At 54.8% G+C, this 57671-nt stretch carries 42 protein-coding genes and 1 tRNA gene (1 of these 43 running past the window's edge); 24 read left to right on the top strand and 19 right to left on the bottom strand.

All coding sequences use genetic code 11. The features are described 5' to 3' along the window. A protein-coding gene (locus CGZ80_RS18765; protein WP_233148517.1) for an ABC transporter permease subunit/CPBP intramembrane protease crosses the window boundary here: on the top strand, positions 1-890 show its final stretch. 1288 nt of this gene lie to the left of the window's left edge; the window shows 890 of its 2178 coding nt (coding positions 1289-2178); its start codon lies off the left edge, out of view; its stop codon occupies positions 888-890. A 102-nt stretch (positions 891-992) separates the two neighbouring features. Continuing rightward, entirely contained in the window at positions 993-1922 is a 930-nt protein-coding gene (locus CGZ80_RS18760; protein ID WP_233148516.1) for a ThuA domain-containing protein, read from the top strand. A gap of 11 nt (positions 1923-1933) precedes the next feature. Here CGZ80_RS18760 and CGZ80_RS18755 read toward each other — a convergent pair whose 3' ends face one another. The 4 genes from CGZ80_RS18755 to CGZ80_RS18735 form a co-directional block, all read right to left on the bottom strand. Then, positions 1934-3199, bottom strand: coding sequence for a sialate O-acetylesterase (locus CGZ80_RS18755; protein ID WP_094417219.1), 1266 nt, complete (start codon positions 3197-3199; stop codon positions 1934-1936). A gap of 121 nt (positions 3200-3320) precedes the next feature. After that, positions 3321-4280, bottom strand: a complete 960-nt coding sequence (locus tag CGZ80_RS18750; protein WP_094417218.1) for an HDOD domain-containing protein — start codon at positions 4278-4280, stop codon at positions 3321-3323. A 469-nt stretch (positions 4281-4749) separates the two neighbouring features. Then, entirely contained in the window at positions 4750-7887 is a 3138-nt protein-coding gene (locus tag CGZ80_RS18740; protein ID WP_094417216.1) for a protein kinase domain-containing protein, read from the bottom strand. 4 nt (positions 7888-7891) lie between these two features. Then, positions 7892-9217, bottom strand: coding sequence for an AAA family ATPase (locus CGZ80_RS18735; protein ID WP_094417215.1), 1326 nt, complete (start codon positions 9215-9217; stop codon positions 7892-7894). A 422-nt stretch (positions 9218-9639) separates the two neighbouring features. On the opposite strand from CGZ80_RS18735, the gene CGZ80_RS18730 reads away from it, so the two are divergent. From CGZ80_RS18730 to CGZ80_RS18720, 3 genes are all read left to right on the top strand, one after another. After that, positions 9640-10755 carry an EAL domain-containing protein gene (locus CGZ80_RS18730; protein ID WP_094417214.1) on the top strand — a complete coding sequence of 372 codons (1116 nt, stop codon included), beginning with the start codon at positions 9640-9642 and terminating at the stop codon, positions 10753-10755. 442 nt (positions 10756-11197) lie between these two features. Further along, positions 11198-12730, top strand: a complete 1533-nt coding sequence (locus CGZ80_RS18725; RefSeq protein ID WP_103296541.1) for a hypothetical protein — start codon at positions 11198-11200, stop codon at positions 12728-12730. Between the two features lie 70 nt (positions 12731-12800). Beyond that, positions 12801-14105, top strand: coding sequence for a polysaccharide biosynthesis/export family protein (locus CGZ80_RS18720; RefSeq protein ID WP_094417212.1), 1305 nt, complete (start codon positions 12801-12803; stop codon positions 14103-14105). A gap of 30 nt (positions 14106-14135) precedes the next feature. On the opposite strand, the gene CGZ80_RS18715 is transcribed toward CGZ80_RS18720, so the two are convergent. Next, positions 14136-14990 carry a carbon-nitrogen hydrolase family protein gene (locus CGZ80_RS18715; RefSeq protein WP_094417211.1) on the bottom strand — a complete coding sequence of 285 codons (855 nt, stop codon included), beginning with the start codon at positions 14988-14990 and terminating at the stop codon, positions 14136-14138. Between the two features lie 51 nt (positions 14991-15041). Here CGZ80_RS18715 and sthA point away from each other — a divergent pair, with 51 nt between their 5' ends. Beyond that, positions 15042-16427, top strand: coding sequence for a Si-specific NAD(P)(+) transhydrogenase (sthA, locus tag CGZ80_RS18710; RefSeq protein ID WP_094417210.1), 1386 nt, complete (start codon positions 15042-15044; stop codon positions 16425-16427). Here the strand turns inward: sthA and CGZ80_RS18705 are convergent, their stop codons facing one another. The 3 genes from CGZ80_RS18705 to CGZ80_RS18695 form a co-directional block, all read right to left on the bottom strand. Beyond that, the gene (locus CGZ80_RS18705) at positions 16428-17552 is read right to left on the bottom strand and encodes a DUF2235 domain-containing protein (protein WP_094417209.1); all 1125 of its coding nucleotides are present in this window, start codon (positions 17550-17552) and stop codon (positions 16428-16430) included. It lies immediately after the preceding gene. Between the two features lie 145 nt (positions 17553-17697). Beyond that, positions 17698-18936 carry a M20 family metallopeptidase gene (locus tag CGZ80_RS18700; RefSeq protein WP_094417208.1) on the bottom strand — a complete coding sequence of 413 codons (1239 nt, stop codon included), beginning with the start codon at positions 18934-18936 and terminating at the stop codon, positions 17698-17700. Positions 18937-19073: 137 nt separating this feature from the next. Beyond that, a complete protein-coding gene (locus tag CGZ80_RS18695) occupies positions 19074-20378 on the bottom strand; it encodes an NAD(P)/FAD-dependent oxidoreductase (protein WP_094417207.1) in 1305 nt (434 codons plus the stop codon). Between the two features lie 183 nt (positions 20379-20561). Between CGZ80_RS18695 and CGZ80_RS18690 the strand changes: the two genes are divergently transcribed. After that, a complete protein-coding gene (locus CGZ80_RS18690; protein WP_094417206.1) occupies positions 20562-21611 on the top strand; it encodes an NAD-dependent epimerase/dehydratase family protein in 1050 nt (349 codons plus the stop codon). A 564-nt stretch (positions 21612-22175) separates the two neighbouring features. Here the strand turns inward: CGZ80_RS18690 and CGZ80_RS27690 are convergent. Continuing rightward, complete coding sequence (locus CGZ80_RS27690; protein ID WP_143544028.1) at positions 22176-22403, bottom strand: hypothetical protein; 228 nt, start codon at positions 22401-22403, stop codon at positions 22176-22178. A gap of 291 nt (positions 22404-22694) precedes the next feature. Here CGZ80_RS27690 and CGZ80_RS18685 point away from each other — a divergent pair, with 291 nt between their 5' ends. The 9 genes from CGZ80_RS18685 to CGZ80_RS18640 all read left to right on the top strand — a co-directional run bounded on the left by CGZ80_RS18685 (position 22695) and on the right by CGZ80_RS18640 (position 30725). Continuing rightward, a complete protein-coding gene (locus tag CGZ80_RS18685) occupies positions 22695-23093 on the top strand; it encodes a PilZ domain-containing protein (protein WP_094417205.1) in 399 nt (132 codons plus the stop codon). Between the two features lie 108 nt (positions 23094-23201). Beyond that, positions 23202-23966, top strand: a complete 765-nt coding sequence (locus CGZ80_RS18680; protein WP_233148150.1) for a DUF1080 domain-containing protein — start codon at positions 23202-23204, stop codon at positions 23964-23966. Between the two features lie 798 nt (positions 23967-24764). Continuing rightward, positions 24765-25448 carry a sigma-70 family RNA polymerase sigma factor gene (locus tag CGZ80_RS18675; RefSeq protein ID WP_094410867.1) on the top strand — a complete coding sequence of 228 codons (684 nt, stop codon included), beginning with the start codon at positions 24765-24767 and terminating at the stop codon, positions 25446-25448. 50 nt (positions 25449-25498) lie between these two features. Beyond that, positions 25499-27100: a serine/threonine-protein kinase gene (locus CGZ80_RS18670; protein ID WP_094410891.1), complete on the top strand. Its 1602-nt coding sequence runs from the start codon at positions 25499-25501 to the stop codon at positions 27098-27100. Positions 27101-27211: 111 nt separating this feature from the next. After that, positions 27212-27285, top strand: a tRNA-Pro gene (locus CGZ80_RS18665). 336 nt (positions 27286-27621) lie between these two features. Next, the gene (locus tag CGZ80_RS18660) at positions 27622-28239 is read left to right on the top strand and encodes a hypothetical protein (protein ID WP_094410866.1); all 618 of its coding nucleotides are present in this window, start codon (positions 27622-27624) and stop codon (positions 28237-28239) included. A gap of 224 nt (positions 28240-28463) precedes the next feature. Then, positions 28464-29348 carry an RNA polymerase sigma factor gene (locus tag CGZ80_RS18650; RefSeq protein WP_094410864.1) on the top strand — a complete coding sequence of 295 codons (885 nt, stop codon included), beginning with the start codon at positions 28464-28466 and terminating at the stop codon, positions 29346-29348. A 103-nt stretch (positions 29349-29451) separates the two neighbouring features. Beyond that, positions 29452-30207, top strand: a complete 756-nt coding sequence (locus tag CGZ80_RS18645) for an SDR family NAD(P)-dependent oxidoreductase (RefSeq protein WP_094410863.1) — start codon at positions 29452-29454, stop codon at positions 30205-30207. A gap of 35 nt (positions 30208-30242) precedes the next feature. After that, positions 30243-30725: a TIGR03067 domain-containing protein gene (locus CGZ80_RS18640; protein ID WP_094410890.1), complete on the top strand. Its 483-nt coding sequence runs from the start codon at positions 30243-30245 to the stop codon at positions 30723-30725. A gap of 203 nt (positions 30726-30928) precedes the next feature. On the opposite strand, the gene CGZ80_RS29135 is transcribed toward CGZ80_RS18640, so the two are convergent. Genes CGZ80_RS29135 through CGZ80_RS18625 form a run of 3 tightly spaced genes read right to left on the bottom strand, consistent with a single transcriptional unit; the run spans position 30929 to position 32785 of the window. Then, positions 30929-31519: a DapH/DapD/GlmU-related protein gene (locus CGZ80_RS29135; protein ID WP_315851393.1), complete on the bottom strand. Its 591-nt coding sequence runs from the start codon at positions 31517-31519 to the stop codon at positions 30929-30931. A gap of 56 nt (positions 31520-31575) precedes the next feature. Beyond that, entirely contained in the window at positions 31576-31764 is a 189-nt protein-coding gene (locus CGZ80_RS18630) for a hypothetical protein (RefSeq protein ID WP_094410862.1), read from the bottom strand. A gap of 52 nt (positions 31765-31816) precedes the next feature. Beyond that, positions 31817-32785 carry an alpha/beta hydrolase gene (locus tag CGZ80_RS18625; RefSeq protein ID WP_198953594.1) on the bottom strand — a complete coding sequence of 323 codons (969 nt, stop codon included), beginning with the start codon at positions 32783-32785 and terminating at the stop codon, positions 31817-31819. 377 nt (positions 32786-33162) lie between these two features. Between CGZ80_RS18625 and CGZ80_RS18620 the strand changes: the two genes are divergently transcribed. The 3 genes from CGZ80_RS18620 to CGZ80_RS18615 all read left to right on the top strand — a co-directional run bounded on the left by CGZ80_RS18620 (position 33163) and on the right by CGZ80_RS18615 (position 35923). Further along, complete coding sequence (locus tag CGZ80_RS18620; RefSeq protein ID WP_198953593.1) at positions 33163-34068, top strand: AraC family transcriptional regulator; 906 nt, start codon at positions 33163-33165, stop codon at positions 34066-34068. A gap of 325 nt (positions 34069-34393) precedes the next feature. After that, a complete protein-coding gene (locus CGZ80_RS27685) occupies positions 34394-34645 on the top strand; it encodes a hypothetical protein (protein WP_143543675.1) in 252 nt (83 codons plus the stop codon). Between the two features lie 63 nt (positions 34646-34708). Continuing rightward, a complete protein-coding gene (locus tag CGZ80_RS18615; protein WP_094410887.1) occupies positions 34709-35923 on the top strand; it encodes a DUF1559 domain-containing protein in 1215 nt (404 codons plus the stop codon). 150 nt (positions 35924-36073) lie between these two features. Here CGZ80_RS18615 and CGZ80_RS18610 read toward each other — a convergent pair whose 3' ends face one another. Beyond that, entirely contained in the window at positions 36074-36739 is a 666-nt protein-coding gene (locus CGZ80_RS18610) for a GntR family transcriptional regulator (protein WP_094410860.1), read from the bottom strand. A 135-nt stretch (positions 36740-36874) separates the two neighbouring features. On the opposite strand from CGZ80_RS18610, the gene CGZ80_RS18605 reads away from it, so the two are divergent. Further along, positions 36875-40015 carry an efflux RND transporter permease subunit gene (locus tag CGZ80_RS18605; protein ID WP_094410859.1) on the top strand — a complete coding sequence of 1047 codons (3141 nt, stop codon included), beginning with the start codon at positions 36875-36877 and terminating at the stop codon, positions 40013-40015. Positions 40016-40072: 57 nt separating this feature from the next. Continuing rightward, positions 40073-41272, top strand: a complete 1200-nt coding sequence (locus CGZ80_RS18600; RefSeq protein ID WP_143543674.1) for an efflux RND transporter periplasmic adaptor subunit — start codon at positions 40073-40075, stop codon at positions 41270-41272. An 81-nt stretch (positions 41273-41353) separates the two neighbouring features. On the opposite strand, the gene CGZ80_RS18595 is transcribed toward CGZ80_RS18600, so the two are convergent. Further along, a complete protein-coding gene (locus tag CGZ80_RS18595) occupies positions 41354-42322 on the bottom strand; it encodes an aldo/keto reductase (RefSeq protein WP_094410857.1) in 969 nt (322 codons plus the stop codon). 392 nt (positions 42323-42714) lie between these two features. Between CGZ80_RS18595 and CGZ80_RS18590 the strand changes: the two genes are divergently transcribed. Continuing rightward, the gene (locus CGZ80_RS18590; RefSeq protein WP_094410856.1) at positions 42715-43317 is read left to right on the top strand and encodes a DsrE/DsrF/DrsH-like family protein; all 603 of its coding nucleotides are present in this window, start codon (positions 42715-42717) and stop codon (positions 43315-43317) included. A 38-nt stretch (positions 43318-43355) separates the two neighbouring features. Further along, the gene (locus CGZ80_RS18585) at positions 43356-46178 is read left to right on the top strand and encodes a bifunctional diguanylate cyclase/phosphodiesterase (protein WP_094410855.1); all 2823 of its coding nucleotides are present in this window, start codon (positions 43356-43358) and stop codon (positions 46176-46178) included. 4 nt (positions 46179-46182) lie between these two features. On the opposite strand, the gene CGZ80_RS18580 is transcribed toward CGZ80_RS18585, so the two are convergent. Both CGZ80_RS18580 and CGZ80_RS18575 read right to left on the bottom strand, forming a co-directional pair. Continuing rightward, positions 46183-46572 (bottom strand): DsrE family protein, encoded by a 390-nt coding sequence (locus tag CGZ80_RS18580; protein ID WP_094410854.1) that lies wholly within the window; start codon positions 46570-46572, stop codon positions 46183-46185. 68 nt (positions 46573-46640) lie between these two features. Continuing rightward, on the bottom strand, positions 46641-46871 hold the full coding sequence (locus tag CGZ80_RS18575; RefSeq protein WP_094410853.1) for a sulfurtransferase TusA family protein: 231 nt from the start codon (positions 46869-46871) through the stop codon (positions 46641-46643). A gap of 325 nt (positions 46872-47196) precedes the next feature. Here CGZ80_RS18575 and CGZ80_RS18565 point away from each other — a divergent pair, with 325 nt between their 5' ends. Continuing rightward, positions 47197-47703 carry a DUF3592 domain-containing protein gene (locus CGZ80_RS18565; protein ID WP_094410851.1) on the top strand — a complete coding sequence of 169 codons (507 nt, stop codon included), beginning with the start codon at positions 47197-47199 and terminating at the stop codon, positions 47701-47703. Positions 47704-47905: 202 nt separating this feature from the next. Here the strand turns inward: CGZ80_RS18565 and CGZ80_RS18560 are convergent, their stop codons facing one another. The 3 genes from CGZ80_RS18560 to CGZ80_RS18550 all read right to left on the bottom strand — a co-directional run. Further along, positions 47906-49669: a ShlB/FhaC/HecB family hemolysin secretion/activation protein gene (locus CGZ80_RS18560; protein ID WP_094410850.1), complete on the bottom strand. Its 1764-nt coding sequence runs from the start codon at positions 49667-49669 to the stop codon at positions 47906-47908. Positions 49670-50051: 382 nt separating this feature from the next. After that, on the bottom strand, positions 50052-54986 hold the full coding sequence (locus CGZ80_RS18555) for a beta strand repeat-containing protein (protein ID WP_158222497.1): 4935 nt from the start codon (positions 54984-54986) through the stop codon (positions 50052-50054). 446 nt (positions 54987-55432) lie between these two features. Then, a partial coding sequence (locus CGZ80_RS18550) for an FtsX-like permease family protein (protein ID WP_143544027.1) occupies positions 55433-57671 on the bottom strand: 2239 nt, incomplete at its 5' end.

Below are 57671 nucleotides of genomic sequence, written 5' to 3'. Positions count from 1 at the left end.
GTCGCCCGAAAAAGTCATCGCCCACCCCCTCGCCACATACCGCAGCGATGACGCTCGCAGCGTTGGTCCCGGCGTACTACGTGGTCAGCAATCTATTGATGGGGATCGTCCCAGGACTAAACATCCAAATTGTGCTGCTGCTCAGCGCAGTGACACTCATCCTTGTGTTCGGATTAATCCCCTACGCTGCGGCGCGAATCACACGTTCCGAGACTGGTACGACTTACCAGTTGTCTCCGCCAAGTTGGACCAGTTTGGTCGGCGCGTTTTTGATGGGGCTTGGAGCGTGGGTCTTTGCACACGAACTGTATGTCCTCGCACAGCAGGTCGGTATTGGAATTTTGGATGAAAAGCGAATCGCGGAAACTCAAAAGACCGTCGAAAACTTTAAGCTCGCGCCAGCATGGTTGCTGCTCGGTTGCCTCGCATTGACACCGGCCCTGATCGAAGAGTTTTGCTTTCGTGGATTCCTATTCACGTCACTGCAAAAGCTGTTGTCGCCTTGGAAACTGATTCTCGCTACCGCGGTACTCTTTGGGCTCTTTCACGTGATCACGGGCAACACGCTGCTGATCGAACGTTTTTTGCCGACCACTTTGCTGGGAATTATCCTGGGCTGGCTGGCTTATCGAACCGGCAGCATCTGGCCGGGTGTGCTGATGCACTTCACACACAATGCTCTGTTGGAACTGGTCGCCAAATATCAGGACCGCCTTACCTTTCTCGGTACCGAAGCGACCGACCAGGTTCACCTCCCGCTCCTTTGGCTCGCCGGGCTAACGCTGTTGACAGTGATCGGGGCAGCGGTTGTATTCATCGGGACTCGTCAATCACGACACATCGAAGGTGTTGCCGATGGCAATGAGCCCACAGGGCAACCGGCGATCTAGATCGAAATCATTCTTGCGAGTGGTTTTGGGTCTTTCGTGCTATGATGGATGTCACTGCCTTTGTCCCACCACAATCCCCGCACCGCTTTTAGGAGCATGGCGTTGAAACGTTCCATTGCCACGCTGACCTTGATCAGCCTCACGTTGTTTTCTGGCCTGTTTGCCTCGGATGATGCATTCGCCGAAACACATAAAATCGTTCTCGTCGCCGGGAAGCCATCTCACCCGGCACGAATGCACGAATTCAATGCCGGTGTTCAGCTGATGGCCAAGTGCCTGCAGGATCAACCAGACGTCGACGTCCACTTCGTCCTCAATGGCTGGCCCAAAGACGAATCCGTCTTTGAGGACACCGACGCAGTCGTCTTTTTTATGGACGGAGGCGGCCGACATGAGATTGTCCAAGAAAACGGAAAACGTTTAAAAACCATCCAATCCTGGACCGAAAAAGGCGTCGGATTGGGGTTCATGCATTACGGCGTCGAAGTCGTTGCCGATCAAGCCGGTGAGGAAATGAAACGCTGGGTCGGCGGGCACTACGACCACATGTTTTCGTGCAATCCGATTTGGGAACCTGTGTTCAACCAGTTCCCCAAACACCCGATTACCCAAGGCGTTGAACCGTTCAAAATCAAAGACGAATGGTACTTTAACATGCGATTCCTTGCCGGAATCGAAGGTAATCAGCCCGTTGATTTGGATGGCATGAAGTTCGTGCCGATCTTGGTGGCTTCGCCATCGGACGATGTTCGCGATGGCCCCTACGTTTACCCCCAAGGCCCGTACGAACACATCGAAGCATCGAGTGGTCGCGCCGAAGCTATGATGTGGGCTGTCGAACGTGCCGATGGTGGCCGAGGATTCGGATTCACCGGTGGCCACTTCCACGACAATTGGGGCAACGAAAACTTTCGAAAGGTCGTCCTGAACGGTGTCCTTTGGATCGCCAAAGCCGAGATCCCGGCAAACGGCGTCGAACATCCGGTCAGCGAAGACGACTTGAACGCAAACCTGGATCCCAAGGGCCGCTAAGCCTTCGTCGCTTACTCACCGATCATCGCGTACATTGCCTCAGCGAATGCTTTGCCAATCGGCGCGATGATCGCGGCGGAACCCATGTAGTGGTAGTCGCCATTGGAAACACTCTCTCTGAGATAAGTCAGCTCGGTTGGATCAAACGACGACTGATAAAGCGATTCGATCTTGTCGCGACTTTCCTGTTCTGTGATTGTCCCCGCCTTCTTTTGTGCCTCAATCTCTTCCCGGGATGGCCGAATCCTTTCTTCGATTTGCCTCAAGCGGACCATCTCTCGATCCCAGTATTCTTCGGTATAGACCGGCACCACAGTCCCTGTGAATTCGGCTCGCTTTGCCGGGGAAGCCATCGCTTGCCGAAACGATTCATGCATCACTTTGTACCTTTGCTGGCTTGGCCCGTACTCCGCAGTCGGACCGCCTACGCCAAGTACCCCAATCACGACGGGTAACTTTGGTGAGTCGAGATCACGTCGAACGTCACTGATAAAGACGCTTAGCAGCTCACCGTACTGGTCGTATCCGCCCGGCTGGTCTCGATTCGGATAGGTCCCGCGATCAACCATGTCGTTCCAACCCTGGAACCACACCATTCCGGCCAACTCATACCCCAGTTTAGTTTCGTACAACGGACAATCATTTGGCAGACTGTCCAGTATCGATTTGACATGCTCTATCATCAATCGGTAATTGCGTCCTGTCGCTGCGTCTTTTTCCGATCGCATTTTGTCGAGATCGCGTTGCTGTTTGCTGAACGCGTCAAGTTGTTCTTGGTTGAATTCGTAGGGCCCCGCACTCGGTGGACGAAAATCGGTGTGTAGACTCTTTCCGCCCCATGCCGCTTTGATAATCACAAACGGCTCATCAAGCATTTGGTGCATGTAGATACCGAACGAATATTCGGGACCGATTTTTGGACGACGATCCGCAGCTCCGAAGCCGGTCGTCAGAGCACCTTGACGAATTTCTTCGGCGGAACCGATCGACGAAATCCAAACCTGCTGAAGCGTCTTGGGCTTGCCGTCACCGTCGATCAAGTCATCTAGCAAAGGCGCCACGCTGGGATTGAGACGCATCGCATCGAGAGTTTTTACCTGGGCGTGGCCTTGCATGTTCGATTGGCCAACGAGCACAAACACCTTCAGCGGCCCAGACTCCTTGGCGTCGATCTCACAACTTGCCAGCAGAAACAGCAGACTACAAACAGAGCGAACGCTGATCCGAGACAGCGAATGCCAATTGGTTTTGCAAAGCCACAGCATGATTGATCGCATCCGAGAAATGACGTGGAAGTGGACCGACCATCACAACGATCGCGTGGTCACCCTAGCCATTCATGATATCGAATTCGGTCGTGTGGGATTTTGCAACCTAGACGACGTTTTTCCCCGTCGATTAGAAGTTCTGTTCGAAGATCGATTCGAACGAGTCCATTTCAAGCGCGGACTGAAGTGATGCTTCGAGATATCGCTGCCGGGCGAGCTCCAACAAATGACTTGGATCAGGAGGAGCTTCCGATTGCACGCCATAGAGATCCATTTCCAACACAACTTCGTCACGGCACCTCAAAACCAGCTCCGTAAATTCATCGATGTCGATATCGAAATGCTCCGAAAGCACTTTGCGGCACGCCGCAACGGATGCGCCGTTTGGATCCCAGATCGCGCCCGACACCAGTGACCCTGCACGGATAATCAATGCCAACGGTTCGTCCGTTTCCTCGTCCAAATGGATGCGGACGCTGTCCGCTATGGCCGGGGGGAAGTTCCAGTTTCTCAGTAGCAAACCACCGATCTCAGCGTGGTCGACGCCATAGTAATCGCGTTCGGCAGCTGGCAGCCCCAGTCCAACGTGCTGCTGATAGAACGCAAGGTACCATTCGCCCTCTGCTTGTGCCAGCAGTAGGGTCCCGACATGGGCAAGGAGTCCCGTCGTATAGGCATCTTGAGCATTGATACTGGGAAATTTCCGGCTGAGCTGAAACGACGCGGCCGCAACCGTTAACGCTCGGCGCCAAAAGTCGTTGTACAGTTCACGAACCGATCCAGATGAAAACGTATACGTGATACTGAACGTCATCGCGATCAGCCGCATGCTGCGCTGGCCGAGTAACGCGACCGCCTGATGCAAGTTTGAAACCGGTGTGTTCAGTCCGAATCGCGGCGAGTTTACCAACCGCATCACTCGGCTTGCCATGGCTGGATCGGACTTGATGCACTCAACGATTTCGTGCGTCGAACAGTCCTCGTTCTCCGTCAGTTGCAACAACGACTGTGCAACCTCCGGCGGAGTGTGAAGCAAATCCGGGCACTGAATCAATCGCTCGATTCGACGAATCGTCTTTTCGTTTGTCATGTACGTTCCCTACGTCGAATCAATCACCACAGTGAATCGACAGCGTTACTCGATCGGCCGCATCAATCCGATAACCATGTCGTAAAAACGTACATCTTGTTGCGGCGAGAAACGCCAGAGCGAGGGATTCCCCATTCGGATTCGACCGAAAAAACGATAGGGAATTCAGGCACAAATCCCTACTGCTCGCTGGATTCGCGGCGGAACGGATCTTGCGGTGGTCGTGCCCACATCCAGTCGGTGAAGATTGTTCCGCAACGCATGCATCGCCAACGAATGCGCAACAGTGGCAAGTGAATCAGTTGTTTGAACCAACGCGACCGAAAACATTCGGATGGCCGGTTCCGACATCGCGGGCAATGCACCATTGTTTCAACCTACGGGTACCATCTAACAACCCCCAAGAATACGCCGACGACCACCTCGATGTAAGGGTCCACCTTATGGCCCGGCGAAAGTTCAACGCCTTTCACCAATCAATGTCACAACGTGTCGCTAGCCGCTGGCTGATTTTTCCGTCATCACCCGTTAGCGAATCCAACCAACCAAGAACGCATCGGAGATCGATTTGTTGTCCTTCGTGGATCAACACTGGCGCGTCGACCGCGGAAACAATTCCACAGATTGCCGAACGGATTCCATCGGGTAATTGAGCTCGATAGCGATCGAGTTCTGCTTGGCTACGACAAATCAGATAAAGACGTTGCTTGCCACCGCATTCCAATAGTGCCGGGCGAACCGCTTCGACCGCTTCTTCGATCGTCAACACCGTAGGCACCTGTCCCGCATTCCACGCCTGCGTGTCCGACAAACCGCTTAGCCGATTAGTCTCACCGACAGAACCTGAGTCAGCAACCGAATCTTCCACAGCGGACACCATCGACCGAGTCGTCTGATTTTCTCGATTCGGCGTCGCCGACAAGCGATCACCGGAAGTCTCTGCGATCGAATCGCCCAAATAAAGTCGACTTACGTCGCCAGACTCTTCTCCGAGTTCAAGCAACCAGGACTCGATCTGAACCGAATGTGGCGCATCGATCAAACGGAACAGATGCGAGGTCGCACACCGCTCATGCAATTGACTGAGCAGGCGATCTCGCTTGGCAACAACCGTCGCACTCAAGTCTTGCCAGGGGTTCCTGTCCGATCCAAGTTCATTGTCAACAAGCTTGATCGCTTGCGCGACTCTTGCCGATGCATCGGAAAACACTTCGATCAGCGTCCTCAACGCTTGCTCGATTCCGGCCATCGCTTGATCACCGATCTGCGCGACCGATTCACTGATCTCTGCTTTTTCACGATGTCTCAGTTCGTCGCGATGCTCGGATTCGCTATCGTTCCCGGCAGTTTGTGATGGCCAATCCTGACCCATCGACTCTGACAACTGATGTCGAAGATTTCCGCAATGCTTCAAGAGACCATGGATCGCCAATAATGTTGACGACAGATCCAAGCGACGGTCTTGTAGATGATTTCGTATCTCACGATGTAGTTGCTGCAGCGATTGCTCGGCAATCACATTGGAATAGTCTGACTCGGTCGGTTGCGTTTCGTGATTCGATCCAACCTGTCGAGGACCATCGGCGACCAGCCATTGTTCGGTGATGACTCGCAAGGCATCCACATCGAGATAACATCGGCGGATAATACGTTTGCAGAATTCGCTTGCCGAAGGTTGCGAAAACTTGGGGTTCCCCAACCAAGCGAGCAATAGCGACTTTGTATTGTGTCGAATCAGCTGAACCGATTGCTGATCGGCCGCCTGTCCGATACGAATCGCTCCGACCGTTCGAACCGACGTCATTTTGTCGCTCGGCGTACGGAGCTGGCGTCCTTTTTCCAACGCATCGTTTTCGAGCGTCGCATCCATCCACAAATACTCAGCTGCCATATCAACCGTTCTTGACTCAGTTGCCCGGTCTTTCGGCGCGATCAAATAGGCATCGTGAAGTGGGGTCCTGGCGGCCGGAACCATCGGCCAACCGACGCCCGCGTCTCCGGGGTACGAGTTTCCTGGTTGCAGAAAAAATCGGAGTTCGTTGAACGCGGATTTGGTCGAATGCAATGCGATCGGCTTTGCTGGGTCACCTTGGAATCGCGTCGTCGTCAGCAATGAAACAATCGCCGTGTCTTCGAGCGCGAACTCGTCAAGCGTGTGTCGAAGCAGATAGGCCACATCAAAGTACATGCCGCTCCCAGTGCCTCCCGTCAAGGACGCAGCGATGTAGACCTTGGCGGGCTCACCGCCGCCTGTTGAATCTTTCAGCTCTTTCACCGCATCAGACAGAACTCGCACAAGTTCCTGGCTATGATCCAACAACGCGAGTCGCCCCAATGGCCGCATACCGCCGGTCTGTCCATTGCGCGGCACGTTATAGATCCAACGTCGCGATAATGATGCCAGCCTTTCCGTTCCTGTCGTACGGTATTGCTGCGGCGATTTTAGGCGAGCTGCCAGCACATGTGTTCGGTGCACCTGTTCCGTCGGATCGATCATCATCACAGTTTGCGTTTTCGCGAGCTCGGTATCGATCAACACGCTATGCAGTGTGAGCGGGGAACTTGCGCCTTGGGCAAAGATGCGGCCGCGGATTTGATTCAGGACGTCGCCTCCTGTTCCTCCCAAGGCGACGACGAGCGCGTGCGTCGAGTGAACACTTTCACTTCGCTGGAGCACGTCTTCGACTTGCGGAAGGTCCTCGATTTCTCGCCGTGGTGCGGGTTCGCTTCGATCCTCACTCACAACGCCTGTCGCACTGCCGTGCGGATTGGCAAGCTTTTCGACAAACGCGACACAGGAATCGAATCGTCGTTCGGGTGTCTTTTCGAGAGCCCTCGCCACCGTCGGCCGATCCGATGCTGGAAGGGGCGCCAAATTCGGCGCGCTGTGAACGTGTTGCGTCGCAAGCTGAGCGATCGTTCGCCCGCTAAATGGTCGCGTCCCCGTCAACAGTTCCTGATACATCACCGCAAGTGAATACTGATCGCTGTGCAGACTGGGGCGTCCATCGAAGACTTCCGGGGGAGCGTAAATCGGAGTCAAACCGCCAACGATGCTGCAATCCATCTCCCCCAAGTCTTTCAACAACCCGAAGTCAGCGACCTTGACTCTGCCGCCAACCAACAGCAGGTTGCCCGGTTTGATGTCCAAATGCTGAAGCTTGTAGTGTTGATGCAGATAGTCGAGCGCATCCGCCGCGTCATGCAAGTATCCGAGCAATGCGTCGCGTGGGATACCACACGAGCCTCGCTTGCGATGCTGTAGATACAGTTCTTCCAAGGACCCTTCGGCCAGTTCGGTGACGACAACCAATTGGCCATCGATGAACTCGAATCTTTCCAGCGTCAAAATGAAAGGATGCTGGATGCCACGAATCCGTTCCAGTGATTTCAGCTCTTGGGCAGCATGCCGTTCACCATGCTTGCCATAGACAAACTTCACAGCCTTCTTGAGTCCGCCCGGTGCGATCGCACGCCAGACTTCGCCAAAGCCGCCTTGGCCAAGGCGTTCTTCCAAGACATAACCTTCGATCGGTTCAAATCCTGGTCCGATCCGCGCCGATTTGCTCGTTGAAGCCGTCTGTTTGGAAGTGATGTTCGTATGCATGAAACTACAGATTACCGAAGTAACTTAGACAGGCGCGTTCTAGATAATCAGGCCGCAAGACAAGCGGTTGCTGTCGATAGCGACAAAACGCTTCGACTTGTTTCAACAGGTCGCGAGGGTGGCAACGACGCGGATGACGTCCCGTTTTTTGGTAATACGCCAACATGAATTCCGCCGCTTCGGGAGTCTCAGAAAACCCCATCCCCCGCATCACGCTCTTCATCAAGTCGCGATACTCGTTCGCGTCCGGGTCGCCGACGAAAATCTTGTACGGTACCCGTCGTAAAAACGCTTCGTCGACCAAATCGTTGGGGTCCAGGTTGGTCGAGAAGATCAACAGTTGCTCGAAGGGAATTTGAATTTTCTTTCCCGTCGGCAGCGTTAAAAAATCACAGCGGTTTTCCAGTGGAACGATCCAGCGATTGAGCAATTCTTCGGGTGCGATCCGCTGACGGCCGAAGTCGTCGATCAGTAAACAGCCGCAGTTACTTTTCATCTGCAACGGTGCTTCGCAAATATTGCTCCGCGGGTCATGCCGGACTTCAAGGTTGTCCATAATCAACTCACCGCCGACCATCACTGTCGGACGTTGAATACGAATCCAGCGTCGGTCCCATTCCTGAGCCTTCAAAATCTTGCCGCAGTTCTCAGGCACAGGAGATGGCCGGTGAAATGCATCGTCCTGAAGTTTGATCAGGTTGCCGTCGTCTAGAATCGCCGACGGAATCCAAATCTCTTGCCCCAAGCATTCGGTCAGACAACGCGCGATCGTCGTTTTTCCGTTGCCCGGCTGTCCGAACAAAAACAACCCCGAGTTACTATTGATCGCTGGTCCCAAGCAATCGAGCAACTCGCGTTGATATGAGATCTTTGCCAATGCTTTCCCAAGTTGCTGTTCGGTCACCGGTTCCAATCCGGCCGCCTGTGCTTCGACACTCAACACATAATCGCTAAGCGGTACCGGTGCCGGACCGACATAGCTGCATTGCTTCATCTGAATCTGGGCGCGGTTCTGGCCAAGCTCGGTCAGCGAATAGTAGTAATCGTTGAACGGTGCAGGACGCACGTGCGCGATCAACTTTCGCGTCCGCATCGCATCTAAAATGGGATCGATCACCTTGAAAGGCAAACCGATCTGCTCCGACAGCGTCCGCCCACTCATTGTCCCGACGGCCAGAAAAGTCTTTAAGATCAGTCCTTCGACATACGAATCACTCAAACCGGTTTCTGCCAACGAATTGGTTTCTGCGGGCCAAAACGTATCGTCGGTCAGCAGACTTCCCAACAAACCGAGGTCAACGGCGTGGGTCTCTTGAATGGAAACGGACATGAGGATAAATCCGGTCTTTCGTCTTAGTAGGTGTGGGGCGAGCGAGTCCTACAAAACAACTCGTTAGAAGGGTAGCTCGCAGTTTGTATGTCGGTTGGCCCACGACCACTGCCATCCCAACGTATTTTGCTGCGTCATCTATTCGTGGCACTGTTTTTCACACACACCAGTTGACTGGGTTCGGACATCGATCCTCGACAGGCAACCGCCGATGTTCACGCGATTGACCAAACAGATAGGCAGCCCGCTTCAGATGCCCCTGTCGAACGCCAGTGTGGTGCTCCCCGTCTGGACTGGAAACGCCTGCGATTTTCGCGGGAAGACCGACCTTGTCGCTATTTTGCAACCTAGGATTTCGCAGTTCCCCCCACGACCGATGCGTTGTGGAGTAGTACGCTCGTCTTCTCCGGTAATCTCTCGCTATGAGCTCGGTAGATAGCTCCACCCCAGAACGAATTAACCAAGGAACTGCCGCTGGCGGTGATGTTTGGTTTTTGTCGGGAGCACTCGAAGCGCGAGATACGTTGCGGCATCTGCCTATCGACGAAGCTGAATTTACAGTCGGTCGCAAACCCGGTTGTTCGCTGAAACTTCAGTTCAATACTGTCAGCGGCAAACACGCTGTCCTGTCTCTGCGCAGTGGTGTCTTGTACCTGCGTGACCTAGGCAGCACGAATGGTACCTACGTCAACGGCGAACGTATCACCGGCGAAGTTGCAGTCGACGAAGAAGACCTGATCCACTTTGCCGAAGCTCCGTTCCGTGTACTGCGACAATCGCCAACCGGCCAGGCAACCGGGACGATCGCGCGAAACGTTTGCGACGAGGCACTCGCCCTCGTTCAGTTCGATCGAATGATGAGCGAAAAACTCGTCCGCCCCCACTTTCAGGTCATCGTCGAAATCAACAGTACTCATGTCGTCGGACATGAAATCCTTGGCCGTGGAAGCGTCTTCGGATTGGAATCAGTTGCGGCCATGTTTAACGCAGCCAGCCAACTGAACCTCGAAGTCGAACTTAGTCAACTTCTACGCTGGGAAGGCATCCGCGTCGGACGTGACCTCCCGCCACGCCCAAAACTGTTCGTCAACACGCACCCGAAAGAGATGGAGAACGCGGCACAGTTAATTGACTCGCTCGTCAAAGTTCGCCAGATCTCCGATAACACAGATCTTGTTTTGGAGATCCACGAAGCCAGCGTGACCAATCGCAAAGTCATGCGTGAACTGTCCGCTGCTGTCACCGAGTTGGACATCGAACTGGCCTTCGATGACTTTGGATCCGGGCAAGCCCGGCTCGCCGAACTGATCGAATCACGTCCCGACTACGTCAAGTTCGACATCAGTCTGATTCACGGTATTGATCACGCCGACGCGGCACGCCACCAAATGCTGGAAACGCTCGTCAAAATGGTACGTGATCTGGAAATCAAAGCACTCGCCGAGGGTATCGAAACAGCCACCGAAGCACAGACCTGTGTGGAACTCGGCTTCGATCTGGGACAAGGCTACTTTTACGGTCGCCCAACGCCTATCTAACCCCGACGTCGATCCAAACTCAGCCAAGCGGCTTTGCGAGGGCTACCCGACGCCAGATGCCGCACTTGTAATGCCCCGGGCAATGGGGACATCCCCTCTTCTTTTGCTTGCTAGCAAATCATCCCAGTCAAACCTTGCCGGTTGTAGCGGATCGATCGATCGAATCAGTTCTCGAACCGGTCGCATCATCGGTTTTATGCCCATGACCGTCCCAACCCGTCCGATCAACACGACGGGACCATTGCACGGTTCACCTGCGCGATCGGTACGACGCGAACACTCGAGACCTTGAAGAGTGCATCTCCCTGGGACGGTTTCAAACACCGACCTGGCACACTTCGAACTCGACCTCAACCTTTGTCAGGACCTGGATGCTATGAAGTGTAGAAAGCGAAATCGGAGTTCGCTTAACAGTCGACAGTTACTATTACTGTCGTTGGCGGTGTCCTGCGCGCCGGCTGCTTGGGCAGACGGGCAAATTCAAAAGTCGTACTACCTCCAGCCGATCTCTAAGTCGACTTCTTCGGCCGACCGCGAAGCCGAGGCAACGCGGCCCGCGTCCGGTCAATCACTGATTCCACGTCGCTTGCCCAAACCCGCTGGCCCTGCAACTACCGAATCTCGCGACGCGGTCATGGGACTGCCGATCGCAACGCCACAACCCATTGCAGTCGTTCATCCGGTTGTCGCAACCAGCAGCCTTGATGCCCTGCAGCCCCCCGAGACAAACCTGTTTGTCGAATCCGATCACGTCAGAGCACCACTTTCGGCTTTGCACCCTGACGTCACGGTCACGCCGATCGAAATCGCCGCGAAACGCTTGGCCCAGCTACGGCGTGAGAAACAGCAACACCGCGCAACACCCGGTACGCGTTGGTTGCAATCCGTCACGACCGATTCATGCCGTGAACGTAGCGAGCAGCACCTCGAAGACGCGTTTCGAGAATACCGGGTTGGTGCCTGGTCGTCAGCGGAAGCATCTGCGTGGAAAGCACTTGAACTGATGGCGACCGGCATCGACATCGCTAGCCAAGATCGCAATTCTGGCAACAAACTCGAGTCCGCTTCGGAAACACTTCGATCTGCGCGAACCGCTATCGACGAGGCTCGTGAGTTTCTCTCGGGTGGAGCTTCCATTGATCAAGAACGTCTCGACGCGATCGCTGCTTCGCATCGAACGGCACACGGATCGCAGCTATTCACTGGCGGAATGTCATCGACCGAAGCCGCTGATGCATACTTGGACTTCGCACGCGCAAGACTCGCCGAACTGGCCGAAGTCAACGTTGTCGCGGCACAAACGATGGACCTGCTAGCCGCGATTGAACTTGGCCGGAATCAGCAAGACCGACTCCCCGAAGAAACAGCCCTCTGCTTTCGCCGCGCGGCACTTCAAGGACAACCCGACAACAGCTCGTTGGCAGGGCGTCTTGGGATGCAGCTTGCCGATATGGGGTTGGATCGCGAAGCCGCGTTCACACTTCAGTTGGCGATGGAGTTAGCCCCCAACGAAGACGTTGTTCGTGTTCTTGCTAATGTGCTCGAAAGAAATGGCGAACACGACGCCGCAACGCGTCTTACGTCTCGCTTGCAAACGACGGACGGCTCTGCAGTCTCTTCCGCAGACTCGACGACGGTTGTGGAGCTCTCGCCGCAGGAATTCGCCGCGATCTCGCCACCGCTGAATGTTGTTCAGCCACAATGGACTGCTGCTTCGCAGCCGACTTCAGCAACAGGCACGTTCGCACCAAACAACCATCCTGCCGACCTTTCAACTAACACACTGCCGGCCAGTATTTATCCGGCCAGCATTCATCCGGCCAGTGCCCCATCCGCCCCGGGCACGCCCGCGAATCTTGCCGGTTTCCGTCGCCCAAGCACTGCGGCTCCACAGCCTGCCACACAGTCGAATGCACAACAAGTTCCGGCAAGCTCCCCAGTGAAGCGGCTGATGTCAAAAATGCGGTTCTGGTAGCCGCAACGACAATGCTTCACCGAGACCATTCAACCTCCCCTTTCGAAACATCGCGATCGGGACAGCGATCATGCAACTTTCAAATCCAGCAACGACCGATAAATTGCCAGCTTTTGTTTTTCAACGGTCCAGTCTCGGTTCACGCGATGTCTGCCAACTCGTGATCCGGCGTCTATTCCGCGTCACGCTGGGACTGCTGTTTTCTGTCGTTGCGATCAGCGGGGCGGCACAGAATCCGACGGATACGTTGGTAGCCAACCCCTTGGACTCACCAACAATCGAGCGACACCTCGAACGCGAACCCCAATGCGGTTGCCGCAACGTTCCCGGTGGCTATCCCTGCCCGTCGGGGTGCCCCAAATGCATGTCAGGGGTCGACTGCGCCGACCAATGTGGTGCCGAAGCTCGCTGGAAAGACATGCGGCCGATGGACTTTGGTGCGTATGGACCTGGCGGATATGCTGGACCATCGCGCTACGCGCACCTCGGCGTCTATCGCTTGCGTCCCGGTGATCAATTACAGGTTTTTTACCTAATCACGCGTCGACAAAACCAAGGCGAATACCGTCTGGCGCCGGGCGATCAAGTGCTGATCGAATCGGTTGCCGACCAAGACCTCCAACGTGGCACGCTCGATCGCGGCTTGGTGATCCAACCCGACGGCACGATCACCGTGCGTTTGCTAGGCCAAGTGCATGCAGCGGGTATGACCGTCAGCCAACTCCGCGAAGTGCTGGAAGAAAAATATAAAAAGCTCTACGACGAACCGTCGATCGACGTGACCCCGGTAGTTGTCAACAAACTTGCCGAAGACATTCGCAATGCGGTTGGTGGTGCAAGTGGCTTGCAACAGCAAGCGTTGACCGTCACGGTGATGCCCGATGGCAAGATTCGCTTGCCTGGAATCGGTGGCATCTGTGTCCAAGGCTTCTCGCTGCCAGAACTAAAGAAAGAGATCAACTTGCGATACCAGGAGATTGTGATCGGTTTAGAAGCCGAACCAATCTTGACGCAACAAGCTCCACACTTCGTCTACGTCCTCGGCAATGTCGCTTCGCCTTCACGGATTCAATTGACGACTCCAACAACGGTCCTCAGCGCGATCGCGCAGGCCGGCGGTAACACACCCGACGGAAACATGCGTCAGGTCGTCGTGCTACGCCGTGCAGAGGACTGGCGTCTGGTGTCGACAATGCTGGACTTGCAAGGTGCGATCTATGGAAAACGCCCCACGCCAACAGATGAGATCTGGCTCCGTGATGGCGACGTGGTCATAGTTCCTGCTCGCCCCATCGTACGTTTGGACAACTGGATCGAGCAGGTCTTCACTCGAGGACTCTATGGCGTACTGCCTGTCTCATTTGATGTGAACTGACATCGCGATAGATCGACTTCAAAGGGCAGCTCATTCAACGGGCTGTCCGATCTTGCCATAAAACTGTGGTTGCCGATCTGCGAATCGATCGATCACATGTTCGCCGGGAACACGTTCGATACGTTTCTTGCGTGACTGCGTGATGTCGACGTCTGCCCAGATCAATCCTTCATCGCTCCCCGGATTTTGTGCGAGCACCATGCCGTCCGGGCCACAGATCGAACTTCGACCGGCGAAGGTGGTTCCGTTTTCGCTTCCCACACGATTGGCCGCGGCAAAATAAATGTGGTTTTCGTGGCTGCGTGCGCGGGGGACGATATCCGCCACTTGGCAACCTTCGACAGGCCAATTGGTCGGCAAAACGACAATGTCTGCACCGCTAAGCGACAAACATCGGATCGGCTCGGAGAACGACCCGTCATAGCAGATCGCCATTCCAATCTGGAATGGAGTCGCCCCGGGAACCTCAATTGGTTCGAACGGCTGTGTCCCACGGTCGGTAAAGCGATCGATGCCCAAGTGAGGTAGGTGGACTTTGCGATACGTCCCAAGCACACCTCCACCACCGACTAATGCGCAAGCATTGTAAATCTGGTCATGTTGCCGCTCGACGAACCCGATGACTGCCAACAGTTGATTCTGCCGACAAACGTCCGCAATGGCACTGAATCGGAGATCGTGAATCTCAATCGCGGATTCGAAGGCGGCTTCCCTGTTATCAAACACATATCCAGATAACATGCACTCGGGAAAGACGACCAAACCAGATTCCGCTTCGGCCCCCCTGTCGATCTGACCGGCTTGCTCAAGCCACTGACAAACACGCTCAACGTTTTGATCGACTTTGGCGAACGTCACGTCGGATTGGACACAGGCGATCAACATCGTAAAACAAGCCTACGCACACGAGTACTTTTTAAAACCGACTGAATTGAAATGAGCGATTCGGACTTTGATTTTGACCTATTTGTCATCGGCACGGGACCCGGTGGTGAAGGCGCCGCGATGCAGGCCGGAAAAGGCGGTTTGCGCGTTGGGATCGCCGAACGCTATCGACAGATCGGTGGCGGGTGCACCCACTGGGGAACCATCCCCAGCAAAGCGCTGCGGTACACGATCACCAACACAATGAACGTGTTGAAAAATCCCGTGTTCCGCGAAATGGGGATCAACGCCAGCCCCACGATGGAACAACTGCGTCGTGGAACGGCCGAAATCATCTCCAAACAAGTCGCAATGCGGCAATCGTTTTACGATCGCAACAACGTTCCGATCCGTTTCGGTCACGCACGATTCGTCGATGACCACACCGTCATGCTCGAAGACGGCGAGACGATCCGGGCCAAAACATTCGTCATCGCGACCGGCGCACGCCCCTACCATCCGCCAAATGTCGATTTCAACCATCCCTGCATTCGCGATAGCGACACGATCCTGGAACTGGCCGAAAAACCCGGAACCATCACGATCTATGGTGCCGGCGTCGTGGGCACCGAATACGCATCGATGTTTCGCAACATGGGTGTGAAGGTCAACTTGGTCAACACGCGGAGCCGCTTGCTGGAATTCCTCGATGATGAAATCGTCGACGCACTGGCTTATCATTTGCGTGATCAAGGCGTTGTGATCCGTCATGACGAAGTCGTCGATCGCATCGAAGGCGTTGACGACGGTGTCATCCTGCACCTCAAGAGCGGCAAACGACTGAAATCGGATGTGTTGTTGTGGGCCAACGGACGCAGCGGCAACACCGAAGATCTCGGCCTGGAAAACGTAGGCCTGGAAGTCAACAAACGCGGACAACTGGAAGTCGACCAACAGTTCCAAACCGTGCGCGATCACATCTATGCGGTCGGCGATGTGATTGGCTATCCGTCGCTTGCCAGCGCCGCCTATACACAAGGTCGCGCCGCCGCGATGCACCTGCTCGAGCGCAAAGACGGCAACCTTCGGCTGGACGATATTCCAACCGGTATCTACACCAGCCCCGAAATCAGCTCCGTCGGAAAAACCGAACGCCAGCTGACCGAAGCGTGTGTGCCTTATGAAGTCGGCCAAGCTCAATTCAAAAGCTTGGCTCGCGCCCAGATCATGAACACTACGGTGGGAATGCTGAAGATTTTGTTCCACCGCGAAACGCTGAAAGTTCTCGGCGTCCATTGCTTCGGTGCGAACGCTTCGGAAATCATTCACATCGGCCAAGCCGTGATGGATTCGCAAGACCTGAATCTGGAATACTTCTTCGAAACGACCTTCAATTACCCGACGATGGCCGAAGCGTATCGAGTTGCGGCGCTCAACGGATACAACCGCCTGTTCTGATCAGACCGCGTCCCGATTGATCTCGTCCCGGCGTTCGATCTCCGGTTCAACGTCAAACTCCCGCGGCCAATTTCGGGGGCGATACTTTTGCGTCCGGTCTTCATACCGACGCACTGCGGTCTCGTGGATCAGCGGGCGTTGAGGCTCGCGTTTTCCGCTCGACCGAGCCAAAACACGACGGCGTCTTGCCAGGTGAGGCCTTGGGATTCTCATCCCAAACGTTTGCTTGGGAAACAATTCGGCCAGCCACCATCGCCACGTCAGCGAGGGATGGATCTCGTCTCCATCGATCTCGACCTGCGAACCGGCAAGCAGGGATTGTACGCGATCAGGGTCAAATACGACGCCCGCTTGAAACGCCTGCATCACCATCCACTTCATCGTGATCTTTGCCAGCCCGCTATGCGATTCCGGATAGCCACCGCCGACGTCGGAGTGTGAACCTGCGAACCAGACCTCCTTGAAATCCTGGTCGTCGCGTCGGGTGAACAGATTCTGTGTAAAGAACGCACGGTACTCGTCAATTGCAACCGCATGGCGAACCACACTCACGCTTGGATTGTTGGCCGAATAAGCGTAGCGAAGGTAGTCATACGCCCAGGATATTGAGGACACGGTGTCCCACAGGCCCAGAAAGATAAATGGCTTTTCGGGTAACGGCCGCGAGAACTGTTTGCGAAATCGAGTCAAACGTTCGAAGTCGATCCGTTTGTTGCGCCGTGCCTCGATCTCGTTCAATGCATACGGCACCATGTGGCGATTGCCGTGCCACAGAATCCCTACGCCATGCAACAGCGCGGCGATGATCCTTGCGGTGTAAGCACCTCTGCTAAATCCAAACAGATAGATCCGGTCGCCGGGCACAAAATGCTGGACGATGAACCAATAGGCATGCTCAATCGTTTGCCGATAGCCAGCACCAAAAGCAAGGCCCAAGGTTCGGCTGAAAGCCTGACCGGGTCGGGTCAGCGCCATCGACGGACTGAACGTCCCGACGCCGGGCGAATAGAACGCAACCTGATCTTCATTCGTCTGCAATGCATAATGCAAACGCAGGACATTGGTCTGGTCGATTTCGAACTCGTTCCCAGTTCCATCGCAACAAACGACAATGTTTTTGCCCATCCCTGACTCACACCCGTCTTTTTGAAACCTGTCGGTCCGCCCAAGCCACGCACCAACCTATTTCAACAGGCCAAGCCCCCCCAATCAACCGGACTGATCAACAACGCCCAGCAAACTCCCGCAGAGCGTTTAGGCTCAAATCGCGTTAAACTCGCAGCGCCGGGTCGAAGTATCGAATGGCGGTCGCTGCAAATAGCTGAATGCCGTGCGCGATTGCCTGTTCGTCAATGTCGAAACCACCGGTGTGCAGTGGTGACGAACCGACTTGCGATCCCGACACTCCCAACCGGAACATCGCACCGGGAACATGTTCAAGATAGTACGAAAAGTCTTCGCTGCCCATGCTTGGTGTTTCGATCCAATCAACCGCGGCGGGATCAAGCATTTCGACGATCGAATCGTGAATGAGCGCGACTAACTTCCGATCATTGAAAACCGCCGGTGCCGACGTGCCCCACGCGATTTTGATTTCGCAACCGAATTGTTGCTTCACTGCCTCGCTGATCGAATCGATCACTTCCAACGCTCGGCGTCGTGCGGAAGGGTGCAACGTCCGCAGAGTTCCGGACGCATACGCAGTATCGGGGATGACGTTCGAACTATGCCCTGCCTGAATCATCCCGACGGAAACAACCACCGTTTGATGCGGATCGATCGATCGATTCATCCGACGATAGAGCGAATCAATCCAAGCGACACAGGCTTCGATCGGATCAATCGCCAGGTGAGGCCTTGCACCATGGCCGCCGCGTCCAACCACCGTGATTTCGAATGTGTCGCAAGCAGCCGTCAACGCGTCATTCCGGATCCCGATACAGCCAACCTGCCGCGTCGGATCAACGTGCAAGGCAATGATCGCGTCCACATCACGTAACGCGCCGTGGTGAATCATGTGCAGGGCGCCTTCCGATGTCTCCTCTGCCGGTTGCAGAACCGCACGCACCGCGATCGGCCATGGCAGCTTGCCCGCCTGCTCCATTTTCTTGAGCACTTGCATTGCGCCCACAACAACCGTCGCATGGACATCGTGACCACAAGCATGCATCACGCCAGGTTTACAGCTGCGATACGCGACCGTCTTTTCATCCTGAATCGGCAACGCGTCGATATCGCCGCGAATTGCCAACCTTGGCGAGTCCGCCAAGCTGACATCCGTCACCAAATCCGCCGTCAGGCCACGCCCATCGCCAGCTAACTTCAACGGCAGATTCAGCGCGCCAAGACGTGCTTTCAGCTCGTTGGTTGTCAGCGTCTCTTCGCCCGATAGCTCAGGATGCTGGTGCAAGTGCCGGCGTAGGTCGATCCATTCCTGCCGATGTTCATCAACAAGTTGGTGGATATCGTCGATCCACGTTGCCGTTGAAGATTGTGTTTGTGGTTGCATGAAATCAGTATTTCCGTTGGTTGAACATCGATGCTGTCTATCTATCTCAATCACGACCGATTGCCAACGGCTGGCAGCGTGTTATTGCTCAAACTGCATGCTCCGCAAACTTTGCGAGCAGCAACATCAACACGCCGCTAAATCGCTCCCAGCAAACGAGTCGTCAACAAACGTGCTGCAACTCGCATTCCACTGCTCAACGCTCCATTGATGCTGGGGGTTTCTCTGTGATCGCCACAAACATAGACGTGATCCGGACATCCACCATCGATTTCACTGGCTCGAACCGTTTTGACCACTGTCTGCAAGTCAAGACGCGGCAAAGCATAGGGGATCCGGTAGGAGCGGACGAATTCCCATTGACCAACTTGGTCTCCAAACCACGACGTTGCCTGCTTCAACACCAAATCCGACAATCGTTCACAGTCTTGAGCCATCTGGTCAGCCGATACGCTCACCGAAATCAGCGTCGTGTCATTGGGTGCGTATTCTGGTGCGATGTCGCTGATCACGGTCATCGTTTGAATCGGTCCCGTTTCGTCACCCCGCAACATCAACATGCGACTGTTTTCGGGGGACTTGGGTGCCCGAAAATACATCGTCAACGCTTCGTTCCAATCGGTTTTCAGCTTCTCGATTCCCAGCAGACGTGCTGCCGCATCGCTTTCGGTCGCCACGACCACCTGCTTTGCTTCGATCGTTTGCCCATCAGACAACGTCAAACGGCTGCCGATTTCGTGATGTTCGATCGAACGAACCGTTGTGTTGAACTGGATCGTACCGCGTGGCAACGTCTCGACGAGCTGCCGGGGAATCGCAGCCATCCCGTCCGCGGGAACCGCAATTTGGCCGCTGGCAAACATCCGGAACACGAAGTCAAACATCCGGCGGCTCGTCTCCAACGATTCGTCCAAGAACACTCCGCCAAGAAACGGGCGAAAGAACTCGTCGATGAATGGATCACTGAGTCCGGCCGATTCCAGCCGGCTCTTCGTCGATTCGTTGGTCCGCGAATAGACGCCATCCAACGTCCCGCGTCGACAATCCGAACGAAGCTTGCCGACACGCAACTTATCACCCAGCGTGCCAACTGGCGACGTCGCGCAAGCGATTGCTTTGGCTGGCTGTCTCCAGGGGTCGGCCAAGGGCACAAAACGCCCGCCTTTTCGAACCAACGCGCCGGGACGGAAGGGCCGCAGACGCAACGCGTCATAGTCCAACAATTTTTCGCAGGCCGGATAAGCCGTCAACAAGACTTGAAAGCCATGGTCCAAGGCCAGGCCATCAACGCGATCGGTCCGTACTCGCCCCCCCACTCTGTCGCTGGCTTCGAGAACAAGGGCGGTCCGTCCCGCCGAACACAGCGTTTGGGCGCACGCCAATCCGGACAATCCGGCGCCGATGATGACCGTTTCCAACGAATTTGACAGGTTACCGCTCATGGCAATTTGCCGCTCCAAATGAATCAATGACTCTACCCGAACGGGCCGATAGCCGTTCCGTCGACGCCGAATACAATACGCCTAGCATAAGGTCGCTGCATTAATATTGCCCGGCGTCAACTCAGCTTTCGGCGATCAAACGCCCCATCAAATTTGAATCTTCCGATAAACAAGAAAATCAGCATGCGCGTTATTGTCACCGGATCAAGTGGACTGATTGGATCTGCCGCCGTTCGACACTGGGATGCCGCCGGTGCGGAGGTCATCGGAATCGACAACGACATGCGGGCAACCTTTTTTGGCCCTGACGGCAGCACCCGCTGGAATCAAACGCAGCTCGAATCGGAAACAAAGAATTTTCGCACCGTATCGATCGATATCCGTGACCGCGAGGCGATCTTGGATCTCTTCAAAAATGAGACGCCGGATCTGATCATTCACTGTGCCGCACAACCCTCACATGATCGCGCAGCGGCGATCCCGTTCCTCGACTTCGAAGTCAACGCGAACGGAACGTTGAATCTCCTTGAAGCGACTCGGCAGCACGCCCCCGAAGCGGTGTTCTGCCACATGAGTACGAACAAGGTTTACGGGGACGCCCCCAACGAAGTCCCGCTAACCGAGCTCGATACTCGCTGGGAATACGCCCGCGAAGAAGACTTTGGTGGCATCGACGAAAACTGCCGAATCGACCAAACGATGCACTCGCTCTTTGGCGCCAGCAAGACTGCGGCTGACGTCTTGGCTCAAGAATATGGAAAGTACTTCGGACTCAAAACGGGTATCTTCCGGGGCGGTTGCCTGACTGGGGCCAGTCACAGTGGTGTCGAGTTGCATGGATTCTTGAGCTACTTGGTGCATGTCGCCGTCACCGGAAAACCCTACACGATCTTTGGGTACAAAGGCAAACAGGTTCGCGACCAGATCGAGTGCAGCGATGTCGTGAAAGCATTTGAAGCGTTCTCACGCAACCCACGACCGGGCGAGGTTTACAACATTGGTGGCGGTCGCGACAACGCGGCCAGCGTGCTGGAATGTATCTCGATGATTGAAGAAATCGGTGGCCACAAAGTCAACTTCACGCTTGGTGACGAAAACCGCAAAGGCGACCACATCTGCTACATCAGCGACCTTAGCAAACTACGACGCGACTATCCCGACTGGGAGATTCGTGTCTCGCTAAAAGACATCCTGTCCCAAATGATCGCCAGCGAAGAAGCCAAACACGCTTAGTCACCCCATCAGCCGCAACCGCGATAGCGTGCGGTTACATACCCGAATTCCCATCAGCCGCAATCGCGATAGCGAGCGGTTACATGCCCGAGCCCCCATCAGCCGCATTCGCGATAGCGAGCGGTTACGTGGTCAGAATTCCCATCAACAACCAGGCCGGGCCTTAGGCCCGGCTCAACATGCTCGGGTGACCAATTCCCAGGCCCTACGGACCTGGCTAGGAAACTCGCCGGGGCGTTGCCCCTAAAACGAAACGCCTCCAAGGCGGAGCTCATTCGAGCATCAATGTTGATTGGTGCGTCCCATACGGCGCTTACGATGGAGCGTCACCGCCAACAAATGGTCCACCAGATCTACCACCGCCGCGACTCCCATCAGCCGCAACCGCGATAGCGTGCGGTTTCATGCTCAGATTTCCCATCAGCCGCATTCGCGATAGCGAGCGGTTACGTGGTCAAACTCCTATCAACAACCAGGCCGGGCCCTAGGCCCGGCTCAACATGCTCGGGTGACCAATTCCCAGGCCCTACGGACCTGGCTAGGAAACTCGCCGGGGCGTTGCCCCTAACACGAAACGCCTCCAAGGCGGAGCTCTTGCGAGCATCGACGTTGATTGGTGCGTCCCATACGGCGCATACGATGAACCGTCACCGTCGACGAATGGTCCACCGGATCCACCACCGCCGCGACTCCCATCAGCCGCAATCGCCATAGCGAGCGGTTACATGCCCGAGCCCCCATCAGCCGCAACTGCGATAGCGTGCGGTTGTGTGTGCACAGTGTTCGGATCATCAACTGATTCGCGATAGCGTGCTGTTTCCGTCAATGGCTTCGCCCCCGACTCCCCATCACTGGCGCAAACCAGCGACAACCGATGCTCCTGCAACAGCACACGCTTTCCAAAACGACGCCCGGCATCAAATCAACCAGCAACGATTCTCGTTGAGGGCCTTCCGTCAGTCGGTTGGCCCGCGCCTTAGCTGCAAGTTACGGTTGGTCGTTCCATTATCAATCGGATCACAGATCGGCTGACTTGGCTGATCGATCCGCGTTCGCCCACTGCTTGTTGCCCACCTTGCGAGTATGACACCAGCCTCCGCCGAGAATCGCCACGCTCATCGTCGCCCCATCCATGCGACCGTCCATCCCGTCGCACCGCCGATCCCGGTCCCAGAACCGCCGTTGGAACGGCGTCGTTCGGTGCGGATGCCCCAATCACTGGAAATCACCGTCCAACCTCTCGACGACGATTTTGCTCCCCGCGGCGAGTCGTACTTCGCGATCACCCGCGACGTCAGCGAAGGCGGACTTTCCTTTCTCGCCTCCAAGTCCGCCGACTTCGAATATGCGATGATCTCGCTGAATGATGTCGTTGCCCCGGCATTTTTGTGTCGCGTTTGCAACACCTCGTCAATCGACTGTACCGGCCCACAAAAATTCAGCCTCACCAACCTCGAGTACGTGTCGTCAAAGGCCAAGTAAGCCTGTTCGAGATTCTCTCGGTGATTGGTGCGGGCGTAGCCAACTTGCCCGCACAGGTTGGCTACAATTGCGAATCGGTGCCGCGTGAGGACATTCCCGCGGCACGAAGTGATTCCTTTCCCCACCAATCACCGCGAACTCGACATGCGCTACCTCCGTTCAATCTCCGCCGCGCTCCTATGCTGTGGCCTCGCCGCAACCGCCGTCCAAGCTCAAGACGAGAGCACCGTTGACGCCAAGTCACACGAGTTGACTGAAGCGGTCAACATGTTCAATGGCAAAGACCTCTCCGGTTGGTCAGGACGCGAAGATCTCTGGTCCGTTGAAGACGGCGAACTCGTCGGTCGCACGGTTGCCGAGAATCCGCTCAAGCGAAATACGTTTTTGATCTATACCGATCATCAACCCGCTGACTTCGAGCTGACGCTACAGTTCAAAATCGAAAACACCAACAGCGGCATTCAGTACCGCAGCAAAGTGTTGGATCAAGACAACTTTGTGGTGGGCGGTTACCAAGCCGACATCGATTTTGGCAATCGCTACGCCGGTATCCTCTACGAAGAACAAGGACGCGGCATCCTCGCCGAGCGTGGCCAGTCAGTCACAATCGGTGCTGACGGCAAAAAGGAAGTCAAGGAATTTGCTAACGGCGCGAAACTTGGCAATGGCATCCATCCCGGAAAATGGAACGACTACCGCGTCGTTGCCAAAGGCAATCACTTGCAACACTTCATCAACGGCACGATGACTGCCGAAGTGATCGACAACCAATCCGAAAAAGCTGCCACCAGCGGCGTCATCGCGTTTCAGCTTCACGTCGGCGACCCGATGGTCATGCGATTCAAAAACATCGTCCTTCATCCCGTCAAATAACCGATGGTTTAGACCAAAGCCGGCAGTTCCCCACGCGATCCAACACCGCCCGCAATCGCAAGCGATTGCATGCCGAGCCTCCCATCAGCCGCATTCGCGATAGCGAGCGGTTGTGTGCTCAGAATTCCCATCAACAACTAGGCGGGCCTTAGGCCCGGCTCAACATGCTGGGGTGACCAATTCCCAGGCCCTACGGACCTGGCTAGGAAACTCGCCGGGGCGTTGCCCCTAAAACGAAACGCCTCCAAGGCCGATCTCTTTCGAGCCTCAATGTCAATTGGTGCGTCCCAGACGGCGCATACGATGGACCGTCACCGCCGGCGAATGGTCCACCGGATCTACACCGTCGCACCCCCATCAGCCGCATTCGCGATAGCGAGCGGTTACGTGATCGAACTCCTACCAACAAGCGGGTCTTTGGCCCGGCTCGACGTGCTAGGGCAACGATTTACCAGGCCCTAAGGACCTGGCTAGGAAACTCACCGGGGCGTCGCCTAAAACGAAATGCATCCAAGGCCGAGGTCTTTCGAGCATTGATATTGGTGCTTCCCCACCACCCAATTACCAATTTGCAATGTTCATTTTGCAATTTGCAATCCACTCCCCAAATTTGCAATCCACTCCCCAAATTTGCAATCCACTCCCCACGCACCCCATCTCCCCACAACGCGATCACGTACCGATCCCGTTCCTCCAAACCGCCCCCGCGTCTCAACCTTCCCCCAACCAATCTCGGGTGCCCCACCACGCCAAACTCACCTCTTTTCGCTACACTACGATGACGCAAGGAGAGGTTGAATGACGAAGTCGATTTGGGCCGGTGACGATCAAACCGAAACGCTGCTTGGTGCCGCCAAACAGGGCGACGCCGACGCGGTGAATCAGCTGCTAGAAAAACATCGCGCCCCGATTCGGCGATTGGTCGAACTGCGTCTTGACCGGAAAGTCCAGCAACGCGTCGACGTCAGCGATGTTGTCCAGGACGTCATGGTCGAGGCCAGCGGGCGTCTGGACAAATACCTTTCCGATCCCTCGATGGCGTTCCATCTCTGGCTTCGCCAAATCGCATGGGACCGCATCATCGACACGTACCGACGGCACCGGGTCAGCGCCAAACGCAACATGGATCGCGAACAGCCGATTGCGGCTGCGTCCAGTCCAGATCAATCGACGCTCGAATTGGCGATCCAGGTTTGCGACCCAGCCCTTACGCCTGCCGCGGCTGCAACACAACGCGAGATCGCGCAAAAGGTCGAAGAAGCAATCGGCAAGATGAACGAGCAGGACCAAGAGATCATTGTGATGCGTCACTATGAACATCTCTCCAACCTCGAAATCGCCGAAGCGTTAGGTCTCAACGCCGCTGCGGCAAGCATGCGGTACCTCCGCGCCGTCCGCCGCCTTCGCGAAACCCTGCAGTCGGTCGACAACGGCAGCAGCTCCGCCGGCGGCGATTCAGTCGATACCGAGTCTTCGCCGTGAGTGTGCTTTCCGAACGCGACGAACAACGCTTAGCAGACCTGCTCAGCGAGATGACGGACGCGATCTGCCGTGGCGAACCCGTCGACTTTGACACCACCTGCCAGCAACACCCGGATCTCGCCGACGAGCTTCGTAAACTCTGGGGCGCTGTCTTGATCACTGACACCGCCGGCGTCAGCTCCGACGAGCTGGTCCCCCCCAAAGCCGACGGTCAACCTCGTTATGCGCGGCTGCAGCTTCCGACAACAATTGGCGACTACCAATTGCTTGAAGAGGTCGGACGTGGCGGAATGGGCGTCGTGTTTCGCGCCCGTCAACTTAGCCTTGAACGCGAAGTTGCCGTCAAGATGATCTTGCGTGGTCGCTTGGGAAGTGACGCCGACTTGCAGCGTTTTCTTGCCGAAGCGGCCGCGACAGCCAAACTAGAGCATCCTGGCATCGTGCCTGTTTATGACGTCGGCGATTTCGAAGGCCGGCCGTTCTTTAGCATGAAATACATCGACGGCGAAACGCTCGCCGATCGAGTTTCGCGTGCGCCCCTGCCACAACGTGAAGCCGCAGAGCTTGTTTCGCGGATCGCGCGTGCCGTGCAGTTTGCCCATGACCAAGGCGTCGTGCACCGCGATTTAAAACCCAGCAACATTCTGCTTTCCAAAGACAGCAGTGTCTTGGTGACGGACTTCGGCTTGGCCAAAGAAGTTCGTGCCGACGTTGACCTGACCCGCAGCGGCATGCTGGTCGGGACGCCAGCTTATATGTCTCCCGAACAGGCCGGCGGACGACGTGAGCTACTCGGCCCGGCAACCGATATCTACAGCCTCGGCGCGATCCTGTTTTACACGCTGACAGGCCGGCCACCGTTTGTTGCCGAGACGCCGGTGGAAATGGTGATGCTGGTGATCGAGCAAGATCCCAGCCCGCCGCGAGCTCTGCGGCCGGGACTCGACCGTGACTTAGAAATGGTGGTCGTGCGTTGTTTGCAAAAGCCCGTCGACCTGCGCTACGCCACCGCCGGTGACTTGGCCGACGATCTCGATGCGTTCCTGGCGGACGAAGTCGTTTCGGCACGAAGCGGCCACTTCAACCAAGTCGTCGCGCGGATCTTCCGAGAAACACACCACGCGGCCGTGCTGGAAAACTGGGGCGTGTTGTGGATGTGGCATTCACTGGTGTTGTTGGTTGCCTGCTACCTTACCTGGCAACTGGAATACCTCGGCGTGCAATCGCGTGTCATTTACATGGGGCTGTGGACGATCGGACTCGGCGCATGGGCCGGTGTCTTTTGGAAGCTACGGCAACGGATGGGCCCCGTGACGTTTATCGAGCGTCAGATCGCGCACGTCTGGGGCGGCAGCATGATCGCGATCGGCTGTTTGTTTCCGATCGAAAGCCTGCTCGGGTTACCTGTGCTGAAACTCAGCCCATTGTTGGGCGTGATCAGCGGGATGGTGTTTGTGGTCAAAGCAGGGATGTTGACGGGTCGGTTTTACTTACAAGCGATCGCCTTGTTTACCGCAGCGATTCTTATGTCGCTCGCGCCGCAGTGGGGGCATCTCCTGTTCGGCATTATTGCCGCTCTGTGCTTCTTCGTCCCCGGCTACCATTACTACCATCGCCGAAAGAAAAACGCCCCAAACCTTCGCACCTTCTAGCCGCCAAACAAACCACCAGAACAAATCGAATCGCATCTTCCCCGCCGCCAACCGGATCGACTATATTGCACCCGTCGCAAGCGTGTCTTTCATCACCCGCGACAAACCCATCGGGGCGTGGCTCAGCCTGGTAGAGCGCTGCGTTCGGGACGCAGAGGTCGCAAGTTCAAATCTTGTCGCCCCGACTGGTTTTCTAGCGATGTATCACTCGCATCTTCTTAGGTAGTGGATCTTGTCAAAGATCCTTCGGCCTTTCAGGCCCGCTCCGCGCCGGTGCGCTGGCTTGCGTTAGCCCTGACTTCTAAACAGCCAACCAATCGAGTCGAGTTGCAGCGAGCTGCTTTTCTTTGATTCGCACTCGCTAGCTGCCGCATGTTGAATCGTTGCATGGCGGTGCCGAATTCAGTTCCCCTTACACAGCTCCCTACTTTCGAGGCTGCCGTACAAAACCTTGCTGAATTTCCGTTTTCCATTCTTGAATGAGTTGCAGAAACGCATCTCGCGGCGGATTTTCATGATGTTTGTGGCTGCAGATAACCAAGACGGACGCGGGATTCGATGGAGTCGAGATTCACGGTGCGAATGGATATCTGATCGACCAGTTTTTGCGAGATTCGTCGAATCAACGCAGCGACGAATACGGCGGCTCAATCGAAAACCGACTACGTTTTCTCCGCGAAGTGGTTGCGGCAGTCACCAACACGTGGTCGGCGGATCGCACGGGCGTTCGCTTAAGTCCCACCATGAGTGGCAATGGGATGGCGAATAGTGATCCCATTGCGTTGTATTCGCGGACAGCGAAGATGCTCAGTGGGTTCCAGCTCGCCTACCTGCATGTCGCAGAAGCGATCCGACCGGGTCGACTCTACAACGCGGACGCGCCACGCGTGACACCTTGCATTCGAGCCGAATTTGAAGGCGTGCTATTTGCCAATGGCGGCTACGAAAAAGCGACGGCGGCGAATGCGATACGTGTCGGTGAAGCCGATGCGATCGTGTTCGGCCAAAAGTTCATCGCGAATCCCGATTTGCCCGCGCGGCTACGAAATGACGCACCGCTCAACGAGCCCGATGTCGCGACATACTATGCCCCCGGTGCTCTCGGCTACACCGACTACCCGTTCTTGGTCAAACGCTAGCGATTGCCATCGTCCAAACGCTTGTTCACTCATTTTGCAATCGCCTCAAACGTCCCTAGTTTCAAGTCGAAAAGCATGTCGAAACGGATCTGGATTCGAATGGCTCTCGCAGCAGGCTTCGCATTGCCGTTTTTTCTATCCAGATCTGTCACACTTCCCTTGCAGACATGTCTAAGGGCGATGGAAGCTGCGTTTTCACCTCCCCTAGCCACTGGAGTTCTGTCGTGCACAACCCATTCAGAGAGTGTGCCCCGGACGGTGCCACGGATGCCGATCTCGTCGAACAGGCGAAAAATGGCGACTACGACGCGATTGAGACACTGATTCTACGGCACCAAGCGTGGGTTTATAACGTTGCCGTACGAATGGTCTTCTCACCGCAAGATGCTGAGGTCGTGACGCAGGAAGTACTCGTCAAAGTCGTTACCAAGCTGAGTACGTTCAAGGGTGAAAGCAAGTTTCGCACTTGGCTCTACCGCATCGCCGCCAATCATGTTCTGAACATGAAACGACGCGGTGCCGAGACTCACGAAATGACGTTCTCCGATTACGGAGCAGCAATCGAACGCACGCCGGACTTGGACTTGCCGGATCCTAAAACGGTCCCGGTCGCACTGCCAATCCTGGTTGAGGAAGCCAAGACCAGTTGCACGATGGGAATGCTGCTTTGCTTGGATCGGAAACAACGACTGATTTTTACGCTGGGTGAGATCTTCGGTGTCACTGACGCAGTGGGCGGTGAAGTCTTGGAGATGACGGCGGTCAACTTTCGGCAATGTCTTTCGCGTGCCCGCCGTGATTTACACAACTTTCTGAACGATCAGTGTGGACTGGTAAACGCGAGCAACCCCTGCCGTTGCCCCAAGAAGACTCGCGGGTTCATCGAAGATGGCCATATCGATCTCCAGCATTTGATGTTTTCGCAGCAGCATCTCGAGAGAGTGCGCGATGTGGCAGACGAAACGGTTCGGGGAATCGATGATGTGGTCGAGCAGCAGCACGCTGCCCTCTTTCGCGAACATCCTTTCCTGCGACCGGCAAATGAGATTGACTGGTTACAGCGGCTGCTCAAACGAGATGACGTTCGCCGAACGCTGCGACTACTTTGAGAAAAGTTGAAGCAAGAATGTCACAGGCATTCCTGTTCTGTGTCTTTGAGATCAGTGATGGTTCTCATCGCAATCCGAACGCTAAACAGAATGAGCCTGAGACATGTCGAAACTGAAGAACAAGGTTGCCGTGGTCACCGGCGCATCAAAAGGGATTGGTGCCGGAATCGCCAAGCAACTCGCCGCAGAGGGCGCCGCGGTGGTCGTCAATTACGCCGCCGACCAGACTGGTGCCGATACCGTAGTACGTGAAATCCAAGAGGCTGGTGGCCTAGGGATCGCAGTTCAAGGTGACGTATCAAACGCAGCGGATGTGCGAAGGCTGTTTGCGGAAACACGAGCTGCCTTTGGCACGTTGAACATCGTCGTGAACAACGCAGGGGTCTTTCACTCCCAACCCCTCGAATCGTTCACCGAAGAGGAATTCCATCGCCAGTTCAATACCAATGTATTGGGCCCACTACAGGTGACACAGGAGTCGCTCAAACATTTCGGAGCGGACGGCGGGAGCATCGTCAACATTGGCTCCGGAGCCTCACGCTCACACCCCATTGGCTACTCGATCTATTCCGCCACGAAAGCAGGACTCGACGCTGTAACGGGCGTACTGGCCAAGGAGTTAGCATCGAGAAACATTCGGGTTAACTCCGTCAATCCCGGTGTAACGGTCAGTGAAGGCACGAAAGCGGCAGGGTTGTACGGCGTGAGTAGCGAGATGGAGAAACAACTGGTTGCGATGACTCCTCTGGGTCGAATTGGAACGCCCACCGATATTGCCAGAGTGGTCGCTTTCCTTGCGTCTGAAGATGCTGCTTGGCTAACGGGTGAAGTAATCCTTGCTTCGGGAGGATTGCGATGATGCCAATTTTTCACAAACCAATCCAGGAGAATACGATGAAGTCTCTAATGTTTGCCCTTGTCGTGCTAGCGGTCTCTCCCAGGGCGATGGCGGACGAGTCACCGACGAAGAACGCGAAGTCGAAGGACATCGAGCAGTCGCTGGAACACTTCGCGGGAAGCTGGGAGATCGTCGATGTGCAACCGCTCGGAAGCACGAAGAATGCCAAGCGATTGGTCTTCCGCAGAGACCGAACATACGCGGCGTTAGACGCAAACGCTCAGGAACTCTGGGCTGGGACCTTTGATCTCGACCCGACTACGGAGCCAAAGATCTGGGATCACCGCTCCAACGAATCAAAGGCGACGGGAGGTGATGCTCTCGGTATTTACAAGCTTGAAGGCGACAAATTGAAAGTTTGCTGTGTCGTCGGTGTCTGGAAGGACAAGGAGTGGACGGGGAAGCCACGTCCGAAAGAGTTCAAGCTGCCGGAAGCCGACGTCGTGCTGGAGCTGCGACGTGTCAAAACCGGCGAATAGTGTTTCGGCAACGGAGTGCGAGTCTTGTAAGTTCAAAGCGCATTGCCCTTGCCGCTACCACCTCAATTTTTTGCGGATTACTCCACCTTGACTTCGTTTGGGCGAGTCTTGGTGACGTGAAATTTTCAGCGCCGACTGACAGGCCAACTCCAATTCCACAATTGGCTTAGTGGTCGGCGTGGCCCGCTATTCTTTCTCTGTGCTCACATCTCTTCGGCAGCGTCAAAGTCGTCGATTTGCTTCAAAAGTTTGGCGGGTACACCGCCCACAACGGTACCAGCTAGCACGTCTTTGGTGACGACGGCACCTGCGGCCACGACCGCTCCCTCGCCAATCGTGACACCCGGCAAAATCGTCGCCCCCGCACCAATCCAAGCGTCCTTTTTGATAATGACCTCACGCGTTACCAAGGTCTTCCGAAGTTTTATCTCGACCGGGTGATCTTCCGATGTGATGTTGACCCGGGGGCCAATCATGACACCATCTTCGATTGTGATGCCGCCAAGGTCGAGAAACGAGCATGCGTGATTGATGAACACGCTCCTTCCAAGCTTGATGTTCCGCCCATAGTTCGTGTGCAGAGGAGGAAACAAAGTCGTGCTGTCGTCCACTTGTTGCCCAATAAGCTCCCCAAGGAAGCGCCGGACCTGATCGGTATCCGCAGCCCCGTTGAGTTTGGCCAAGTTGCGAATCGTAAGGTTCACCGCATCTGCAACCTGGCTGAAACCTGGGTCGTCCATCGGCACAGGTTCGCCAGATCGCAATCTTGTAAAGATGTTGTCGAGATTTTCCATGGGGATTGAAACCTAGCAGGGCTGATTGGCTGGGCCAACCGTGTAATCGTTAATCGCTATGTGCTCAGACTGATCGCGCCCAGTCGCTCCGTGTGGTTGGCGGCTGGGTCGATCATCGAGATGCGGATATTCGCGACCTCCTGTAACAACACAATCCGCAGCACATTCATCAAGTCGCAAAGAAACCATTTCGTTCGGCTATCGACCGCTTCAACAGAGCACGCCTTCAAATCGGTAACCGACAATGCGGAAGGGCGGTGCTGCTTGAGTGAAGTTGCGGCCGACTACCGGTTCGACCTAATTCTTTAGATTCTCATTGAAGAACGTTTCCAACTTTTCGAACGGAATGACGTTCACTCGGTCATAGAGATCAACGTGATTTGCACCCTCCACCCAGTACAACTCCTTTGGCTGCGACGCACGTTCGTAGGCATCCTCGCTGAACTCCTTCGAATGAGCTTGGTCACCTGCGATGAACAACAGGGGCCGCGGCGAAATCGTTTCGATGTCATTGAATGGATAGAAATTCATGAACTTGATATCGCCCGCGAGCGTGCGGTTCTGCGTTAATTCTGCGGTCCGGCCTTCGGGAACATACAGCCCGCGCGGTGTGCGGTAGAAATCGTGATACATCGCAGTTACCGGGTCAGCGTCCTTGGGAAGGTCGAATGGCAAGTAGTTCTGAAAAACTTGTTCGCCGGTCGTATATTCCTCGTACCGCAACTGTGCTGCTTTGGCCAGCAGCTCTTTGCGTTGCTCCACGGTCCGCGACTTGCCATAGCCGTTGCGTGTGACTGCTCCCATGTCATACATGCTCACAGTGGCGATCGCTTTCAGGCGGGGATCGATTTTGGCAGCGCTGATGAGAAAGCCTCCGCTTCCACACACGCCGATCGCGCCGATCTTTTCCGGATCAACGAATGATTGTGTGCCGAGAAAATCGACGGCAGCCATAAACGTTTCGGTAAACATAGCCGGTTCGACGGCGTTGCGAGCCATGCCTTCGCTTTCGCCCCAGAACGACAGATCCACTGCCAGGGTGACAAAGCCCCGCTCCGCCATTTTATTCGCGTACAAGGTGGCGCTTTGCTCCTTCACAGCCCCCATCGGATGGCCAACGATGATCGCGGGATTCTTTGTTCCCGGATTGACTGACTTGGGAACAATCAGGTTCCCGGCAATCGTCATTTGGTACTGATTCTTAAAAGTAACTTTCCGAGCAGTTACGTCGTCGCTTTTGTAAAAGTTGTCTGCTCCGCTAAGCATTTCTTGGGCTCCGGTGGGAGATGAATTGGATTGAATGGCGACCAGGACGGCGGCTAGGACAGAGCACCGAATTGCATGCGAAAGCAAGCCCCTGATGATCGCCCGCGGCCCGATGGGATTGAATGTGATTTTGGTTCTCATCTCGTTCCTTTCCGTTGGTAAAGCGGTCCACACCGTGCCCCGTTGTGATGTAGGCGCCCCGTTGTGATGTAGGCTGCAGCGAGTGTCCCCTGCCTGTAGATGCTATACCGATTACGGAACTGACCGGTATCCTATTCGTCCTCGCGACTAGCCTATTCCTACACGATTTGCATTTTTGGCATGACTGCCGATACGGAGCAGCGTACGCTTGGGGCATCGAAAGGGAGGAGAACTTGATGTCACCTGAGCTGAAAAAAATCGCACAGATCGCCCAACGCCACGCTACCGCGGATGGTGAGCTCCACACGTCTGTCCCAAGATTAACGATCTACCGATCCTCTTCTCCCACAGACTATGACGCAGTGGTTTACTTGCCGAGTCTTTGTGTCATCTTGCAGGGTGCCAAAGAGGTGGTCGTTGGAGGCGAGGCTTTTCGTTACGACCCGGCTCAATCCTTGTTGGTGTCCGTCGATATGCCAGCCGCAACCCGAGTTGTGGAGGCCTCTGCCAAAAATCCATGTCTCGCGATTCGCATCGAAATCCAATCCGTTGATGTGGCGGAATTGCTCGCGGGAGGCGCAATGGTTCCAGCGCGAACGTCGACGAGTCGCGGAATTGGCGTGATCCCCGTCGAGAATTCGTTACTGGATGCGATCAGACGCTTACTCGCGTTGATGGATACGCCAAACGATATTGAATCGCTTGCCCCGCTTATTCTGCGCGAAATTACTTATCGGTTACTTAGCGGTCCCGAAGGCATCCGGTTGCGACAGACAGCTGCTTCCGGAGGACCTGCACAGCGAATCGCTCGTGCAATCTCTTGGCTGAAGGAACACTTTGCAGAACCCGCTAAAGTCGAGAGTGTGGCCAGCCACGTGGGCCTCAGTCCATCAGCATTCCATCAACACTTCAAGAGAATGACTGGGCTAAGTCCGCTGCAGTACCAGAAGCGATTCCGACTTCAAGAGGCGAGAAGGCTGATGTTCAGCGAAGGTCTCGAAGCCGCCGAAGCCGCATTCCGAGTCGGCTATGAAAGCCCATCTCAGTTTGGCCGAGAGTACCGCCGACTATTTGGCGCCCCGCCTCGTCAAGACATCGCCGATCTGACAGCCAACAGCGCCGCTCCTGGCGTCTCTCACTGATGTGCCGTTCCCTACGAAGCAGTCATTTCCAATGGCGATATGGAACAACGTCGTTGGTTTACTAAAGGCTCGGACGCGGAGAATCGCGACTGTCTAAACCAGCGTTCTTGCGACATCACGCGATACGTTGGAACTTAAAAACGCCGATTACCCAAGCGGATAACTGACCAGACCTTCGGCTTCAAAAGTCAGTTGACCTCAAGACCAAGAGGCAAGCGAAACGGGCGGCTATTGTACGCGTGTCTATGGCTGCGATGTGCTGACGAATCTTAAATTTGTTCGTTTCTACATTTTCATCGTTTTTTGTTCTTTTCACGTGTGTGTAGTGAACAAGACCACTATAAACGCGGAGGGTGGCGAAATCGCGACCATAGGTGATTTTTTGTTCCTTTATCAAATACGTCAGATGATGCGATACGTTTTTTCTTGCCTGGTGTTAGCACTGTTAACTTTGAGCGTCGGATGTGGCGGCGACGAAACCGGTGTTGTGGCGACACAAGACGAGATGCAAGCTCATGCCGACAAGCATGGTGACTTGGGTCTTGATCCTGCAGCTTCGACCGACATCACCGACTGATTGCGTCGCTTCAAGTCGCGCTCGCTTTGATTTTCTCAGTCTCTCATTGGGATGTTTATTTTGATGTCACGAAAACAACGGACTCCAGCCGGGTTCACCCTGGTGGAGTTGCTGGTGGTCATTGCGATCATCGGTATTCTGGTGGGATTGCTTCTTCCCGCGGTCCAGGCGGCTCGGGAAGCAGCTCGACGAATGAGCTGCAGCAATAATTTCAAGCAGATCGGCTTGGCAATTCACAACTATCACTCTGCCTTCAAAAACATGCCGCTCGACGGCACCGGAACTTATAACTTTTCCGGAGCTCTCTATGACACGCCGAAAGCGACGCGTGGCGGCGGCGGTAACAGTTACAACCGACTCAGTTTCCTCGTTGGGATCACGCCCTATATCGAACAGCAAGCGCTGTGGGACACGATCAGCAATACTTATGTAACCAACGATGACATGGTTTGGCAGGCAATGGGACCGTTGCCGACAACCACGGTCGCGAAACTTGCCGCCTATCCATACGATCCCTGGGTAACTGATATTGCAACGTATCGCTGCCCTAGCGATCCGGGCAAAGGCCTTCCCAGCCTTGGGCGTACAAACTACGCCGCTTGCTGGGGCGACGCAAACCATGCGACTCGCGATGCGGAGTCCTACGTCAACCAGGCAGGACAGTCCAACGTGACTCACATCACGTACGTCCAAGCGGCATCACGTGGTGCGTTTATCTATCGTAAGAAGATGCAGTTTCGTGACATCCTCGACGGTTTGTCGAACACCATCATGTGCGGTGAAATCATCACCGACCTAGGCGACAACGATATCCGTTCAACGCCAGCCTACGCGGGCGGTCGCACAGCTGCCCAATGGGACGTCGGCGGTCTGCTTCGCTGTAAAGCCGGGATCGATCAGCAACGCCCCAAATTTTGGAGCTCGACCCAAGCAATCACTGCTTCGATCGAAGATCGCCGTGGATCTAAATGGATGGCAGCCAACGCTCTGTATACGTCGTTCTTCACCATGCTGGCGCCCAACACCGAGCTTTGCCACCACGGTAACTATCACGAAGAATACCTGGCTTCGATCAGCAGTCGTCACCAAGGCGGAGCTCATGTCTTGATGGGCGACGGTGCCGTTCGATTTATCACGGATTCGATTGAAGCGGGCGATTCGAACTCGGCTCAGGTGACGATCCACAACTACTTGCCGCCAGGATCGCAAAGTCCGTTTGGGCTTTGGGGAAGCCTTGGAACACGGGCGAGTGGCGAAACCGTCGAAGGCGAATTCTAACCGCCGCGAGAATCAACAGACGTTTCTCAAGATCGCTCAAATGTGATTGCTTGACAACGTCCATCTTCAACAGCGTACCGGAACTCGTTTCGGTACGCTTCTAAGAACTCGGCACTCGCCGCGGCAGCGATGATCAGCCGCTGCAACCGCTCAATCGCAAGCCTCCTGTTCGCTTTCGATTGATTCCGCAAACGAGTTCGAATGCTCGCGAAGCAGTCGCCCTAGCTCAACCGCGTCACTGTTTTCGATTGACGCGATCATCGCGTGGTGAGATTTCGCGTCGTCCAGGGGATCGGTCTGCCGTTGCTTGAGTCGGGAGTGTGTCCGGGCTTCGAATGCCAGCGACTCCCAAATCCGCAAGAGCACCGAGTTCGCCGACGCTTCAACGATCAACCGATGGAACGCGTGGTTTTGCTGGGCCTGGATCGCCGGGCGACGATTCTTTGCCGCAGACTCCATGCGTTTCACACATTCGCGGAGCGCCGGCAATTGCCCACAGAGCGCTGGGAGCGCCGTTTCGGCCGCTAGCGATTCCAAACTGGCACGCACCCGATAGGCCTCGGCCGATTCACGCGCGCTGACTTCACGGACACGCGTCCCCTTGTAACGTTCGGTTCGCACCAATCCGCTGGACTCCAGTTCCCGCAACGCCTCTCGGACAGGCGCCTGGCTGGTACCAAACTCTTTCGCAATCGCCAGCTCGGTGATTTTATCGCCTGGCTGATACGTTCGGTTGAGAATCCGGTCGGTCAAAGCGTCGCGGATCGAGTCGCAAACGCGTTCACGGACAAGCGGCGAGGTGGATTTTTTGGGCATAGTGGTTCGTAAAAGATTTGACCTGCAATCGATTATCGATAATCTTTAATTACCGATCGAGTCCGCTTTCGAGGGCCGATCCGTCGCCCTGGGCGACAGCTACACGGTCACTTTACATCAACGATCAAACAATCCATGTGGATAGTCGAACTGGCGCTGCGTCGGACATACACGTTTTTAGTCGCGGCAATTTTGATCCTGGTGTTTGGCTGTGTCAGCATTTGGAAAATGCCGACCGACATTTTTCCGGAGGTGGATTTGCCCGTCGTCACGGTGGTTTGGTCCTACCAAGGCATGCCCGCATCGGATGTCGAGCGGCGTATTGTGCTCAACAACGAGCGAGTTTTGTCGGCTTCGGTCAACGATATTGAGCACATTGAAAGCCAATCGCTCAATGGCGTCGGTGTGATTCGGATTTTCTTTCAACCCGATGCCGATATTGGGGCCGCTATCGCGCAAGTCAGTGCGACTTGCCAAACGGTGCTCAAGAACATGCCACCGGGAATCAACCCGCCATTTATCGTGCGATACAGTGCGACGAGTGTACCGATCGTGCAAATCGCTGTCAGCAGCGATACGTTGACGGAAAAAGAACTGTCCGATTATGCGGCGAACTTTATCATTCAACGCTTCGGGTCGATCCCTGGCGCTCGGGTACCACAGCCCTACGGCGGAAAGCCAAAGCAGATCATGGTCGATCTGGACCTGAATGCGTTGTACGCCCGCGGACTTTCACCAGCCGACATCAGCCGTGCCGTCAACGCCCAAAACCTGATCATCCCCGCCGGTGCTGCCAAAATCGCCGAAACCGAATTCAACATTCGCTTGAATAGCAGCCCCGAGCTAATCGAAACGTTCGAACAAATCCCGATTGAGACGAAAAGCGGTTCCCGCATTTTTTTGGGTGATGTTGCCACTGTCCATAGTGGCTTTCAAGTGCAAACCAACGTCGTCCGGCGAGACGGAAAACGCGCGGTCTTGATGACGGTGCTCAAAGGCGAAGGTGCTTCGACGCTGGAGGTCGTACGCGGCATTCGTGAAGCGTTGCCACGTATTCGTGCCCAACTGCCAGACGACCTACAGATGGACTTGTTATTTGATCAGTCCGTTTTCGTCGAATCGGCAATTGAAGGCGTTTTGCACGAGGCGGGAATCGCAGCTGGCCTGACCGCGTTGATGATCTTTGTTTTCCTAGGATCACTACGCAGTACGCTGATCGTGGTTGTCTCTATCCCTTTATCCATCTTGGCGTCTTTATCGATGCTGTGGATGCTTGGCGAAACGATCAACATCATGACGCTCGGCGGTCTGGCATTGGCGGTCGGGATCCTGGTCGACGATGCCACCGTTGAAATCGAAAACGTCCATCGGCACCTTCAGCAAAAAGTCCCGATACGACGCGCGATCCTGGACGGGGCACGGGAAATTGCCCAACCCGCGATCGTATCGACACTTGCGATTTGCATCGTGTTCATCCCGGTGGCGTTTCTAGATGGGCCGGCGTCGTATTTATTCGTACCATTTGCCATGGCCGTCGTGTTTGCGCTCGGGACAAGCTATTTGCTTTCGAGAACCTTGGTCCCCACGTTGATGCTAATGCTCGTTCGCCAGGAATCGGAACATGGTCCAAGCCGGTGGCCCAAACTTGCTCGCTGGCATCAAGCGTTCGAGAGCATCTTTAACAAGATCACCGCAAACTATGGTGAAAAGCTGGACAGGGTGCTCAACAAACCACGTCGCTGGTGTGTCCTCCTGCTCGGCATCATCGTCGGATCGCTCGCTCTCTTGCCGCTTGTCGGGAGAGACTTTTTCCCATCAGTGGACGCGGGACAATTTCGATTGCATGTGCGTGCCCCGGCGGGGACACGGATCGAAGAGACCGAAGTGATCTTTGGACAAGTTGAATCAGTGATACGCGAGATCGTGCCTCAGGACGAACTCGAATTGGTGCTGGACAACTTCGGTCTACCACCGTTTTTCACGACGATTGCCTACATTGACAACGACACCGTTAGTGTGTCCGACGGCGAGATTTTGGTTTCGCTGAATCCATCTCACGCACCAACGAACGACTATGTCCGCTTGCTGCGACAGGAGCTCCCCAAACGCTTTCCACAGTGCACGTTTTACTTCATGCCCGCCGACATCGTGGGCCAAATTTTGACGTTCGGCAAACCAGCCGCCGTTAATCTGCAGGTCGTCGGGACCAAACGCGAAGCAAACTTCGAACTCGCCAAAAAGCTCATGCAGCGTGTGCGAACGATCCCCGGCATGGTTGATGTACGACTTCGGCAAATCACCGACGCGCCGGAATTGAAAATCGATGTCGATCGGGCGTTGGCATCGGAACTAGAACTCGACCAGAGACAAGTTGCCGATAGCCTGCTTGTCTCGCTGGCTTCGAGTGTTCAGATCTCGCCAAACTTTTGGGTCAGCCCCGAAAATCGCGTCAACTATCGTGTCGCGGTCCAAACCCCACAGCGACGAATCGATGATGTCGAGTCGCTACTGCGCACGCCGCTATTCGGACAAGACGCCGAACAGACACAACTGCTGACCAACTTCGCAGGTTTGCGACGTGGCGAAACCGAAGCAGTAATCAGTCACTACAACGTTCAGCCAGTTTACGAGATCAGCGCATCGGTTGATCGCCGAGATCTCGCTGGCGTCGCGACTGATCTCCATCGCTTGATCGAGGAGACACAAGCCGACTTACCCCGCGGCAGCCAACTGGCACTGCGCGGCCAAATCGAAAGCATGGAAGAATCATTTCGCGGATTGTTGGGCGGACTAGTGTTCGCCATTTTGCTGGTCTATCTGTTAATGGTTGTCAATTTTCAGTCTTGGCTGGACCCGCTGATCATCCTCGGCGCCCTACCGGGATGCCTTAGCGGAATCGCATGGAGCCTGTTCGTTTCTGACACCACAATCAGCGTGCCCGCTTTGATGGGAACGATCATGTGCATCGGAGTTTCGACAGCGAACAGCATCCTGGTCGTCAGCTTCGCCAACGCACGACTTGCTGACGGTGCATCGACACACAATGCGGCGCAAGAAGCTGGCCAAACTCGGCTGCGTCCGGTCGTGATGACAGCCCTGGCGATGATCGTTGGCATGCTGCCCATGGCAATCGGCGCCGGTGAAGGCGGCGAACGAAACGCTCCGCTCGGCCGTGCGGTGATCGGTGGATTGCTTTTGGCAACGGTCTACACACTCGTTTTTGTTCCGCTGCTCTTTCGTTTACTGAAGCGATCCGACAACCAGCCGGCCGCGTGACCGCCGCAATTGAAAACGCTGAAGACCACACCGTCCCTACACTTCGAACTTCAAACGATGACACTATCCAGCAATGCGAAAGCTTTCCTCAGCTCAGTCACCACGATTTTGGCAACCATTGCAATCCTCGGTGGTCTCTTTGCATTTGGAGCTGCGCCGAAAATCAGTCGTCGCGACAAAGCACGTGCAATCGCACTTGATCACGCAACGCGTCCACCCCGTGTTACCGTTTCTAAAGTCGGCTTGACAGCTCCGTTCCACACATTTGTCTTACCTGGTAGCACCGTCGCTAATCAGGAGACCAGAATCTATGCTCGGGCCAAAGGCTATCTCGGAGAACAGCGAGTCGATATCGGCGATAGTGTTTCGGTTCGAGATGTGCTTGCGGTGATCGAAGCACCTGAGGTCCAAGCCGAACTCGATGAAGCAAAAGCATCGCTGTCACAATCACAAGCGGAACGACAACGCATCGATGCCGAACTAGGACTATCAAAAATACGCTTCGCTCGCGAGCAGAAACTCAGCCAAAGCCAAGCGACTTCGCAAGAAACGGTCGATCAACGAGAAGCAGAATACAAAGTCGCCTTGGCGGCCCAAAAAATGGCGTCGGCAACGATCGACGCGCGGCAAGCTCAAATCGAACGCCTGAAACAACAGATTCGCTTTCAAACGATCGAGGCCCCATTCGATGGTGTCATCACCGAACGAGCTTACGACGTGGGGGCGTTGATCACGGCAGATTCACCGGAAGACGCACCGGGGCTGTTCCGCCTTTCCGAGATTGATCGCCTTCGCGTTATCGTCGAGATCCCACAGCACTACGCCACAGCAATTTCGGTCGGGGACGAAGTCGGGATCTTTCGCGTCAACAACCGACAAGACCGTGTCCTTGCGTCAGTCACTCGTACTTCACGATCGATTTCTCCTGATGCCAGGACACTTCGTGTCGAAGTGCAAATTCCCAATGAAGACCATCGATTGCTTCCCGGGATGTATATCGAAGCGGAATTCAAAGTCAACCAACCGAGCCGCGTCCTGATTCCATCCGGAGCATTGATCACACGCGGAAGCGGCACCAAGGTAGCGGTCCTAGCCCAAAACAACACCGTTGCCTATCGAGACGTCACGGTGCTCCGCGATCAGGGTTCATCACTGGAATTAAGCGCCGGACTGGTCGGAGACGAAACGTTAATCATTCGCCCTGGTGATGACTTCAAAGAGGGGACGGTCGTGGATCCGGTTACGACACCGTCATAACCGCCGGCCAGAGCGAAATGCTGTGGTCGGTGGTGTCGACTGGAAAATAGGTCACCGAAAACCGTGTCGCGACGTTGACGATCATTCGACGTTTTGCGTTGTCGCGCTTGCCATATCGAGTTGTTCAACCTGTGCGTCGCTCAAATTCATGTCAGCAGCCTTCACAAGTTCCGATAGCTGCGTGACACTCGTTGCACTTGCGATTGGTGCGGTGATGCTTTTTCGGTGCATCAACCAAGCGAGTGAGACCACCACAGGTTGGCTTTGTTGGGCAGCTGCGACTTCGTCAAGTGCTTCCAAAATCTTGAAACCGCGCCCATTGAGATACTTTTCGCCAATCCCACCTCCACGAGCGCTCTTACTCAAGTCGTCTTTCGAACGATATTTGCCTGTTAAAAACCCACTCGCAAGCGAATAGTAGCTGATCACTCCAAGGCCTTCTTGGACACACAGCGGTTCTAATTCGCGTTCAAATCCTTCACGATCAAACAGGTTGTATTCTGGCTGCAACGAAATGTACGTTGGCAAGCCTTCGGATTCGCTTTCCTTAATCGCTTGGGCCAATCGATCCGCCGAGTAGTTTGACGCACCAATCGCGCGCACTTTGCCCGCCTTGATAAGTTCATCGTATGCCAACAGCGTCTCTTCGAACGAAGTGTCGGCATCGTCTTGGTGCGATTGATAAAGATCGATGTGGTCGGTCTGCAGCCGGCGCAGGGAATCCTCAACGGATTTTAAGATGTAGTCCTTCTTTAGTCCTTGCGAGCCGTCTCCCATCGGCATCCCTACTTTTGTTGCCAAGACGACTCGATCACGTTTGCCGCTCTTCGCAAACCATTTCCCAATGATTGCTTCGGATTCGCCACCCTGATTGCCCACTGCCCAGGCCGAATACATGTTGGCTGTATCAACACAATCAAAACCGAAGTCAACGAACGCATCGAGTATTTCGAAGGACGTTGCTTCATCAATGGTCCAACCGAAAACGTTTCCGCCAAGTGCCAACGGTGCGATGGAAAGTCCTGATTTACCAAGCTGATTCTTTTGCACTATTCGGTCTCCTAAATGGGACGCGTGATTGATCAACGCGACGTTGTCGCATCGCAGGCGTTAATAGCACCTAGCAAACTCTACTAAACCGCCAAGTTGCCCCCCGCCATCCACGTTGGCTTGCCGGTGAGGTCGCGGGACGAACCCAGGTACCCACAAGACGGCCAACAACCACATGCCGTCATGGTGTCGGTCGCCCCTCACGCAAGTGGCCACCGAATAAGCGTCAGATCGCGGAAGTTCGCTACATTCGATAGCTGCATTCGGTGTTTCCGCTGCTTTGGTTCGTCGCCAATTTTATCGTTCTCCAACGGCATCACAGATTTCTACAGCGTTGAAAAAACGGATCAACGCGTTGGATGGCCCTTGGATAACGAATGCCGAGTTTGAGCATGCACGGAACAACCCCCGAAACGCTTCACGAAGTTCTGAGTGGGAGCGAACAACTCAAACGACTTGAGAACCAAATTGAAAGCCTGCAACGTCAAGTCGCACAGCTGACCGAAACGACTTCTGATACCAATCAACTGAACCTCGTCGTTTTCGAAGGCTATCAAGATCGTCTACTCGCTGCCTTTGTGATAGCGACGGGCGCGGCGGCCTGCGGCATGGACGTTCGTATGTTCTTTACGTTCTGGGCAACTCCGGCACTTCGCCGAGGTGGAATGTCCGCCGGCAAAAAATCGGTGATCGAAAAAGCATTCGGCTGGATGCTGCCCGCATCGGCGAAGCGAACCAAACTGTCGCAGATGGACTTCGCAGGGATCGGCCGAGCGATGATGCAGCGTGAAATGCGTCGCAAGAATGTTGCGGACCTGGAAACGTTGATTGGCACCGCAGGCGACCTCGGTGTCAAAATCCAAGTCTGTGAAATGTCGATGCGATTGATGGGTATCGACCGCGCCGAGTTGATCGACTATCCCGACATGGACTACTGCGGCGTCGCGACCTTCGTCAGTCAAGCAGCGCAAGCCAACACGACGTTGTTCATTTAGGCGGACTACTGAAGCATCAGATTTTTGCAGTCCAAACGATGTCCCAACCCAACGTCGCCCACAAGAGCGCCCCGTCCAGTCGCAGCCCTATCGAACAGCTCGAGCAGATCGATCGATGGGTAAATGAGATTCAAGAATGCGATTCGTCCACCGAGCCATCTGACCTGAAACTGAGCGTTTCAGATCTGACGTCTTCGCTCGTCCATCTCCGCGAGATGTTGACGGAACGTGATATCGAACTCGAACGATCGCGACGACAGTCAGAGTCACTTGCCGTAGCGCAAGCGGACGCGATCGTGCGTTCCGCGGAAATTATCGACGAACTCGAACAAATCAAGAAAGAGCTATCGGATGCCCGCAGCGCTGCGGAGCAATCCGCCAAAGATACCAAACGCCTTGCCGATACGATCTTTGAACGCACCAGCGATTCGGTGATGGTATTTGACAATCAAGGTTGCTCGGCATGCAACGACAACGCACTCGAGATGTTCAGAGTCTCGCGTGGCGAAATGCTGCACTCGGGACGTGGATTTTTCCATGCCCTCAAGCTCGATGACGGAACGGACGCTAGTGACACGTTAAACACTTGTCTTCGCGAAACAGACCAGGGCCAATCCCAGCATTTCGAGGCGCAAGTCACCAGACACGACGGAACAACGTTTTGGGCCGAATTCACATTCAGCCCGTTTGTCATCTCCGGTGGCGGACAGATCCTTGCGATCGTTCGCGATATCACTTCACGAAAACAGTTCGAAGCCGAACTGCGTCGGCATCGTGACTTCCTCAATAAAATTGTCAGCGCTGTCCCGGACCAATTAAGCGTTCGTGCCTCGGACCACCGCATCGTCGTTGCCAACCGTGCGTTTTTGAACGCACATGGGGTAACCGAGGACGAGATCATCGGCAAGTTGCCTGATGAAATCGATGTCCCCGGACTCCGAGAATTTGATCCACAAATCGATGCGTGCTTCGCCGGTGACGTCCCCCAATCGACTTGCGTCGACAGCTGGATCGATGACCAAGGCTGCAAACACTATTCGGCCAATCGATATTCCGCCTTCACTGACGAGTCAAGTTCGGACCGCTTTGTAATCGCAACATCGCGGGACATCACCGACGACAGGCACCGTGAACATCGCCTTCAGTTGCTCGCAAGTGTGTTCGAAGAATCAGCTGAAGGTGTCGCGATTTTGGATATCCATGGAAGGATCTTGGAAGCGAATCCGGCATTCGCGAGAATGACAAATGTTGGGACCGGCGATGAAATTGCGGGCAAGCGATTTGCCGATCTGATCCATGTCGAAACCGATAGTATTCTGCGGCATGTTTCCAACGCTGCGAATGGCAAATCCTGGTCCGGCAAAATTCGCTTGGCCAGCGATTCACAAATCTCGCAACACATGCAACGGACCTTTTGGGTTTCACTCAGCCCAAGCGACGGTAACGTTGACCGCCAAATTATCGCCCTCGCATCGGACATCACCGAACTGGAAAACAGCCAAGCACAACTTCATCACCGCGCAATGCACGATAGTTTGACAGGCTGTCCCAATCGCGCATTCTTTCGCGAGATGATCGTCAACTTGGTCAATCGCAAACCGTCTTCCAACGATGTTGCTGAATCATTTTCGATCTGCTTTCTCGACCTGGACGACTTTAAACACGTCAACGATTCAATCGGACATGCCGGAGGCGATCAACTTTTACAATTTGTCGCCGACCGCATCATTGCCGTCGTAGGATCTGACGCGTTTGTCGCCCGGTTCGGCGGTGACGAATTTGCAATTCTGTTCCGAGACGTCCATTACGATCTCACGACTCAGGAACAACTACTTGCCGAGTTGATTAACGAATTCAAACGTCCGTTCGCATTGACCGAAGCGGAAGCCCACGTCGGACTGAGCATCGGCGTGACTCGGTTCCCGCAAGACTCGACAGATACCGAAATGCTGATGAGCTATGCGGACACAGCAATGTATTCTGCTAAGCAAGCGGGAAAAAACGCCGTCGCCTATTTTGAACCGTCGATGAAGCAACAGGTCGACATGCGACAGCAGGTACAAACCAAACTGCGTGGTGCGATCACCAATGGCGATGTCGAACTACACTACCAACCGAAGGTCAATGCCACGACAAAGGAACTGGTTTCGTGCGAAGCACTGGTCCGATGGCGGGATAGTGAAGGACAATTCGTCCCCCCAAGTACCTTCATTCCCATCGCCGAGAATTCGGGCCTGATCAACGCGTTGGGAGAATACGTGTTTGAATCCGCCGCAAAGCAGGCACGCCTTTGGCATGATCAGGGCAAACCGCTACGCATCGCCGTCAACGTGTCTCCGATCCAACTTCGCAGTGTCGACTTTGCACATTCACTGGTGCGGATCCTTGAACGGACAGGAGCAGACCCCGAATGGCTGGAACTTGAGATCACCGAAAACGCGATCATGAGCAATGTCGAACACTCAACCATGGTCATCGATAAACTAGCTGAGACGGGGTTCCGAATCGCGATCGACGACTTCGGTACCGGTCACTCCTCACTTAGCTACCTGAAGACGTTTAACGTCCACACCCTGAAAATCGATTTGTCGTTTATTCGCGACGTGGTACACGACCGATTTTCACGTTCGATCGTGCAATCGATTATCTCCTTGGGACGGGGACTTGGACTGACGATCGTCGCCGAAGGTGTCGAAGTCATCGAGCAAGTCGAGTACCTCGCAAAACTCCGTTGCGACGAACTACAGGGGTATTTCTTTGGCAAACCGATGCCAGTCGTCGACTTCGAAAATTGGCGAAAGCAATATTCGCCTCGTGAGAAAAAGCCAACGATCACGCCGGTTCGCTGTTTCGAGTGGTAGCAGACTAGAACGACATGGTCGTTCCGCCGATCGCCAAGTCCAATACCGTCGTGAAGCCACCGATTTCGATCCCTGGGAGCTTTTCGATTTCGAACTTACCGCCAGGCGGCCCCACGCTACAGGTCGTATGGCAGACCGAGCAAAGTACGATGTGGCCGTCCGCTGCGAGGTACTGCTCGATGAGCTCCGAAAGCGGCGCGAATCCTTGAACGGCGATCCCAGTGGAACTTCCTTGATAACCCCAAACGGCGCCATCGCTGGTAAGGAACACCGTCGTCGGTCTCCCTATGGCCAAGGAAGCGAGCCCACAAGAAAACGCCATCGTTGCGTTCTTCCCATTGTCTGACTTACCCGACGTCAAAATAATGACGACGCGATCATTCGTTTTCGACATACATGCTTCTAGGTGAGGCGTGATTGCGAGACGGCCCGCAAAGTGGGAGGGGTTGCCCGTCGATTGCGTTAGTTCTTAGCGAGGACAACGATTGCGACTTGCTCGTTCTCGGTCTGCTCGAAGCTTTCGATGGTGTGCCCCATGCGTCTTGCCCAAGCCTCCAAGTCTGGCTTGAACGCCAGATCGGTTGCAGTGACCTCGATCCGATCTCCCGGCTCTGCGGCTCGAGCGGCTTTGGTCAATTCAACGATTGGCATCGGGCAATTCAGCCCGCGGCAGTTGAGAGTGTGAGTATTCATGCAAGTGAAATCGTCGCGGCCGACCGTCGACTTTTCAAAAACAACTCCTTTCCCAATCGCAATCGACTTCCCAACGTCCAACCTCCGAATTGTCGAGGCTGGCACGGATGATTCGGAGATTCGGTTGCTGGCGTTTGCAGCGAATTTGGACGACAGACACGTTTCAGCAGGAAGATCGCAACCTGGAGATTGATCAATTCGTTCGCAAATTGCGCCTCGAAGTCTCCGTCACGCAGCCCTACCAATGCAGTCCATTCCTACGTAAAACCAATAATTCGCCGATCCCGGTTCTACTTCGCAACTTATTTACGCAACGTCGACGACAATGAAATTGATGTGGGTCATCTATCCTTTCTGCGCGATCTTCATTCTCGTCGGTGTTGGAATCTGTCTCTCTACACTGCGTGGAATTGCCAAAGGACAAGCTGTTACTGCTTGGCCATCGACCGAAGCCTCAATCGTCAACTGCGGTCTTGAGTCTCATTCTGATTCTGAGGGAGGTCTCTCACATCAAGTCACCGTCGAATATGAATACTCCGTGGTCGGATGCACCTACACCGGGACTAAAATCCATCCGACATACACGTCATCGAGCTTCAAGGGACATCACGCACTTCACCAAAAACTCAGTGCGGCAAAGGTCGTCCAGATCAAATACAACGAAGCCAATCCAGAAGAAGCCTACCTATTTGGCGGCAACTTCAGCTCAGCCTATGCCGGCTTCTTTGCCGGAATGATCTTCGCTTCCGCAGGACTTCTCTTTCTACTCACCTTTCATTTCGCGGTCACCGGAAATTCCGACTACGCCGCAGCCTTGAACGTGCTCCGGTAGCGGCGCTGATCCAGTCCGGTGCCGAGTAGCTATCACCGTGACGAGAGAGCGATTGCAATATCGCCGTCGAATTCTACAACGCTGATCATTCGCGGAATCTTGGGTGGAAACGGAGATCTTCCCACACCCAATGATTGGCCGCCAAGTAACGACCAATCAATCAGCATTTTACCTAAAGCGCCAATAAGGTACCTGACACCTTTTAGGGGCGGGGGCCGAAGAAGGTGACGAGGCCGATGTGGACTCGGTCTCCAGCGTTGGTGCCTTGGACGTCGTTGAGGCCGCGGCCGTAATCGAATCGAAGTGATGCCGATTGGCCGAAGGCGACCCGGCAACCGACGCCAACGCCCGCGAGGAACTGCTCTTTCTCTTCGCCGGGAATGCTGTGCAGGATAAAGGCTTGCCCCATGTCAGCAAACCCATACGCTTTCACCGTTCGTTCCAGCTTTCCGCAGCCGGCTGTCCAGGTTTTTGGACCGAACTCGAAGTTGGTGATCCAGCCACCATCGCCACTGGCAACTCGCTGATCATAGCCACGAACCGAATCGTATCCGCCAAAACCAATCGTTTGGCTGAACAACAACCGATCGCTGGAAATTTGCCCCGCCCCTCGGAAACTCATCTCATAGTCGCAGGCAATTTGGCGACGCATGTCAAAGTCCGTTCGCCAATACACATAACCCGGTGCCGTATTCTGACGAAGACTGTTAAACGCGGCTGCGTTGTTTTGCGATGTAAACCCGCCATCAGGTCCGTAGTTCAATGACGTGTTGAGACGGGCATAGTCACCGTTGTCTTCACGAACAAGCGCCAAGTATCCCAAGCTGAGTTGCAACAAGTCGGCGGCAGTTGTCGATGCGTTCAAGGAACCAAATTCCACCGACGTATTCGAAGACTTGAAGTCAACTCCTGTGTACCACGCACGCTCTTCATGCGACGTGCGTGTCCAATAGTGGTACCCCCGTGAACCGACCTGCCATGCTTCTCCATCTTGCGTGATCGGAGCTGGCAAGTCCGGCACCGCAGAGGCCCAGCTTCCAAACAACTGTAGTCCGTACTCGCGGCATGGATCAACGTTGTAACTCAGTGCATGTGCGTGCAACCGTGCAAAGTCCCCGTCCGCAGTGTATTGATACCCAAGTATGCCGTCTTGCCCAAATAGATTGCCAATCAAAACACCGGCGAACAGGCGTTCCAAATTCAGTGCCCTGACTCCAGTGTCTTCATACCCGGTATAAGCTCGCATCGGAAAGACATCTTGAACTTCAAAGATCAAATCTGAAGTTCCGTCGCTGGCTCCTGGCTTGACATCCAAACCGACTTTTCGAAAGGGACTGCGATTGAGCCAATACAAATCTTCGGAAACCCTTGATTCATAAATGTGTGCCCCAACACGAGAACACGTAATGTTCTTGCGAACCAAACAGGGATCAACCCAGCATCCGCCTGCGACACGAATGGCACCAATCCGCGACTCGGTGATCACGATTTGTACCGTCCCGCCGGTGATCTTTTGCTCTGGGATCATCACGTCGACAATTGGCTGCCCACAGCGCTCGTACACCGTGATAATGTCGCGAGTCATCTGGTTCAAGTTTCGCAACGTGATCGCAGACCCAAGGTACTTTTCAATCACACGATGAACGCGCGATGAATTCGCAAGTGATGATGCATCGATGATCTCGGAATGGATTCCCTCGTAATCCGTGAATGCGGCCTGCGGGTCCACATCATCCCGATTCGGAACCAAAATCACCGCCTCAAGCGAATCGACCAGCACCACGTCGCTACTCGGTGTTTCGACGTCGCTTTCGGTAGGAAGTTCCAAGTCGAACTGCCCTGATTGCCAAGGTTGATAGACCTTGGGTTGATAGCGCTCAAAGTTTTGGGCCATCGCAGTGCTGCCGAACAGCACGCTTAATGCGCAGATCTCTCCCGCCCATTTCCAGAAACGTTTTGCAGACATCCTGTCTTGCCCCTAATGACTTCCATGTCAATCAATAAACGGCGAATTCCGGTGACGTGTTCCGAAGAACAGTATCCGCCGTAGGGCAGCACGACAGCGCATCAACTGTCAGACAATCGAACAGCGATGCAACCCTGCCGGGCTACTCTAGCGACCAAATTCGGCACGAATAGCTGATCCCATCATGCAGCGCAATGTGGTAGGTGCAACTCGCACAGCTCAACCAAGATGCATGACCAGTACAGATTACGCCGAGGAACCCTCGATCTGGCTTGCCTCAGACAGACCTCACAGCAGGTGTCGGCGTCACACCACATCGATGGGCTCGAACAGTAACCGGCTCGAACATGCAATCACGGCGACGAACTAAAAGCGAGTCGTGTTACGAATCGGAATCGTTGCTCTCATCGTCGTCGTTGCCGTCATCACGCCGCTTGCGGTCCGTAATTTCCACGCTCGAACGGCCTCCAACGCTGACCTGCACAGCACCGCCACCCCCACTCAGCATACGAGGTAACGTCATCAGCGCGTTGTTGTACCGCGTCCACAAGTCGTTGACCGTTTCGTCGTTTGGTACGTAAACGGTATAGACCGGGTTGACCAAATTGATCGCATAGTTGGTGGCGTCATAGCCAACGCCAAACAGCGTATCGATGCTCATTGAGTAGGAACCGACAATTGCCGAGGAGGGAAGACCCTCGCTCAAGACGGAAATCTCATTGATAAGGTCTCCGTTCTTGAGACCAACGATGACGAAATCTGACGTCACGGATTCACCTTCGGTCCCAACAAGCTTGCTGGACGTTAGCAAATAAACGTCCAGCGGTGCCGGAATGACATTCATCGAGCCGTCGAAGATCGAAATACTGTAATTCAACGCGTTGAAATTGGCTCCCGTTGGCGTCGAACCGATGATCGTGTATGGCCCACCCGCGACTGTCGCCGTGGCGACGGCACCGGTTGAAGTCATCAACAGATTGTCGATGGTCTGATTGTTCACTAAACCGGTAGCAACAAATTCGTTTCCTGTCCAAGTGAACAAATCACCAAAGGTCTTGGTCTGGTTGCTCACCGAAATATTCAACGTGGCAGGGGTAATGATGTGCCGGCCGTAATTGGTAATCAAGACTCCCGGCCCCGTCCCGTAGGTCTCGCCGTTCCGATACACCTTGCGTACGAAGTATCCGGACTTCAAGTTGTCGCCATCGACTTGTAGCGTGTACGTCCCGGCGTCGGTTTGCTCGTCGATGTTGGAATAGTCGACTTGTAAACCAAGGTCACCGACCGAGGTCGCCCCGAATAGCACCGAAGGGTTGCTGAGCAGGTCAACCGTCGCAGGCGAAGTGATCACTGCACCATAGACACTTGTCGCATCGATAATTTGAACGTCCAAGCCGATTGGTGCTGAATAGAGCGACCAGTTGTTCGACAAGGTGCCGACGTAATCACCAAAGAATTCGTTCGCCGGGTCACTTGGACCCGCAAAGTTAGTCGGTGGAGAACCGGTCGCATTACCACCGTTAAGCAGTGCAGAAGGATCTAGATTGTACGATGACAGAGAAGGAGCGTACAAACTCAATTGACCATCATCGCTGAAGTCCGCACTGACAAGGATCGATTGCGAATCAATGTTCAGCGAGTAGGGTTGGTGGAAGTCACCGCCCGTACGATTTTCGTTGTCTTCGTTGAAATCAGCTATCCCAGCGAAAACAGATGTGCTGCCGCTGGCATAGGTTCCGCTCGGATCGACAAGATGCCCAACGTGTGCCTTTTGCAAAGTGACGTTCTTGCCGCCACTGACGGTGACGTCTCCCGATACGGTTTTGCCCGTGTCATCGCCACCCAGGTCATCGCCATGTCCGATCGCAGCAAAGAACGCCCCTTGCCCGGTCAAGTTGATATCGCCCGTGGTCTCGATCGTGATGTCGCCGCTGGCCGTCTGCGTTTCAGTTCCCGTGAACGCATAACCGATTTGTGCGCCCGCCAAATTACTGGCATTCACATTCAGCGTCCCCGTATCGATCGTTGTGGTGCCGTTCGCTGTTCCAATCCCAACATGACTGGTTTGTGAGCCATTCCCAACGGTGGTAACTTGTGTGTCGACCGAGACATCGCCACTGACAGTGTGCACGTCTCCGTTGACTTCCAGACGGCTGCTATCCAAGGTAATGTCACCATCGGTGGTGACATTTCCCATAATGATCCGGTCATTGCCTGGATTGCCTGTGCCGCCAGACACAAACGTTGTCGAGACATCAAGGTCACTGCCACCGGTCAGGGTCAATGACTGAATGTCGGTCTGTTGCCCGCCCTCGAGGATCAGGTTTCGATCCATCGTTGCATTCACTTGTGTAGTTCCGGGCGAAATCGCCGAGACATGCTTGGCATGCAAGGTGGCGAACTGCTGAATCCGGGCGAGTTCACTGTCGTCAAGTTGGACAGCGCCCGCCGTGCCGGTCCCGAGTCCTAAGGTTGTCGAGCCGCTCTGGTTGATCGCTGCGTGACCGGCGGTGATTTTTAGAGTCTTGGTGTTATCATCGGTGGTTACTTCACCATCGAACGCAAGTCCGCTGAACACTGTCAGGTTCAACGCTTCTGGAACCGACACGTCCGCCAGTCGCAGCGAATCGCTCAAAAAGTTAACGGTCCCGGACGTGATCGAACTGAAATCTAGATTGTTTCCGGGGCCAGCACCGGCGATGTCCATGATCCCGTTCAACTGTTCGTTGTGCAGGGTCAGCGTTTCGAACCCACTTAGCAAAGCGAACTCGGAATTGTCGATTGTCCAGTCACCTGGCGAGGCCGAACCGACGGCCATTCGGTTCACACCGGCATTGAAATCCAGGTCAGTGGTATCGATGTCACCCATCACAGCATTGGTGATTTGAATGTCGTTGCTGAACAACTGAAAGAGGTTGCTATCGAGGCTGACTCCGTCGAGATGAATCAATCCGTTCGAATTGTTTAGCTTGATGCGACTGCTGTAGTTTCCGGTAAAATCCTCCGAGACTGTGATCACGCCACTGCCCACCAGGACATCAAAGGCGTTGTACTGGCCGAGGAAATCGAATTCGTCGGCCGTCACGTTCAGCAACCCTGCCGTACCATCCCCGAGACCGACAGTCCGCGTATTGCTCATCGATTGCAGGTACAACGTCCCTGCATTGGAGGTCTTCGTCAGAGCATTCTGCACATTTAAGCTGTCGGTGTACAAACTCAGGCTTTCACCGATCGACAATCGATCGATATCGATTGACGATCCACGCAGTGTCACACTATTGAAATTCAGCCCCGCATCGACGATCGAAATATCGCTTCCGGAAGTCGTGTTGTGTCCCATTTCAAATTGGCTGAATCCTGTGATTCCGGCCAGGATGGATTTTGAAAACTGCAAGCTTCCGGCACCACTCCCCAAACCGATCGTCTGATTCGCTTGGCCGATGAATCGAAAGCGTCCACTGCCATCAATCGGACCGGTGATCGTCAAGTCATCCGATTCAATATCGAGAGCCTGCCCGTTGAAACGGTCAATATTCACATTGTCACCGACAACTCGAATCGCAGATCGCGCTCGGCCGGTGGAAAGCATGTCGAGATCAAAATCACTGCCTTGGATTTCTCCAATCGATACGTTCGCGAGTGTGTTGTCGCTCAAATTCAGAACACCGGTCGCGTTGTCACCAAGTCCAACGGTTTGGTTGCCTGTCGCGACCAACACATCAAACGTCGCATCCCCCACCACATCCAAGGTGTTCGCGTAGACGGTCACATCACTCAGGCCACCTAGGCTACTGTCGATTTTCCCAGTCGCAGTGACGGTCACCGATCCGGTCCCCGCGTTAATATTTACCGCGGCGCTACCCGTACGACGATCGCGGATTTCGCCGCCGATGATGATATCGACTGCGCCGTCACCTCCGCCTTCTTCTTGAATGGTCAATAGTGTTTTGGAACCATCGGTCGAAAACTTTTCATCGCCGCCAGGTGAGTCTGTGGGGAAGAGATCCACATCGATACTGATCGTATCCTGTGCGACGATCGTCAAATTGCCCGAGCCCCATTGTGCTCGAATCGCATCTTGGTTCGCCGCGTCCAGGGTGAACGTCGCGGGATCGAGCAGCAATGATCCGTGTTGGTATTCAGGATTGCTGGCCAACAGCGCGACGTTGCCCGTAAACAGCAAGTCCTGCTTTCCTGAAACTTCAGCTTGTCCGCCGTCGCCATCCCCCAGTGCGCGAGCATTAATCTGGCCCGCGAATTCTGTTTTTTGATCCGCCCAAACGACTGCCGTCCCGGCATCCCCGTCAAGCGTCGAATCGACACTGATCGTCGAATCAGCCGAGACAGTCGTGTTCACCGCGTTGGCAACTTGCGCGTCTTTCCCTTGCCACCCGCCACCGATGCGAACGTTGCCACCGCCATGTTCGCCCGAGGCATCGATCTCGCTCGCAAGGATTGAAACGGAGTCTCCGGTCGCGATCACGCTGCCGCCTGTTGCCCCACTGACATCAACCGATGCACCGCTAAGCGTCGTGTTTCCGGAGGCGATCATTTCAACGTGCCCGCCCGCTTGGCTGCCGTCAGGATTTTTCAAAGCCGCAACGATGTTGGCGTCGTTGACGATCGCCCCGTTGGGATTGACCAAGTAAACTTCTCCGCCAACCTCCAGACCGCCAATCGCCCGCATATCACCACTGTTTTTAATTAGTGATGATCCACCCGAAATCCCATTGCTGATTGTCTCCAGGTCGGCTTGGATATAACGCCCACCGCTCATCTTCAATTGGCCGCCGGTGGCCAAGTTGATCACGCCGGTTGTCTCGATAGTGCCATTATTGAACACCTGAGACGCGATCAAATGCGCTCCACCATCACCAGTGTTGATGTGCCCATTGTTGACGATTGAAGCGGCTGATTGACCACTGAAGGTCAAATCGCCATTCATGAATCGCTCGTTACTGATGTCCAACGTCGTTGCCGTAAAGCCGTTGGTATTGATGACCCCCGTGCTGCCAATGACAACCCCGCTGGGATTGGAAACGAAAACATTTCCGTTCGAGGTGATTGCCCCATTGATCAGCGATTGGGGCGCGTTGCCAACGACACGATTCAAGACTGCCGAGGTCGAATTGAGCTGATCGAAGTTGACAGTGTGACCAGCTCCCACAGAAAAGTCATTCCAGTTGATGACCGCACGATCGGTAGTCGTCGTGATGTTGGTCCGATCACTCAAACTGCTGTCAATCGTTCCCACGCCAGCAACGATTTGGCCACCGACTGGCGACTGTGCCAGCAGCGAATTGGAATTCCATGACATTCCAGGCATCGAGCAACTTGCCAAGATCGCACACAACATCGCCCGTTTGCGACGGACGTTTCGGCAAGTGTTTTTGCGACGTTTTGAATTGCGGAACAATTGACCGTTTGATCCACGTCCGCTCGCAGTTGCCCCGATACCGTTCATCTTTTGCCCCAGATGTGCCTACCTACAGACTCCTCGTTTTCACAACGCGGAAGTCTTGCACACGCGGAAGATTCTGGAGAACAGGAACAGTCAAGTATTTCGATGCGGTTTACCTCGCTTTGCTAGATCCCTCCCGACTGCGACAGGCTGAACTTTCAAAGTTTGCTTCATTGAAATCTGACTTTTGAGATTCTGATAAGAACAGTCGAACTGATGGATGACCCTCAGCTTGTTGCTCGAGTCGCACCAACAAACTGAACCCTTTGCGAAGCACCAAGACAACCATAGGTATTTGGCCGCTAGGAGGCTGCACGCCCAGATTGAAGAAGTCGAAGTGGTTCGCTTCGCCCGGTTTTAATCGCGGGCCAAAGTCCGGCAAGTAAACACAACAACAGTGTCATCGCAAAACCGATTGCCAACTGACCCCAAGGGATCATGAATGAAGGCGGGCCGGCGAACCATCCGCCAAACTGCGCCATACCCACACCGCACCAACCGGCGACGAGTCCGAAAAACAGGCTTAGCAAACAGGCTGATAGTGCAATCAAGCTGGTCTCAGCAAACACCAAACGCACCAACTGGCTTCTACTGACGCCGATTGAACGCATGACACCGAACTCCCACGTACGTGCACGCACGGAAGCGATAACCGTATTCGCGATTGCAAGTGACATGATTGCCAAAGTGACTAGTGGCAGATAGCTCATTCCCCAAATCATTCCGTCGGCACGCAACTGGATCGCCTTCTTGACGTTGCTGGTTGCGGTCATCCTGGCAAACGGTCGGTATGCTTTGACCGTGCCGACACCTTCGGCCAAAAAGGTTTCGCCGCTGCGTCGCTCCGCAATCGCTTGGAACTGTGCTTCGACGCTTTCCAGATTCACGTTGTCGTCGAAGTTCACCCAGAAGAACTCCGTCCGCTTCAAGCGAAAGTCGCTATGAACACGATCGTGGTTGGCAAACAAAATGGCCCCGGTACGGACGAAGTGCCGACGAACCCCCGAGAACTTCGTGACCCATTGCCAACCGGGTAGTGATACCACCCCGGCAATTTTGTAGGTAGCACGCTGGCTCTCGTCAGCGGGTAGAAGGAACGGAACCTCGTCACCGATGGTCAGGCCCGTTGCCATCACGAAATCTTGCGATACGACACAGCCATTTCCATTGTTGATTGCATCGATTGCGGATTCCGCTGTGCCTTCGACAAAGTTGACTGACAAAAATGGATGCTCTCCGCCAAATGCTCGCGCTGCGTCCAAACCACACACGACGCCGTTGTCGCCAAAACGAAGACGACTTGGTGGCTCGCCGCCTTCCCAATCGAATTTGGCCTGCTCGATCGCTAGCTCCATGACTTCGCTCGACTTCACGCCGTCGACCTCAGGTACTAACGCAGCGTCCTCGTCCGTCAAACCGACAGGGTGGAACGCGACCAGTGCATCGGGCAACCATTCACCTGGTGTGAACGGTACCAACATCGAATAGCCCCATGTCTGTGTCGATGCATACAATCCGAGTCCCACCGACAACGCCAGCGTCGCACCAACGCTTCGCCACAGATTGCTGGAGAGCTGCGTCTTCATCATCCGTTGATCAAGTCGCATCAGGCCTGTCACCACTGGCCCCAAAACGCGTTCACAACCGACAACGACTGCAGGCGCAAGTAGGATCATCCCCAAGAGCAACATGGGATAGGTGACGAATGAGTAGCACCAAGTTCGCCATTCATCCGACATCGGCAATGCAAACACTGTGATCGGTGTGATCGCCGACAAAACCAGCCCGATCACTCCAAACACAATCCACCAAAAAGGACTTGGCGTCTTAGGACGCGTCGACATCGCATCGAGCGGTTTGATTCGCATCGCCCGCCAAGCAGGAAGGATCGCCGCCGCGGTCGCGCCGACCAAAACCGTAATTGCACTCAGCGAGAGACTCGTCCACCCCAGCATCGCACCCGAACTAAATAGCCCCGGCAAGATGCGGCTGCCGATGAGAACCATCAACCAACCGGCCAGCAATCCACCGATCCAACCCAAGAACGCCAACACGATACTCTCGATCGCGATGATGCCCGCGATCTGTGATCGAGTCAGTGCGACTGCCCGAAGCATCGCAAACTCGCGTGCACGTTCGCTGACGCCCATACTGAGTGTCGAAAAAATGATAAAGATCGCGGCAAGCGACGCCATTCCCGTCGCGGCCCAAGCTTGTGATTGCTGCCCCGAGATCGATCGCCCAGATTCCATGCCTTCACGAACCGCGGCGAAGTCGATGATTTTTAATGGCGGCCGGTTTGCAGCAAGTTTGTCGTCCCAAACCTCGCGAAACTGTTCGACAGACACCGCGTCTCGAATCGCAATTTGCAAGACTTCGGGTCGCACGGTGAAGCCATTGATCCGATCGGCCACCACGGGGCGAACGTAGATCGCATTGGTTGGGACGCCCTGCGAAAAGCCACCTGGCAACCCGATCTCGGTGCTTGCTTCGTCGCCTTTCGGTACCGAGTTCATCTGCTTAGTAGGGCCACCCTGTTCC

Origin of the sequence: Rhodopirellula sp. MGV (genome assembly GCF_002251265.1) — a bacterium.
GTDB classification, from domain to species: Bacteria; Planctomycetota; Planctomycetia; order Pirellulales; family Pirellulaceae; genus Stieleria; species Stieleria baltica_A.
The sequence above is the reverse complement of the archived record's forward strand: the minus strand, read 5'-3'. Positions and strand labels throughout refer to the sequence as shown.

Coding starts and splice junctions, on each gene's coding strand:
- CGZ80_RS18755 (WP_094417219.1), bottom strand. CDS start 3,199: ATGCGATCAATCATGCTGTGGCTTTGCAAAACCAATTGGCATTCGCTG.
- CGZ80_RS18750 (WP_094417218.1), bottom strand. CDS start 4,280: ATGACAAACGAAAAGACGATTCGTCGAATCGAGCGATTGATTCAGTGC.
- CGZ80_RS18740 (WP_094417216.1), bottom strand. CDS start 7,887: ATGCATACGAACATCACTTCCAAACAGACGGCTTCAACGAGCAAATCG.
- CGZ80_RS18735 (WP_094417215.1), bottom strand. CDS start 9,217: ATGTCCGTTTCCATTCAAGAGACCCACGCCGTTGACCTCGGTTTGTTG.
- CGZ80_RS18730 (WP_094417214.1), top strand. CDS start 9,640: ATGAGCTCGGTAGATAGCTCCACCCCAGAACGAATTAACCAAGGAACT.
- CGZ80_RS18720 (WP_094417212.1), top strand. CDS start 12,801: ATGCAACTTTCAAATCCAGCAACGACCGATAAATTGCCAGCTTTTGTT.
- CGZ80_RS18715 (WP_094417211.1), bottom strand. CDS start 14,990: ATGTTGATCGCCTGTGTCCAATCCGACGTGACGTTCGCCAAAGTCGAT.
- sthA (WP_094417210.1), top strand. CDS start 15,042: ATGAGCGATTCGGACTTTGATTTTGACCTATTTGTCATCGGCACGGGA.
- CGZ80_RS18705 (WP_094417209.1), bottom strand. CDS start 17,552: ATGGGCAAAAACATTGTCGTTTGTTGCGATGGAACTGGGAACGAGTTC.
- CGZ80_RS18700 (WP_094417208.1), bottom strand. CDS start 18,936: ATGCAACCACAAACACAATCTTCAACGGCAACGTGGATCGACGATATC.
- CGZ80_RS18695 (WP_094417207.1), bottom strand. CDS start 20,378: ATGAGCGGTAACCTGTCAAATTCGTTGGAAACGGTCATCATCGGCGCC.
- CGZ80_RS18690 (WP_094417206.1), top strand. CDS start 20,562: ATGCGCGTTATTGTCACCGGATCAAGTGGACTGATTGGATCTGCCGCC.
- CGZ80_RS27690 (WP_143544028.1), bottom strand. CDS start 22,403: ATGATCCGAACACTGTGCACACACAACCGCACGCTATCGCAGTTGCGG.
- CGZ80_RS18685 (WP_094417205.1), top strand. CDS start 22,695: ATGACACCAGCCTCCGCCGAGAATCGCCACGCTCATCGTCGCCCCATC.
- CGZ80_RS18675 (WP_094410867.1), top strand. CDS start 24,765: ATGACGAAGTCGATTTGGGCCGGTGACGATCAAACCGAAACGCTGCTT.
- CGZ80_RS18670 (WP_094410891.1), top strand. CDS start 25,499: ATGACGGACGCGATCTGCCGTGGCGAACCCGTCGACTTTGACACCACC.
- CGZ80_RS18645 (WP_094410863.1), top strand. CDS start 29,452: ATGTCGAAACTGAAGAACAAGGTTGCCGTGGTCACCGGCGCATCAAAA.
- CGZ80_RS18640 (WP_094410890.1), top strand. CDS start 30,243: ATGAAGTCTCTAATGTTTGCCCTTGTCGTGCTAGCGGTCTCTCCCAGG.
- CGZ80_RS29135 (WP_315851393.1), bottom strand. CDS start 31,519: ATGGAAAATCTCGACAACATCTTTACAAGATTGCGATCTGGCGAACCT.
- CGZ80_RS18625 (WP_198953594.1), bottom strand. CDS start 32,785: ATGCTTAGCGGAGCAGACAACTTTTACAAAAGCGACGACGTAACTGCT.
- CGZ80_RS18620 (WP_198953593.1), top strand. CDS start 33,163: ATGTCACCTGAGCTGAAAAAAATCGCACAGATCGCCCAACGCCACGCT.
- CGZ80_RS18615 (WP_094410887.1), top strand. CDS start 34,709: ATGTCACGAAAACAACGGACTCCAGCCGGGTTCACCCTGGTGGAGTTG.
- CGZ80_RS18610 (WP_094410860.1), bottom strand. CDS start 36,739: ATGCCCAAAAAATCCACCTCGCCGCTTGTCCGTGAACGCGTTTGCGAC.
- CGZ80_RS18605 (WP_094410859.1), top strand. CDS start 36,875: ATGTGGATAGTCGAACTGGCGCTGCGTCGGACATACACGTTTTTAGTC.
- CGZ80_RS18600 (WP_143543674.1), top strand. CDS start 40,073: ATGACACTATCCAGCAATGCGAAAGCTTTCCTCAGCTCAGTCACCACG.
- CGZ80_RS18590 (WP_094410856.1), top strand. CDS start 42,715: ATGCACGGAACAACCCCCGAAACGCTTCACGAAGTTCTGAGTGGGAGC.
- CGZ80_RS18585 (WP_094410855.1), top strand. CDS start 43,356: ATGTCCCAACCCAACGTCGCCCACAAGAGCGCCCCGTCCAGTCGCAGC.
- CGZ80_RS18580 (WP_094410854.1), bottom strand. CDS start 46,572: ATGTCGAAAACGAATGATCGCGTCGTCATTATTTTGACGTCGGGTAAG.
- CGZ80_RS18575 (WP_094410853.1), bottom strand. CDS start 46,871: ATGAATACTCACACTCTCAACTGCCGCGGGCTGAATTGCCCGATGCCA.
- CGZ80_RS18565 (WP_094410851.1), top strand. CDS start 47,197: ATGAAATTGATGTGGGTCATCTATCCTTTCTGCGCGATCTTCATTCTC.
- CGZ80_RS18560 (WP_094410850.1), bottom strand. CDS start 49,669: ATGTCTGCAAAACGTTTCTGGAAATGGGCGGGAGAGATCTGCGCATTA.
- CGZ80_RS18555 (WP_158222497.1), bottom strand. CDS start 54,986: ATGTCATGGAATTCCAATTCGCTGCTGGCACAGTCGCCAGTCGGTGGC.